The following is a 52,379-nucleotide window of genomic DNA, read 5'->3' as shown; positions in this document are numbered from 1 at the left end:
TGGCGAGCTCGGCGTCCAGATCGTCCCTGGTGAGCGGGTTCAGCATGGTGGGGCCGGAGAGCAGGAACGACTGGGCCGTCAGCAGCACGCCCCGGCCCAACACCTGCTCGCGGGTCAGGGAGAACAGGTCGGCGAAGTCGGTGATCAGCCCGGCATCCAGCATCTGCTCGATACGGCTCGTGGCCAGCCCTTCGATGTCGAGCTGGTCGTGGCCGGCAGCGTAGGTGATGGAGGCGATGGCCCGGCAGGCACGACCGCGTACGCACCGCCACCGCTCCTGGGAGGCGTCGATCGCGTCACCGCAGGACGGGCAGACCTGCGGGGTCGCGATCGGCCGCTCGTCGCCGGTGCGCAGGTACACGACCGGGGCCTCGACGCGGGGGATCACGTCGCCGGCCGCATCCCCGACGACGGCGGCTGGCGCATCGGCCGAGCCGCCTGCCCCGACCGCCGCCGCATCGCTTTAGACCGTGCTCCCCCCAAAGGCCATGCAGGTCGACCAAGACCCAGCAGCCGGTGGCGGTGACCGACAGGGGGTGCGGTCCGCTGCGGTGGGAATCGACGCTGCGGTTGATGTCCAAAACCAAGATGGCCATGCCGTGGCGGCGAGCATCGGCCAGCAGCAGCCGCCTGGGGTGAGAACATTCTCCGAACAAGGAAACAGCGGGAAGAACGCAGCGGGTAAGGATCAGCGATCACCGGGTGTCGCCTTCACCGCAGCACCGGTGATGCGCCCGGTACCCAGCGCGGCAAAGCCACAACAGATCGATGAGCGCATCACCGGTTCCGCTGAGCACCGGGTCTGCGGGGCGGCCGATTGACACTATGGGATACCCATGACGACCACGGTCCTGCACCCCCGCATGAGCACACCGCCCTCTGGGAGCCTTGAATGTCCGGCACGCCTTCTCGCCGTCGCAAAGATGTCCTCGCACTTGCCGCTGGCGACTACCTGAAGGTCATCGCCGATCAATACTCCGCCTCCCACGTCGAGCCGCAGGCCTTCCACGCTCGGGTGGAGCGCTGTGAGGTCCTTCCCCGCCAGTCAATCGTGCATTCCAGGGCATCTCAGCAGCACGGGCCGGTGGCCGTCTTCTGTTCAGGTATGCCCGGACCGCTGCTGGTGCGCCTGGGAGATCATCAGGTCTTCACCGGGGTGGATCCGGCCCGCGAACGCCACGAACTCACCCACCCCTGGTGGCCGCGGCAGGCCGCGCCGTTCTTCGCCCACGCCCTCACCAGGAGAGCGGACCTGTCGCCGCCCGCAGCCCGCGAGGTGGAGCCGTCCAGCGGTGCCCGGTCGCGTGCGCGGCGGCCGGCGACCACCTTGACGCTGCCCGGCCCCGCGCTGCAGCCAGGCGACTACCTCGAAGTCATCGCCGACCGATACCCGGCCGGCGACCGCAGCCCGGATGAGGGATTCGCCCGCCTGGAATGGCTCGCGGTCTTAGACCAGCAGCACGTGCACCACCTCATCGCCGACCCTGCCTGGCGAAACGGGCCGCTGCTGCTGGTCAGGACCCGCGGCAGCGGCGGCATCCTGCTCCTGCGCGCCGATGAGCCGGTGCGGGTGCTGGCGTACGTCAATCCCGAGCGCGACGCCTTCGAAGGCAGCCTGGACGCCGGTGGTGACGGGCCGCCGTTCGATCCGCGCGTGCCGCCTGCGCGCCCCTTCACCGCCGCTGAGGTCCAGGCCGCGCGGGCGTTGCGCCAGGCGGCGCGCGAGCACACCGTCGTTCCTGCGGACGAGCACGACCTCTACCCCCAGCACTACGCCGACCCCGTCGAACGGCGTCGGCTGCTGCAGGGGGTCAACGGTGTGCGGCTGGTGCCGCTGTCATCCCTGCCCTGGCCGCACAACTCCTTTAAATGCGCCCACGCCGAGCGGGGGGAGCGTATCGAGCGCGACTACCCCGACGAGCAGGACGCCGACGGTGCTCTGCATGCCGTGCACGCCGAGTTGTTCACCCGGCTTGGCCCGAACGATTTCGCCACTTGCCCCTACCATCGGGCCAACTGGCAGCTCATCGGCGCCCTCGCGCAGCGCGCCGTTACCCATCAAGGCGATGACTGGCGCCCGTTTCTCACCGCGGCCGAGCGTGACCAGCTCACCGCGCGCGATGCCCTCTGGCTCGACAGCCTATTTCTCGACTGTATCGCCTGGGACGACGGCGACTCTGCCATCACCAACGGCCAGCACCGCACCTGCGCTCTGCGCGCCGCGGGCGTGCCGCTCTGCCCGGTCGAAGGCCGCTACGTCCCCGGCGATCCCTATCCTGAGCCGCGTCCGGCGTGCGAGCACGCCCGCCAGACGATCACCCGCTTCTGGATCGCAGCCACCTTTACCCAGGTACCCAGCCGCCTCCTGGCCGCCGTGGTCAGCCGCGCTCTGACCCGGTGGGCTCGTCTTCGCCCCCTCATCGTCCGCCCTCGTCGACCGTGACGGCCTTTGTGCCTGGGCTGCTGAGGGATGACCGGATTCGGCCATCGTGGTGACCGCTCTGTTGCGCCCGGCGAGCAGGTGAGAGTGTGAAGAACATCCCGTCGATCTTGATGCGGGCCGGCGAGGTTTCTCATCCGTCGGTCGCGGCGAAGGGAGGACAGCACACTGAGCGAGAACGACTCACCGTGGCCCGGCTCGGGCAAACTGATCCTGGGCATGATCCATCTCCAGCCGCTGCCGGGCACCCCCTTCCACCGTGATGGCAGTTTCGAGCAGATCCTGGCCACCGCCGTGGGCTCGGCGCGAGCCCTGCACGCGGGCGGTGCCGACGGTTCTCTGATCCAGACGGTCGACCGGGTCTACCCCATGGGCGAGGAATGCGATCCGGCGCGGATCGCCGCCATCAGCCTCATCACCGCCGCCATCACCCAGGCCACCGGGCCGTCTTTCCAGGTGGGCGTGCAGTTGATGCGTAACGCGGTGCAGGCCTCGCTGGCCGTTGCCAAGGTCAGCGGCGGCAGTTTCGTGCGGGCGGGCGCGATCGTGGGGGCGACCCTGACCACGCACGGCATGGTCGAAGCCGACCCGCTGGCGGTGATGGCCTACCGCAAGAAGATCGACGCCTGGAACGTGAAGATCATCGCCGAGGTGGAGTCGATGCACTACACCTGGTTCGGCGGCGGCAAAACCGTCGCCCAAGCGGCTCGCCAGGTCGGCGCTGACGCGGTGTCGCTGTGCCACCCCGACGAGGACACCGCGCTGGAGATGATCGCGGCGGTGCGCGTCGCCGCCCCCGGCCTGCCGGTCATCTTGGCCGGCCACACCCACCACGGCAACGCCGCCCGGCTGCTGGCGGCCGCGCCGGGTGGCCGTCACGCAGCGGACAAGCGCCGGTTTCCGCTCCGAGGTTCCTCAACCCCCAAGTCGGACTGCTCCGGTCTGGCCTCTTGAGCGGCGGCCTCGACGGAGCCCTCCGACTTGAGGTTCAGCTTCGACTTGATGTCGTTGAACCTGTTCTTGACGTGCGGCGTGGCCTTCGTGGCAACGATGCCCACCACGATGCCCACCAAGACGCACACGGCTGCGCCCGCCTTGATCGCTTTGTCAGCCGGGAAGAGCACGGCTTGTGCGACGAGCGTGTTGTCATCATCCCGCACGAGAGGGTTGCTCCCCCCAGGAGTGCTCGACCGCGAGAGATGCGTTCCGGACGGACGTACAACCCACATCAATTCCCAGACCGTCCCGAGCAGGTCATCAGAAGCCATGGGGCAACTGTAGAGACCATCACCGACGCCGCGAACGGTACGGGGCCGTGGGGCTGAGTGGTGTTCGTCTAACGTTCGTTAGACGAACGCGCCGGACACGGCTACGGAAGGTCGTCTGCGTCTGGGATCCACCGCGCCCGGATCTGTCGGGCGGCGTCCAGCGCGGCCCGTCCTGCCACCTGGCCGGACTCGTCATCGGTGGTGACCAGCGCGACGTAGATCGCAGCTTCGACGGTCCTCCACTCCTCCTGGAGTTGCCGCCGGGTTATCCCGTGGTACCGCTCCAGCTCTTGGTGGATCCGGCGGGTCTGGCGCAGCAGATCCTCATAGGTCGCTGCGGACGAGTCCGGTGTCTCCTTCATGGCTCCCACGTTGCCACCCTCTGTTCCGCCACGCTGGTCAGATCTCGTCATCGTCCTCGGCGGCATTCGGGTCGCGCAGGTCGCGGATGGCGCCGGGCGCGAGGTCGGGCATGGCGAAGGTGTAGGTGCCGTGGACGCTGAGATGGGAGTGGACGACTGTCCCTTTCTCCCGTACTTGGTCTGCCCCCCGGATAGACCTGTCAGTGTCGGGCCTTGATGCTGGCAGGAGTCGTTGATCAAGTGGTCTGTACTCAAGAGCACTGGTCGTTGGGGGCGTAGCGGTTCCAGGTTCCGCCAGCGTCAGCGGCGACTCGTGTGGTGGTGACGTGGTGATAGCCGAGGGACTTGGCGATGACGGGTGCCGGGGCCTGGAGAACGAGTTGGCGGAGAGCCGCTGGTCGGGCGGTGCTGGTGAGGAATCCTGCGAGGCGTAGGTGCTCGCGGATGGTGCCGGGGCTGGCGGGTTGACCTGCGCGGCGGCTGGGGAACAGCCGGCGGGCGCCGGGGTTCGTCGTGGTGTTGAGGTGCGGCCGTTCATCAGCCAGGCGGAGCAGGAGGCTGGCGAAGGGCTCGGGGATCGGAGTCGGCGGGTTGTCGAGCCGTAGGTGTAGTTCGCTGTCCTGGTTGGTGAGGTCGTCAAGGGTTAGGCGAACGATCCGGGTGATCGGCCGTCCCCTGGAACTGAAGCGGCTCAGTGAACCTGACGCGTCGGCTCAGGCGATCTGATACGGCTCGGTCAACGTGATGCGAGAAGCGTCCATGGCGATGAAGGGAAGCCGTATGCCGATCTCTCCTTACCTGCGGTGGCTGCGGAATCACGTCGGCCGCGATCTGGTGCTGATGCCCGGGGTGACTGGAATCGTCACCGATCAGGAGGGCCGCATTCTGCTGGTCGAAGACATCAGCACGGGCTGGTGGGCCTTGCCCGGAGGGGCGATCGATCCTGATGAGCGGCCGGCCGACGCCATCGTCCGGGAAATGCGGGAGGAACTCGGTGTCGAGGTCGAACCGACAGCCGTCCTGGGCGTGTTCGGAGGGCCGGAGCTGACGGTCGAGTACGGCAACGGTGACCGCGTCCAGTACGTGACCACGGTTTTCGCCTGCCAGGTCATCAGCGGTGAGCTGACGGCCGATGGGGAGGAGTTGGCCCAATTTCGCTTCACCACTCCCGATGAGCAGGCCGAGATGCTCGTGGCACCCTGGGTCCAGCATGCCCTGACCATGATCGATACCAGCGCACCCGGGGCGTGGTTCGATCCACCCGCCTCTTCCGCAGGCGTCATCTTCCCTGAGCCGGGACTGTCGTATCCGGCTCAGGAAAGATGACGCCTCCCAGGTGGGAGCCATGATCAGATACCACTTTCACTGATTCGGGACAGTAGGCCAGCTACACAGAGTGACTTGTCACCTGGCCGCAGCGTCGGGAGCACTGGGTCTTGTTTCCCCAGATAACGGCCGAACTGAAGGTTCTTCAGGGGGAACCCAGGGGTCTCCAGCTTCGATTGGTGTCTCGACCCCCTGGGTTCGCTGGAACCCGTGGTCGGCTACGGGCGGGCGATGATGGCGTACCGCTCGTCGTGGATTGGGCGGCCCCACAGGTCGGGGTCGGTGAGCGACTCGGTGTGCAGGTCGGCGACGAGTGGCCGCAAGGCCTGGAGGAGACGCTCGGCGGTCACCCCGCCGAGCCAGGGCAGTGCTTCGGAGTCGGCGGCATAGGACTGATCGTCTGCGGGGCTGTCCCAGTTCCCTTCGATGAGCACCAGCCCCCCCGGGCGCAGCAGGCTCACCCAGCGGCGCAGGGCTCCCTGGGGTGCGGGAAGAGTCCGCAGCAGGTGCCGGACGAGGATCACGTCGAAGGAGCGCCCCGCCCGTGCCGGGGGATCACTCGCGTCGCCCATCAGCACCGCGGCGTCGAAGCCGGCCGCGGTGAACTTGCGGCGGGCTTGCTCGACCATGCGCGGCGACAGGTCCACCCCGACCGGCCGGTGTCCCCGCTGGGCGACGGGTACGCCAGGCAGCGTGCCGAACGCCCACGCCCGGCCCCCGGTCTCCTCGCCAACGACAAAGTCGGCGACATGGCAACATTGGTCACCGGCGTGGCCGGCCACGGTGTCACCGAGGCCGGCTCGTCTCATGGCAACAGCGCCGCCGTCAGGCCGCCGACTGCTGTCACACCCCGTCCCTGTCCTCAAGCTTGGTCGTCACCTTGTTCGCGGGCGACGCCTTGATGGAGACCCTGCCGCCCCAGCCGGTGAAGCGGGTCTCGACGCTGATCGTATTGCCTTCCCACCCGGTGCTGTCGTAGATGCCGGTGGCCGGGAAGGACGTGGTCAGGCGCTGCGGCAGGCGGTTTCTGTCCACGGTGAGTTTGAACGTCACCACGGTCTTGTCGCTCGAGGAGCGGCAGGGTGGCGCGGAACCAGGGCGAGACCTTGGCGAGCCTGCCGAAGGTGGTGGTACCGCTGTAGGGGGTCCCCGTAGTACTCGCCGAAAATCGGGCGGATATGGCTGGGTAGGCTTCTGAGCTGGGAATCTGTGGGTCTGGCGGGAGGTCGTTCTTGGCGACGCAGGTGTTCGCGGACGAGGAGCTGGAGCGCTTGCGGGGGTTCCCGGAGATTGGCAGGGACGAGCTAGCGAGGTTCTTCACCCTGACTCCGGCGGATGTCGCGTTCGTCGATCCCGGTCGGGGCCGTGGTCCGGCGGACCGGCTCGGCTTGGCCGTGGCGTTATGCACGTTGCCGTGGCTGGGGTTCGTGCCGGACAAGGTGCTTTCGGCCCCGCCGGTGGCGGTGGCCAGGCTGGCCGAGCAGCTCGGCGTCGACCAGGCGGGGCTGCGCTCGTACGGGCGGCGGGCGAAGACACGGACCGAGCATTTGCGGCTGGTGGCGAAGTATCTGGGGTGGCGGCTGCCGACCACGCTGGAGCTCAAGGAACTAGACGAGTTCCTGCTCGCCAGGGCGATGGAACACGACTCGCCGACCCTGCTGTTCCGGCTCGGGTGCGAGTACCTGATCTCGGCACGCGTGATCCGTCCGGGACTGGTGACCGTGGTCGAGCGGGTCGCCCACGCCCGCGCCGAGGCGCATCGGGAGACGTTCGACCGGCTGGCGCACGAGTTCACCGAGGCACGGTGCGCCGCGCTGGACGGGCTGCTGATCACCGATCCGGAGATCCGCATGACCCGTCTGCGGTGCGGTGGAGGCGTCCCCGGCCGCGGTGAAGGCCGAGGTCGCCAAGCTGGAGTTCCTGCGCTCGTTGGGCGCGGACGGTCTGGACCTGTCGGCGCTGCCTGCCGAGCGGCGCAGGTTCCTGGCCACGGTCGGTCGGCGGTTGACCGCGCAGGCGCTGGAACGCCGCGATCCGCAGCGCCGGTACCCGATCCTGCTGACGATGCTGGCGCAGTCGGCGACCGACGTGCTCGACGAGGTTGTGCAGCTGTTCGACCAGGCGATCTCCGCGCGGGAGAGCAAGGCCGAACGCAAGATGCGCGACGCGCTGGCCGAACGGGGCAAAGCCGGAGAAGACCGGCAGGCGCTGCTGGATGATCTGCTGGTCATCATCACCGACCCGCAGATCAGCGACGAGCAGATCGGCGGCCTGATCCGAGGTGAACGGATCGGCTGGCCTCGCCTGCGGTCGGCGGTGACGCAGGCCGCTCCACGGTTGCCGCGCGATCACGGGCACCTCGCCGCGCTGGACGGGTCGTATGGGTATCTGCGGCAGTTCACCCCGCAGGCACTTGCGGCGGTGCGGTTTGCCGGTGGCACCGCCTCGGCCGGGTCGCTGGAGGCGTTGGAGATCCTGCGCGAGCTCAACGCCACCGGCGCTCGCCGGGTCCCAGCCGATGCGCCGGACGGGTTCGTGCCCGCGCGGTGGCGCGGCTACCTCGAGACCGCGGCGAAGTCTGGCAACACCAGCGCCTACCGGCACTACTGGGAGCTGTGCACCCTGCTGGCGCTGCGCGATGGGCTGCGCAGCGGGGACGTGTTCGTGCCGGGCTCGCGTCGTTACTCCGACCCGGCCGCCTACCTGCTCACACCGGACAAGTGGGTCGACCAGCGCGCGGAGTTCTGCCAGCTGGTCGGCAAACCCGCCGACCCCGACCGCGCGCTGGCTGCGGCCGCCGACGAGCTGGGTGAGGCGCTCGGCGAGCTGGAGGGAGTCCTCGCTGCTGGGGATGGCCTGGTGCGTCTGGACGACGGCGGTGATCTGGTGATCTCGCCGCTGACCGCCGAGGACGTCCCGGCCGAGGCGACTGCGTTGGAGGCGGAGCTGACCGAGATGCTGCCGTTTGCGCCAATCGTGTCGCTGCTGATCGAGCTGGACAAACGCACCGGCTACCTGGATTGCTTTAACCACGCCGGCGGCAAGCAGGCCCGCAGCCCCGAGCTGAAGCGGAACTTGATCGCGGTGCTGCTGGCCCACTCCACCAATCTCGGGCTGACGCGGATGGCCGACGCGTGCGGGATCTCCTACGACGTGCTCGCGTGGACGTCGGAGTGGTACGTACGGGAGGAAACGCTGCGCGCGGCGAACCTGGCCATCATCGACTACCACCAGCGCCTGCCACTCACCCCGATCTTCGGCACCGGCACCCTGTCCTCATCGGATGGACAGCGGTTCCCCACGCGCGGAAAGTCAGTTACCGCAAGGGCTTTGAGCCGGTACTTCGCGTCCGAGGGGCTCTCGACGTACACACACGTGACCGACCAGCACACCACCTACGGCACGAAAGTCATCGTCGCGACCAAGCGCGAGGCCCACTACGTCCTCGACGAGATTCTCGGGAACGCGACCGACATTCCCGTCACCGAGCACGCGACGGACACCCACGGGGTCACGCTGGTCAACTTCGGCTTGTTCGACCTGCTCGGCTTGCAGCTCTCCCCGCGGATCCGGGATCTGGGCAAGATCACGCTCTACCGGGCCGGATCGCGTGCGCAGGTCGAGGCCGACTTCCCGCGCACCGGGCCGCTGCTGACCCGCAAGCTCAACACTGACCTGATCGCCGAGCACTCCGAGCGCGGCACCTCGAAGCTCAGACCGAGCAGGCGTGGTGCCTGACGCTGGCCACCAACGCCGTGGTCGCCTGGACCACCGAGTACTACGGCCTCGCGGTCGAGTCGATGCGCAGGGCGGGACGCCGCATCGACGATGAGGTCCTGGCCCACATCTCCCCGGCGCATAGCGAGAACATCAACTTCTTCGGCGCGATCGAGGTCGACATCGAAGGTGAACTCGCCCAGCTCGGTCCCACCGGCTATCGGCCGCTGCGCGTCCGCGACACGCTGTTCTGACGGGCTTCCCTCACGGGCGCACTCGGCGTCGGGGGCATTGCCCCCTCAGGGGCCCTTCAGTAGTAGGCGCCGAAAAAACAACGCTTAGCTGCGTCGGCGCTGGGAGAGGTAGGTACTCGCGGATCTTGCCGGGTACGTGCGGCCGCTGGTTGCCGAGCGAGATGCCCAGCGTCGGGAACTGGTTGGCGATCTCCAGCGCGGTGAGGGGGCCTGGCTGGCGCTATAGCTGTGTGATCAGGCGTTCGGGGACCCAGATCGCTCACACTCCTGCTCGCGCAGCGAGCGCGTCGAGCGCTACCGCAACGCCTCTGCGAAAGTAGACAGCCTCTGTTGCAGGTGGCCGTGGAAGGCCTTCCCGTCCGGGCAGACGGCAGCAGCGGTCGGGGAGAGCTGGCCATGGGTGCGCCGCTGCCCGTACGAGGGTGAAGTCGAGATCCGGTGGGTAGTGCTCGAGCCCAGCCGAGTACGCCGTGCCGAGTCCGGAACGCGAGGACTACCTGCGGACGCAGATCGCGCACCGATTAGGTTTCCGCGCCGCGCCCGTCTGTACCTGTGAGATCGACTCACGAGAGGCTGGCACGATGCGGAAACTGATCTTCGGCATGAACGTGACCCTGGACGGCTACATCGCCGCGCCCGGCGACGACCTCGGCTGGAGCGTACCGAGCGACGAGCGGTTCCAGTGGTGGTCCGACCGGGTGGGGGCGACCGGCCTGGCGCTGTACGGGCGCAAACTGTGGGAGACGATGAGCTCCCACTGGCCGACCGCCGACCAGCAGCCTGGCGCCACGCCGGCGGAGATCGAGTTCGCCCGCCGCTGGCGGGACATGCCGAAGGTGGTGTTCTCCTCGACGACCAGCACGGTCGACTGGAACACCCGCCTGGTCACCGGCGACGCGGTCGCCGAGATCACCCGGCTCAAGGCCGAGGACGGCGGCTTCATGGACATCTGCGGTGCCACGCTCGCCGGGGCGGCCATGCGGGCCGGGCTGATCGACGAGTACGTGCTGGTCACCCACCCGGTCCTGGTGGGCGGCGGCACGCCGTTCTTCGCGGCCCTGGACAGCTGGGTGAACCTGAACCTGGTGGAGACGCGGACGTTTCCCGGCGGCGTGGTGCTGACCCGATACGAGACGAGGCGATGAGCACGGGCCAGATGCTCGCCTCGTGAGGCCAGGTCGAAATCCTTCCTGGCGTGCTCACCGTGACCCTCGGCTATGAGGGAACCTTCCCCGGGCCCTTCCTTGCGTTCCGAGTGAGCTGTTGACCGACTTACTGGAGATGAGGGCGACGGCGTCGTTGATCGTGACGATGTTCTTCGGGTATGAAGATGCCCCGCCGGCAACGCCGGCGGGGCGGTGGTGTTCGCGTTGCCGCGTTGGTGTTCAGCTGGTCGGGGTGCTCATTCCGCGGTGACTTCGGTGACGGCGGCCCGTGCGCTGGACTCGTCGACGATGGGGACTCGTCTGATCACAGTGTCGGGGGCAGGCCCAGCCATGGTTTGTCGGTGGCGTCGAATCCGGTGAGCTCGGCGATCTTCCCGTCGACGATGTGCAGGACCGCGATGGTGAACAAACGGTATTCCGGGTCGTCGGGGGTGCGGAGGTACAGCGCGGCGGCAGGCATGCGGTTGACCGTCGTGGTGATACAGCGCCAGTCGTCGTGGCCGCGTTGGAAGAGCCCGCCGGAGACCCAGCCGTCCACCGCGTCCTTGGCCGTGATGACCGAGGTTCCCGGCTCGGGCAGCATCGCGAAGCGCAGGTCGTCGCGCAGCAGGGCCATCAGCCCGTCCAGGTCGTTGCGCTCATGGGCGTCGATATACGACTTCACCACGCCCCGCTCGTCATTCGACAGCTCGTGGGTGGCGGGGCTCCGCCAGTCGAGGCGGCGGTCGGGCAGCTGCTCGCGCATCGTCACACGGGCCCGCTGCAGTGCGCTGGTCACCGATGCGACGGTCAGCTCGAGGGCGTCGGCGGCCTTCGACGCCAAGCGGGCTGCCGTCGCCTCCGCCCTGGCCTACTTCCACGACCAAGGCTGGATCGGCGACCCGGCCGCGGTACTGCACGGCCTGGACCGAGAGCACCAGCCCAGGCCGGACGACACCCGCGTCCGCAGTCGCGAGCGGATCGACCGGCTCATCGCCGACAAACGCCGCCCGCTGGAAGACCGGACGCTGTGGGCGATGCTCTACTCCACCGCCGCCCGCGCCGAGGAAGTCCTGCGCCTGAACGTCGAAGACCTCGACCGCGCCAACCGCCGCGCACGCACCATCCGCAAAGGCGGCAAAGCCGACGAGCTGCTCTACGACATCCGCACCGCCCGAATGCTCGGCCAGCTCCTCGGCCGCCGCACCCGCGGGCCGATCTTCCTGTCCGCGCGCATCGTCCCTGACGACGGCACCGCGCCCGTACGTGACGTCGACCCGGCCAGCCGCCGCCGACGCATGACCTACCGCACCGCCGAACGCCACCTCGGCGCCGCCACCGACGGCTGGAATCTGCACGACCTGCGCCACTCCCGACTCACCCACGCCGGCGAGGACGGCGCCACCGAAGCCGACCTGATGAACCTCTCCGGCCACGAAGACCGCCGCACCCTCCAGCGCTACCTCAAGCCCAGCAAAGAAGGCACCCAGCGCCGACTCGACGGCATCGAGGCCCAGCGCGGTACCTGGACACCCAGCGCCGACGAACTCGCAGACCGCATGACCACCCGGTGATCGTGCCGCCTGCCCGGTCGGATCATCGCTGGTCAGCGCCATATCCGCCCGATTTTCGGCGAGTACTACGGGGACCCCGGTTTGGCACCCGCTCCGCATGTCTGAGCTCAAGCGCAGAGAAATTACCGGTAATCGGTAGTCGGGCCCTTGACCGGTTACCGGTAATCGGTAGATGATGCCGCCATGGATTCAAGACGGAGGTTGCGATGTCGCTGACCGAGTTCGCGGATCGGCCGGTCCGGTTGACCGATGCCGTCCACCGCAAGCTGCGCAGAGCGATATTGAGCGGGGATCCCGCCCCGGGCGAGCAGTTGTCGGTGCCGCGCCTGGCCCAGCGCCTGGGGGTCTCGCGGGGCTCGGTCCGCGAGGCCGTGCTGCAGCTGGTGGCTGATGGGCTGGCCGAGGAACGCCCACGGCGGGGAGTCGTCGTGGCGACGCTGGGAGTGGCCGAGGCCCGCTACATCCATCAGATCCGGGAGGTGCTGGAAGGCCAGGCCGCGCGGTCGTGCGCAGAGGCGCGGGTTCCGGGGCTGGTGGCTGATCTTGAAGCCGCGCTGGTGGATCAGCGGCAGGCCATCGCGTTGAATGACGGGGTCGGCTACGCCGACACTGACGGGCGGTTTCACGCGCTGCTCGCCGAACGGTGCGGCAATCCCATGCTCGCTGCCCTGATCGAGCGGCTGCACACCCAGATGCAGCTGACGCTGGCCCGGGTGGCCGAAGCTCCGGAACATCGCCGCTGTGGACACGAGGAGTTGGAACGCGTGCTCGATGCCATCCGGTCAGGCGACCCGGATGCGGCCGAGGCGGCGATGCGCGCGCATATCCGCCGTACGCGTGCCGCGCTTGATGAGCCTGGTTCCCCCCGCGATGGCAGGGGTGACGAGATGGGAGCAGAGGCATGAGCGGGGCGATCGTTCCCGTGCCGGAGATGGCGGCCGAACCGCTGATCACGATCAGCGACGTGCGTGCCGCCGCGGGCAGGATCTCCGGCGTTGCGCACCGAACCCCCGTCCTGACCTCACGTACTCTCGACCAGCTAACCAACGCCGCGGTCTTGCTGAAGGGTGAGAACCTCCAGCGAGCCGGCGCCTTCAAGTTCCGCGGTGCCTACAACAAGATCGCCACGCTGTCCGACGATGAGCTTGCCCGCGGGGTATGCACCTGGTCCTCAGGTAACCACGCACAGGCCGTCGCTCTGGCATCCGCGCTCGTCGGTACCAAGGCGACCGTACTCATGCCAGAAGACGCCCCCTCCGCCAAGCGCGCCGCGACAGAGGGCTACGGCGCCACGGTCGTGACCTACGACCGCTATCGCCAGGACCGTGAGGTGCTGGCCCGCGAGCTCGCCGAGGAGCGAGGACTCGTCCCGGTTCCAGCGTTCGACGATCCGATGGTGATGGCAGGGCAGGGGACCGCAGCGCTGGAGTTGATCGAGGACGCCGGCGCGATCGACACGCTCGTCGTGCCGGTCAGCGGCGGTGGCTTGATGGCCGGGTGCGGCACCGCTGCGCGAGCGCTGCTTCCCAATGTGGAACTGATCGGCGTGGAGCCCGCCGCGGGTGATGACACCGCACGGTCCCTGGCCGCAGGCGAACGCGTGCGTATCGATGTCCCGCACACCATCGCAGACGGGCAGCAGGTCGAGATCCCCGGCGCACTGACCTTCGAGGTCAACCGACGCCAAGTCGATGAGATTCTGCTGGTCTCCGACGAGGCACTGATCGCCACCATGGCGTTCCTGTTCGAACGATTGAAGATCGTCGTTGAGCCCTCCGGAGCCAGTGCCCTGGCAGCCGTACTGACCGATCCGGACCGGTTCGCGGGCCGGCGCGTCGGCGTGGTTCTGTCCGGCGGCAACGTCGACATGGACCGATTCACCTCGCTGATCGGCGCGACCGCATGAGACCGGCCACAAGCAACACGCCGCACTACGAGGCGGTGCTGTTCGACCTGCTCACCGCCCTGCTCGATTCGTGGTCCCTGTGGAACGAGGCTGCCGGAGACGCCGATACCGGCCAGCGTTGGCGCAGAGAGTACCTCCGCCTGACCTACGCCGCCGGCGGCTATCGCCCATACGAAGCTCTCGTCGTCGAAGCGGGTCGCGCTCACGGGATCGGCGCAGGTGCGATCGAGGCGCTGATCGCCCGGTGGGACGGGCTCGCGCCGTGGCCGGAGGCGCCGGGCGTGGTCGCCGAGGTGGCACGTGCCGTGAAGGTCGGTGTGGTCACTAACTGCTCCGACGACCTGGGCCATCGTGCTGTCATGCGGGTGGGTGTCCCGTTCGACGTCATCGTCACTGCCGAGGCTGCAGGGGCCTACAAGCCCCGCCCCGAGCCGTACCGGCTGGCTCTGGACACCCTGGGGATACCCGCCGAGCGCGTGCTCTTCGTGGCCGGCTCCCGGTACGACATCCCTGGCGCGGGCGGGGTTGGCATGCCTGTGTGGTGGCACAACCGCATCCACATGGACCGCGGTGACCTGCCCGCCCCGCTCGCCGAACACGATTCCCTGACCCCGCTGCTCGGCGACTTGATCTCGGGCCCAACCCCGTCCCGCGTGACCAGAGAGGACTCCGCCGCATCATGACCGAACTCACCTATGCCCAAGCCCCGCATCCCTATACGCCCGCCGTCGCCGCTGGTGACCTGGTCTTCGTGTCCGGTCGGCTCGGCGTCGACGACGGTGTCTTCGTCGAAGGAGGAGTCGAGGCCGAGACGACCCAGGCGCTGAGCAACGCAGCCAAAGAGCTCGCCGCGTTCGGCCTGGATCTGAGCCACGTCGTGAAGGCCACCGTCTTCCTCGCCGACATCGACGACCTGCAGGCGGCCAACCGCGCCTACATGGCTGCCTTCGCCGAACCCCGCCCCGCGCGCTCCTGCGTGGCGGTCGCCGCCCTGCCGTTCGGCGGACGCGTCGAGATTGAGGTCATCGCCTCACCCAGCCGTCAGAACTGAGCCGGTCCGGGCCTGCCTCGCTTGTTCCGGGCGGGCCCGGATCTTCCACCGTCAACACCATCACCGCAGGACCGCCGGTAGTGCCGGCGGATACTCCGCAACACCGCACGACCTTCGCTCGGGGGCCCGCACGACGCGTGACCTTTCTCCCATCTCCTGGAGCGGATCATGTTCGATAACCATTCAGTTCCTTCTTCTCCCTCCTCCGAGCCCTCCGCAGGCATCGCGCGCAGACTCCTCACCCAGTTCTGGTTCTGGATCCTGGTGGCGATCACCGCCGGGATCATCGTGGGCTTCACGGTGCCCGGCACCGCCAAAGAGCTGAAGTGGCTGGCCGACTCCTTCATCCAGCTGGTCAAGATGGTGGCCGCACCGGTCATCTTCTGCACGGTGGTCGTCGGTATCGCCTCGATGGGAAACCTCAGGAAGGTCGGCAGGCTCGCCGGCGAGCATCGCCACCTCTTCCCGGCGCAGGCCGGTGGTGCGGCGGCGGGGACCATCGGCGATGCCGACCTCGGCCGGACGGATCGCCTCGCGGCGGCGGCGCAGGAAGTCGGCGAGCTGGTCACGTGCCGCTGGTCGGCGCTCGCACCCGCGCGCGGCTGACCGAGGCGCTGCCCGCGACAAAGCCGAACCTCACCGCGGACGACCTCGCCGAGATCGAGAAAGCGGTGCCGCCGGGCTCAGCACGCGGCGACCGATACCCGTTCGTGTTCATGTCCGGCCTCGGGTGTGGGGAATTGAGTCCGGCTCTCCAGCGGGTTCCGCTCCGGCGCGGGCGCCGTCGGTAACTCTCAAAACAGTCGGAAGCCACCTTCGCCCAAATCGACGCCCACCTGCCTCGGACCGGCAGGTGCCCCATCAATGCTCAGTGACCGTTGGCGGCCAGTTACCTCCCCGCTAACTTGCCGTCAGTGGGGAATCGCACCTGGCCGCCATCAACCGACGCGAGCGGCGGGCCTATGCGTTCTCGGCGGGCTGGAGGCGGATGCCCTCGATCGCGATGTCCAGCAGCCGACCCGCCTGCGCGTCGTCATCGTGGTGCTCGGTGGCCAGGGAGATGGCGTTGATGAGCGCGAGAAGGTCCTCGGCGAGAACGCCGGGACGCGCGGCGGCCGCTTGTTGTGCTCGTTGCAGGAGTTCGCGCGCCGCATTGGTGATCATTGCCTGGCAGCCTTCGTTCTGATCCAGCAGGTCGGCATCCCGGCCGTCGTGAAGCAGCGCGGCGGCCAAGCCGCGGCTGCTGGCCGCGTAGGCGTTGAGGTCACCCAGCCATGCCAAGAGCGCGGGGCCCGGCTCGCTCTCCTTGGCGCGTTGCGCCGCCTTGGCGCACAGCTCCTCGACGCGGTCGTGGAAGACGGCTTCGAGAAGGGTCCGGCGGGAGGGGAAGAGTCGGTGCAGTGTCGCCGATCCCGTTTCGGCTCGACGGGCGATCTCCTTCAGGGAGGCGCCGGCGCCGTGACATGCGAAGACCTCCCGGGCTGCGCCGAGGATGCGGTCGTAGTTGCGCTGGGCGTCCGCGCGCAGGGGCCGTCGTTCGGTGGTGTGGACCATGGCGACCTCCGGGCTTTGACAACTGGGCTGGCGCTCCGGTTAGGGTAGCCGAACCATAACTGGGCCACCAGCCCACTTATGTTCGAAACGACTGGGAGAGATCATGCGCGCCGTCCAATACACCCGTTTCGGCCCTCCCGAGGTGCTCCGTGTCAACGACCTGCCCACGCCTCAGCCGGGGCCGGGAGAGGTGCTCGTCGAGGTCCGCGCCGCGAGCGTGGACGCCGGGGAACTGGCCTTCCGCGCGGGCAAGCTGCGCCGCATCAGCCGGACCCGCTCCCCGCGCGGCGTGGGAGGCGACTTCGCCGGCCGCGTCGCAGCCCTGGGCTCCGGAGTTCACGCCTGGAGTGTGGGAGAGAAAGTATGGGGGCTGATGCCGCACTTCGCTTTCGGCGCCATCGCCGATTACGTCGCCGTTCCCGAACAGAGGCTCGCCCGAGCGCCGAAGAACCTGAGCCTGCTGGAGTCCGCCGCCCTGCCGGTGTCGGGCACCACCGCCATGACCGCCCTGACGGACAAGGCTGGCCTCAACAGCGGTGAACGGCTCTTGGTCCGCGGCGCCACAGGGGGCGTCGGCAGCATCGCCGTGCAACTGGGCAAAGCGCTCGGGGCCCACGTCACCGCGCTCGCCAGCGCCCGCAATCTCGACTGGATCACCGAACTCGGCGCCGACGTGGCCCTGGACTACCGCACGACCCGGCCGCAGGATCTCGGCCACTTCGATGTGATCCTCGACGTCGTGGGCACCGACCTTGGGGCCTATTGGGCCCGGCTCACCCGGCGTGGCCGCATGGTCGCGCTCGCCTTCGATCAGGATCGCATCCTGACCTCCATGGCCACCACAGGACTACGGGCCGCCCTCTCACCCCGGCGGATGAAGCTCTTCAGCAACAACCCCTCTCCCACGCGGATCGCCGAGCTCACCGCCTCCGCCGAGGCGGGAAGCATCCGCCCCGCGATCGATACCGTCTACCCGATCACCGGCATCGCAGAGGCTCACCGACGACTCGAGGCCGGCGGCGTGCGCGGCAAACTCGTCATCGACATGCAGCGTTAACGAGGAGCCGCGGCCTTGGCGAGGAAGGCCAGCAGGATCGGGAACCTGCGGTCCTTGCGCCGCTCCAGCCCCTGGTCGGTGGAGCGGCGGGCCACCTGGGCCAGGAACCGGCGCCGCTCGTTGGGCAGCATGGAACAGCATGGAAAGGTCCATCTGGCGGGCGTCCACGCTGGCGAGCCGGCCGCCGGGCCGCAGCACGGCGCAAGGCCTCGGCCAGCACGGCGGGCTTGTCGGTGGAGAGGTTGATGACGCAGTTGGAGATGACGACGTCGACGGCGGCCGCGGGCAGCGGGATGTCCTTGATGTGGCCGTGCAGGAACTCCACGTTGGTCGCTGCGGCTTGCTTGGCGTTGGCGCGGGCCAGGGCGAGCATGGCGGGGCTGGCGTCCAGCCCGTAGGCGTGACAGTTGGGGTCGACGCGGCAGGCTAACAGCAGCACGTCCAGGCCGCCGCCGGAGCCGAGGTCCAGCACCGTCTCGCCGGGGCCAGGCCGGCGACGGCGAGCGGGTTGCCGCAGCCGAGGCTGGCGCGCAGGGCGGTCTCCGGCACGCCGGGCTCATCGGATTCGGTGTAGGCGGCGGCGCCGAAGCAGCCGCCGGTGAAGGCGTCGGCCTCGCAGTCCAGCAGGCCGCCGCCGGCGGCGAGCTGGGCCAGGTGCGAGTAGCGCTGGATGGTGGCCTCGCGGGCGGAGGCGGGGCTGGCGGGCTCGCTCATCGGGCATCTCCTGACGGGCGCCTGCTGGCCTCCCTGCAGTCCGGGGGAAAATTTGGTCGGATTTCGCTGACCTGCACTGATGCCGTTCCCCGAGACGGGAGGGCGTTGTTCGCTCACGGTGTGGGCCATGAGCGACGAGAGGCCGGAGTTCGGGTACGGCCAGGGCAGGAGGCCGCTGTGGAGCGAGGCGCGATCGCGACACCGAGCGGGTCCGTGACATCCTGCGTGGCGCCGGGTTGGTGGAGTTCGGCGACACCCGCCCCGAGTTCGTGATCGAGGGCGGCCGCGGGAGCACGCCCTTCCTGGTGGCCTACGCCGGTCCGGGCCGCGCCGAGAAGAGGAGCCTGGTCGGCAATGACGTCCAGTGAAGAGACCATGTCCGCAGGGGGGCGGTCGCTGCCATTGGCGTTCGTCGCAGGCACGGGTGTGGGCGTGCTGGGCGGGATGATCGGCTCAGGTGGAGCGAAGTTCCGGCTGCCGTTGCTGATCGGCTTGTTCGGTTCGCGCCGCTGGCGGCAGTCATCTTGAACAAGGCGATGAGCTTGATCGTAGTGCTCACGGCGCTGCCGGCGCGGCTGGCCGCGGTCTTGCTTGCCGATCTCGGGCAGCACTGGTAGTCGTGGTCAACTTGCTGACTGGCAGCCTGCTGGGGCGTGGGCGGGGGCCTCGTGAGCGGTGCGAATGCGCAGCGCAACGCTTTTAGGTGCTGGCTGGCCCGATGGTGGTGCTGGCTGCCGCCTTGGTGCTGACTCACACCACGGCGCTGGCCGCGTTGGTGGTGCCGAATTCCGGCGCAGGCGGTGGTCGAAGTGGCGGCCGGGTTCGGCATCGGGAAGGTGGCACCATCATGGGCGTGGCCGGTGGCGAACTGCTGATCCCACGATCGTGCGTTGTATGCCATCGACATCAAGACCGCCGGTAGCCAGTCGCTGCTGGTGGGGCCGCCGACGGCACCCGGAGAGGTCATCACCGCGCTCCTGGCGCAGATAGATGCCAAACGGGGCGCACTGAAAATCTGACACGTGTTCTGATCTGGCGTCTCGTTAGGACCAGCAGCTAGACGGCGCGGTGGTACTCGTTGATCGCTCCGCTGATCCCTCGGCGGTGCCGGCCTTGAGCACATCTTCGCTGAAGATCTTCGGGAGTGACGCCGACAGCTTGATGACGGGCGTTCCACCGTTGTGTGATGGTTTGATGACGACCGCACTGACCAGATGTTTTCCGCTGGTTGGGTGAAGTCATGAACAACAACAGCCTTCCTACGCGACGCCGTCCGATCAAGAAAGCCGTGCTGGCCCTGACCGCGGTGAGCCTGAGCGCTGCCCTCGCCGCCTGCGGCGATGGTTCCGGTGGCGGCAACGACGCCAAGACGGCGGCGGCGACCTCCGGCAAGTCCGAATCGACCGGAAAGAAGGTTCTGTGGATCGGTGACTCCATCGCCGGAGCCGAAGCCCCGGCGCTGGGCGCGGTATTGAAGGCCAGCGGCGTGGAGTTCAAGAACGCCACCTCCAGCGGCGGCGGCAACGTCGTCGCCGGTGAGCACCCGGTGACGAAGATGGGCGCCAAGGACACCTGGAAGGAACTGGGCAAGAACCTCGCCGAGTTCAAGCCCGACGTCGTCGCCTACCAGATCACCACCTACGACTGGGGCACCCGGCAGCAGCAGCTCGCCGCCTACCGGAAACTGGCGGCCACCGTCCAAAAGGCGGGCGGCGAGCTGGTGATCGTCTCGGCGCCGCCGTTCAAGCTGGATGACTTCTACAGGCAGTACGCCTCGGCGATCAAGAGCGCCCCCGAGGCCGCACGGCAGGCCGTCCAGGACGGCAAGGCGCAGTTCCTGGACGCGTCCGAGCTGTGGGGCACCGACGCGTCGGCGTCCAAGGCACAGCGCTCCAAGGACGGCATCCACTCCTGCCAGCAGGGCTCGGCCGCGTTCGCCAAATGGTTCACCGGCAAGCTGGGCGAGCAGCTCGGCTTCACCCCGGCCGCGCCCGAGGCGTGGGCCAACGCCTCGTGGGTCGGCGACGAGCGCTTCTCCAAGCTGGGCTGCGCCTGATCCCTACCCGGACGGGAGTCGTGAAAATGCTTTCTTTCGCCGGGGTCCATCGGCGGCAGAGCCCGGGGCGTGCGCACATCGGCCCGCTGGACGGGCTGCGCGGCCTGGCCGTCGCGGCAGTTCTACTGTTCCACGCCGGGCACCTGTCCGGCGGGTTCCTCGGCGTGGACCTGTTCTTCGTGCTGTCCGGCTTCCTGATCACCGGGCTGCTGCTGGCAGAGCTGGACCGGTTCGGTTCGCGCGTTGAGTGCCCTCTCCAGTTGTGCCGCGGTGCACCTGTGCGGGACCTTGCCCGTGTCGCAGATCGTTCCCCGCGCGTCGAGCACCACCGCGTCCGGGCTGAGCATGACCGGCTGCACATCGCCGTCGCCGGTCCGCACGGTGATCCAGCCCGGCTGTCCCGCACTCGTGCCGAGTGGTCCGAGCAGGTAGACGGCGGGTCCGGTGTCCCCGGCGCCGTCGCCCGGCTCGTCCACCGCGGGCTCGGCGGGGGAGTCGGTCGAGCCGGCCGGAGACGAGGGCTCCGCGGTGACGGTGACGGTGACGGCAGGAGCAGGGGTGGGGGTGCTCTCGGGGCCGGAGGGAGAGGCTGAGACGGCCGGAGCGGTGGAGGAGGCGGACGGGCCGTCCTCCGCCGAACAGGCGGAAAGGCCGGCGACGAACGCGGCCACCAGCAGGATGTGTGTCATCTTCAACGACCTACTCATAAGCCGCAACACTCCCACGGAGTCCGGCACAACAACGAACCCGCCGCGACGGTCCGTGGGAAAACCGGCGCGGTGCGCTCGAACGGGCGAAAGGGGGAGGCGGGCAGGGCGGTTCCTCCGGCGCCGGGTGCGCCAGTCGCTTCCAAGCGGGCCACAAGCATCCGGGATCACGATGAGGACGTCCTGATTCTCCGGAAAGAAGGAGTGGCAATGCGAAAGATCGCACGCCTGTACACGCTGATCCTCACGGCGGCGGTACCCGTCCTCCTGGTGCTGCAGACCGGCAGCGCCACCGCGGAGGCCATCCGCATCGCCAATCACTGTGAGCCGTCTGCCTGACGGTGTTCGAACGAGTCGTCCGCCGTCATCGGATCAAGGTGATCCGCCGGTGCCTGCTGCGCGGTGCGTACTGCCGAAGGCGCGGCTGGTACGCCGAGGGTGAGCGGTGGGCGCGGCGGGCGGGTGAGGTGGCGGGCCAGGTGGATCTCACCGGACATGCCACGCTTCTGGTGGATCTGGCGTCACTCTGGCACGGGCTCACCCGCTACCCGCAGGCACACGAGTGGGCCCGGCGGGCTGTGGAGTCGCTGGCCTCGGCGCCCGCCGGGGGCGGACGCGACGCATCACTCGCCGACGCGCTGATCCGGATGGGTGACATCGAGCGCAGGCAGGCCCGGCACACCACCGCGGAGGCGCACCTGCGCCGGGCGTTCGAGCTGGTGGACGAGGCGGACCGGCCGCGGGGCGCGGCGGTGCGGCTGGCCCTGGGGGTGCTCTGCAAGGAACTCGGCCGCTATGGCGAGGCCGAGACCCACTACCGCGGAGCGCTGGCCTGCCTGGAGCGGCACGAGGTGGACGACCCCCTGGCACGCGCCGACGTTCTGCACAATCTCGCGGGGCTCGCGCATGCCCGAGGTGACGACGATCCCGCGGGAGAGCACCACGCGCGAGCCGCGATCGAGATCCGGCGCGGGGTGCTCGGTCCCCGTCACGACCAGGTCGCGGCGGACCTGGCGGTGCTCGGCGCGGTACTCGCGAACCAGGGCAGGCTCGCGGCGGCGGAGGAGGCGCTGAGCCGGGCCCTGGACATCTTCGTTGAGCGCCTGGGCGCCGATCACTACGAGGTGGCGGTGTGCCAGGTGAATCTGGCACACCTGGACGATCTTCAGGGCCGTCCGGAGGAGGCGGGGCGACGCTACCGGGAAGCGCTGCGCGTCAAGCACCTCGCCCTCGGGCCCGATCACCCTGAGGTGGAGCGCCTGTCCGCGCTGTTGAGGGCGAGGGCCGGGCGATGAACCGGTCTCATGCCCCGTCGGGTGCGTTCACATCCGGGGGCGGTGTGCCGGAAGGTCGAACCAGACGCCGGTTCCGATCTGCCCGGTGCCGCACAGCCGGGTCCAGCGCGCCCCGCAGCGCCCGGAGGTGAACTCCTCGACGATCCGCAGGCCCCGTCCGCCGAGTGACAGCTCGTCCAGGTGGCCGGGGAGCGTGAACGGGCGACGCAGCAGACGTTCGATCAGCGGGACCCCGCCGCCGGCGTCGGCCACCTCGGCCCTGATCGGCAGGTCGCGGTCGTGCAGGACGCGCAGCTCGTAGGGGCCGGGGGCGTAACTGCCGGCGTTCGTGGCGAGCTCGGTCACCACGACCTCCAGGTCGGCGACGTCGTCGGGGGCGAAGGGCGGCCGGGAGAGCAGGTCGTGCAGCAGCTTGCGGGCCCGGCGGGCGGCGTTGCCCGGGGGGAGACACCAGGCGGTCACTCGAAAGCGTCCGCGGTGCCTGCCGCGCACGCCGACCTCCAGAGCTGGAGCGTGCTCGGTGAGCATCGTTGCTCCTATCGAGTAGGACACCAGGGCCGCGGGATCGCGCTCGCTGGTCTGAATCCCCCATCCTGAGGGACAAGGCCGATATACGGAGAGTCGCAGGACCAATACTGTCCGCAGATCGGTCGGGTGATAGGCCGAGCCGATCACCTTGGGTGATCGGTCGCACCGATACGGCTCCGGCGACGCCGCATCGCTGGTTACCTTGGCGGCAAGGGAACTCCGCCGTGGGAAGATCGGGATGAACGTCAGCAACGCGAACGCGCGGGAAGTCGATCCCGCACTCTGGGAACGCCCACAGATGCGACAGGCTCTGGCCGCCCGCGACATGGCCACCGTATACCGGTTACTGCAGCGGATCGGCGTCTCACAGCGTCACATCGCCGCCCTCACCGCGCAGTCCCAGTCGGAGATATCCGAGATCCTCAAGGGCCGCCAGGTGATGGCGTACGACGTGCTGGGCCGGATCGCCGACGGTCTGGGGATTCCCCGCGGCTACATGGGCCTGGCCTACGACGCCTCCTGCACGACACTGGCCCCGGCGGCGGCGGCCGACCAGCGCGACGACTCCAGCGAGGACGAGCAGGTGCGCCGCCTGCTCGCGCACGCCGCGCAGGTGACCATCGGCGCGGCATCCGGGGACGCGGAAGAGTGGACCGAGCCGGTCACGCCCACGGAGACCCCCGTCCCGCACCGCATCGGCATGGCCGACGTCGAGCAGATCGAGACGGTGACCCGCACGCTGCGCGCCCTGGACTACCGGCACGGGGGCGGGGTCTGCCGCGACGCGGTGGTGGCACAGCTGGCCTGGTCACAGCGGCTGCTGCGGGCCTCATGCCCGGAGTCGGTCACCCTTCGCCTGCACCAGGCGCTGGCCGACCAGCACAACCTCGCGGGCTGGACCTCCTTCGACGTCGGCCTGTACGGCTCGGCCAGAAGCCACCTGGCCCGCGCGCTCGAACAGGCCAAACACGCGAGGAACTCCTCGCTGGCGGCCAACGTCCTGTACCGGATGGGCCGCGTCCACCTGCACTGCGACCGCATCCTGGACGCGCTGCGGTTCTTCCAGCTCGGACAGATCTGCGCGCAGGACGCCAGCTGTGAGCGGACCGTGGCGATGCTCTTCGCCAACGAGGCGTGGGCCTACGCCCTGCTGGGCGACAGCGATCTCGCGCTCAAATCGATCAACCGGGCGGCCGACGAGTTGGCTCGCGCCCGTGACCGCGAGTCCCCGGCCTGGGTGAGCTTCTTCGGCGCCGCCGACCTCGACGCCACGAGCGGCATGGTGCACGCCGACCTCGCCGAGACCCACCTCGACAGCCACCTCGGCATCGCCGAGCGCTTCCTCGCCGACGCGCTCGGGCAGCGCGATCTGAGCATGGCCAGGAGCAGGGCCTTCGAGCTGACCGCTCTGGCGACGGTGCAGCTCAGAGCCGGTGACATGACCGCCGGGATCGCCAACGGCAACGAGGCGGTCACCCTGGCGACCGAGATCCGCTCGATGCGGATCACCGACCGTCTCGCGCCGCTGCAGGCGGTCGCCATGATGCGGGCGCACGCCGGTGACGCCCAGGACCTCGCCCGGCGCATCTCGGTGGTGCGTGCGGCATGACGATGACCACCGACCATGCCGCAGACCACGCCGCAGACCATGCCGCCGGTCAGGCCGGCGGCCTCACCCGCGACCGGCTCCACTCGCTGCTGGCATCGGTCTGTGACCGGGCCGGGCTCGCGCCCGGTGACGCCGAGCTGATCAAGTTCACGAACAACGCGGTCTTCCGCCTGCGCCGGGCGCCCGTCGTGGTGCGCATCGCCGGATCCTCGGCCGCCCGCTCGCGGGTGCCGACCGTGGTGCGGGTCGCCCGCTGGCTGGCCGACCACGACTTCCCCGCGGTGCGGCTCTGGCCGGGCTGCGAGCAGCCGCTCCAGGTGGAGGGCCACCTGGTCACGCTGTGGAAGTACACCCCCGAGGTGGGCCCGCGCCCCGGCGGCGGCGAGCTGGCCACCCTGCTCAGACACCTGCACAGGCTGCCGGACCCGCCGGTGGACCTGCCGGAGTGGGCCCCGATGACCGAGGTCCGTCAGCGGCTCGCCGAACCGGAGGACCTGTCCGCGGGCGACCACGCCTTCCTGCTGGACGAGTGCGACGAGGTCGAGGAGCGGCTCGCCGCGCTCGACTACGCGCTCCCCGCCGGGGTCATCCACGGTGACGTGTTCATGGGCAACGTCATCGCCGGGCCCAGGGGGCCGGTGCTGTGCGACTTCGACAGCACCGGGATAGGCCCGCGTGAGTGGGACCTCGCCCCGGTGGCGGTCGGCCGCCTGCGGATGGACTACCCCGCCGACGAGCACACGTCGCTCGCCGAGGGCTACGGCTTCGACGTCACCCGCTGGCGCGGTTTTCCGGTGCTGCGCCGCCTCCGCGAGCTGAAGCTGGTCACCAGCGTCCTGCCCGTGCTGCGCAGCAACCCGGGTATCCGGTCGCAGTGGGAACACCGGATGCGCAGTTTCAAGGCCCGCGACCAGACGGTCAGGTGGCAGCCGTACCGGTGACGGAGCCGGGCGGATCACCGGCGGTTGGTGTCGTACCGCGGCGGCACGGGTACCCAGCCTAGGGGGAAAGCCCAGGTGAGGGCGTTGGTCGGCTGGGGAAGGGGGTGGGACGATGCCGCTGAGACGGCCCGGTCACACCGGGCGGGGAAGCCGCGATCTGGAGATCAACCCGATCTTCAGCCGGGAGCCGGTCCGGGTCCCGCGCTACGCCATGCCCGCCGGGGAGATGGAGCCGGAGACGGCCTACCAGCTGGTGCACGACGAGCTGATGCTGGACGGCAACGCGCGGCTGAACCTGGCGACGTTCGTCACCACCTGGGCGGAGCCGCAGGCGCGGCGGCTGATGGCCGAGTGCGCCGAGAAGAACATGATCGACAAGGATGAGTATCCGCAGACCGCTGAGCTGGAGATCCGGTGCGTGGACATGCTCGCCCGGCTCTGGCACGCCGAGGAGCCCCATCGCGCGGTGGGCTGCTCGACGACCGGTTCGAGTGAGGCGGCGATGCTGGGCGGCCTGGCGCTCAAGCGGCGCTGGCGGCACCGGCGCCAGGCCGAGGGACGGCCGGCCGGGCGGCCCAACCTGGTGATGGGCGTCAACGTGCAGATCTGCTGGGAGAAGTTCGCCGACTACTTCGACGTGGAACCCCGGTACGTGCTGATGGAGGGCGACCGGTACCACCTGAGCCCGGAGACGGCCGTCGAGCTGTGCGACGAGAACACCATCGGGGTCGTGGCCATCCTGGGCTCCACCTACGACGGCAGCTACGAGCCCGTCGCCGACATCGCCGCGGCCCTGGACGACCTGCAGGCCCGTACCGGACTCGACGTGCCGATCCACGTGGACGGCGCCTCCGGCGCGATGATCGCGCCCTTCCTCGACCCCGACCTGCACTGGGATTTCCGGGTGCCGAGGGTGGCGTCGATCAACACCTCCGGGCACAAGTTCGGGCTGGTGATGCCGGGGGTGGGCTGGGCGCTGTGGCGCGACTCCGAGGCGCTCCCCGACGACCTGGTCTTTCACGTCAACTATCTCGGCGGGGACATGCCGACCTTCGCGCTGAACTTCTCCCGCCCCGGCGCCCAGGTGGTCGCGCAGTACTACAACTTCCTGAGGCTGGGGTTCGACGGCTACCGCAGGGTCCAGCAGACCTGCCGGGACGTGGCGACCCGGCTGTCCGGGGAGATCGCCAGGCTGGACCGGTTCGAGCTGATCACCGACGGCGGCCAGGCTCCGGTGTTCGCCTTCCGGGTACGGGAGGGGATCGACAACTTCACGGTCTTCGACGTCTCCGCCGCGCTGCGCGAGCGCGGCTGGCTGGTGCCCGCCTACACCTTTCCGAAGAACCGCACGGACCTGGCGGTGCTGCGCGTCGTCGTCCGTAACGGTTTCAGCAACGACCTGGCCGACCTGTTGCTGCAGGACCTGTGCCGGGTCCTGCCCCGCCTTTCCGACCAGGACCGGCCGCGTCACACCGCCGAGGACGCCGGTGGGTTCGCGCACGGCGCCGGGGCCGGGAGGCCCCGGCGCCACGGCTGACGGCGCCAGGCCGGGTACGGGCCGGTGCGGCCGGAGCAGAAGTGACGGAGAAGGAGACCCTGAGATGTGCCGTCTGTTCGGCCTGAGCAGCACCCCTGAACGTACGCGTGCCACCTTCTGGCTGCTGGACGCCCCGGACAGCCTGAGTCACCAGAGTCACCGCGACCCCGACGGGACCGGGCTGGGCTACTTCGACGCCGACGGCACCCCGCACATGCACAAGGCTCCCATCGCGGCCTACGAGGACCGGTGCTTCGCCGAGGAGGCCAAGGAGGTGGAGTCCGCCACCTTTCTGGCGCACGTCCGGTTCGCCTCCACCGGCGACCTGGAGGTGCGCAACACGCATCCTTTCCTGCAGGACGGGCGGCTCTTCGCGCACAACGGGGTGATCGAGGGCCTGGACGACCTCGACGCGGAACTGGGGAAGGACCGGGAACTGGTCCAGGGGGACACCGACTCGGAGCGCTTCTTCGCGCTGATCACCCGTGAGACCAGGGCGCACGGCGGCGACGTCGCCGCCGGCATCGAGAGCGCCGCACGCTGGGTCGCCAGGAACCTGCCCGTCTACGCGCTCAACCTGGTCCTCACCACGCCGCGGGACCTGTGGGCGCTGCGCTATCCCGACACCCACCGGCTTTACCTACTCCAGCGTGCCGCCGGTGGGCAGCACGGCGTCCGGCACCTCGACCACAGCGGCAGCAACGACCGGATGCGGGTCCGTTCCCGGGACCTGGCGGGCACCTCCGCGTCCGTGGTCGCCAGCGAGCGCATGGACGACCATCCCCAGTGGCATCTGATGGAGCCCGGCGAGCTGTTCCACATCGGACCGGACCTCAGCCCCACCCGCCGGGTCGTGCTGCCGGAGGAGCCGGCGCACCGGCTGAGCCTCACCGACCTGCGCCCGGAGGCCGCCGCCTCACAGCAGGCGACCTGAGAACGGGTTCACATCCTCCCGAGGATGCGGGATCCGCCCGGATCACGGGCTGTGCCGTGTCGAAGTTGGCCAGGGCCGTCCAGTGGCATGTGCAGCAGCGGGTGCTGCTCAACGGTCACCGTACGGTCGTCTTCACCTGACCGTCGCCGGGGTGCGCCGGAACCCGGTCGGCGAAACCCAGGTCGGGGTCCCAGCGTAGGGAGACGTGGCCGCCGGGAGTGCGGACGCTCAGCCGTCCGCCGGACCGGGCGACCTCGGGGTCACCGGTGCCGGGCACGATCAGGGTGAGTACCGACTCGGCGGGCGGGGACAGGACCGTCGTCGCCTCGGCCTGCCTCAGGTAGCCGAGGGCGATCGTCTCGGTCCGCACGGTCTGCCCGCCGAGCGGCCGGCCCGAGGGCATCGCGAGTTGGAGCAGCGTCACCCGCCACTCCCCGTCGGCCAGGACCACCTGGCCGTCACGGTTGGAGACCACCGTGAGCGAGGGGGCGAAGTGCCACAGGTTGCGCAGCGCCGACCCCGCCGGGACCGAGTCCAGCACGGCCATCAGGTCGGCGCCGTGGCCGACCAGGACCGACCGCGTACGGCTGACGCCGTACGCGGTGTCGGTGAACCGGTAGCACTGCCGCGCCGGGGCGACGGACGAGCTCACCAGGCGCGTCGCCGTCCCCTCGCGGAGGTCCGCGTCCACCACGACGGGCACGTTGTGCGCCTCGGGGGAGATGGTCCACCTCCGGTAGCCGGTCCGCTCGTAGGAGTGGAAACCCGCCTCCACCAGGATGTCCCGGCCGTGGGCGTGGTAGGTGACGCCCAGATGGTCCTCGTGACCGTGCAGCCGGCGGCCGGTACCGAACCTGATCGAGTAGAAGGCCGACTCCGGGTCGTCCCATGCCGTCCTGCCGAAGACGTAACCGTCGTCGAACACCTGCACGGTGTCCTTCCCGTGCCGGAAACCGCTCGGGCGCGTGTCGGCCGGGCTGTCGCCGATCGGCACCAGGCGGCCGTCGGGCTGGGTGGCATGGCTGATGTAGGTCTCCAGCGAGTCGCGCCGTGCGACGAGCCCCGCGGGGACCTCGGCCCCGGACGCCCTGATCGCCTCGATCGCGGTGCCCAGCCGCCGGTGGACGTATATCCCGTACCTCGGAGCCTGCTCGTGCAGCACGCCCTGCGCGTCGATGGCGAGTTCCGCCGAGTCGGTCATCCGCCGGACGGCCAGGTCCTTCCACCGCTCCTGGCCGAGACGGCAGCCGACCGTCAGCAGCGCGATGTCCTGGTCCAGGCCGTGGTTGTGACCCCGCCGGTAGAGCGCGGGGTCGGACAGGATCTCGGCGTGCTCGACCAGGCTCTTCGACAGCCAGTCGTCGCGCACGTGCGCGCTGAGGCAGACCAGGACCGGGGCGCGTAGCGCGACCGGGTGCTCGGCCCAGGCCCAGGGACTGATACCGGTCGCGCCACGGGGATTGGCGCGCGCCCAGTCCTCGGCGATCCGGGTGGCGCGGTCGAGGTACTCCGCCTCGCCGGAGCGCTCGTACTCGGCGATCAGCCCTCCCATCCACCGCAGCGCGTGCAGGTTCAGCGTCCAGGAGCGGTTCCGGTGCGGGTCGATCCGCCAGTCGATGCCGGTGCCCAGGTCGACGGGGGGCAGGCCGACGAGCCTGACCCGGCCCGCCATGACCTCGGCCACCTTGATCGCGGGAAACCGGTCGGCGGGGCAGATGACCGGCCCGTCGCTCGTCGCCAGGGAGGGCGCTCCGGGACGATTCCTGATCAGGTCGAGCGCCGTACGGGCATGCCAAAACAAGCGATTGCTCCAAAGGATGTCTCGGACGGCCCACGCGCGCACTCGTGAAGGCACTACGAGGGCGAACGGGGCGTCAGCGTGAAGGCGTGGTTCCCCCCGGCAACCCGGGCGGGCTAGGGAAGTTCGGGAACGGCGGGCCGCTCATCGGTCCAGCCCGCCTCCAGGACCAGCTCGACCTGCTCACCCCTGACCCCCGGCCGGCCGGCGACCGTGGAGGAGAGCACCTGGGAGCTGTCCGGATCGATGATCAGTGTCCGCTGCACGGCCGCGCCGTTCCGCGCCCCGGGAGGCTGAACGATGAAGGAGAACCCGGCTCCCGCCCGGCCCCGCTCGTCCGTGGCGCTGCCCAGATACCGGATGTTCGGCAGCTCGGCCAGCGCACGGTAGGCGGCCGCGCGCACGTCCGGCGGCGACGGCTTGCTCCACAGCAGGCCGCTCAGCGCGTCCGCGACGACACCGTCGATGGTGCCGGCCGGAACGTCGCTCACCGCCTCGGTGACCCAGTCCCGCAACGCGGCGGGGGTGACCGGGAGCCTCTGGAGCTGCTCGAAGGTCATCTCATGACCGGCCATGCTGAAGGGCACCCTGCCGGTGATGGCCCTGAGCTCGCCCTTCTCCGGCGAGGTGGAGAGCACCTCCCCCTGGCTCGACCACTCGGTGGGGGAGCCGTCGCGACGCCAGGCCTCCTCGTCGGCCGCGCTCCCCGGGCGCGCCCCCAGCGCCCGGGAGGCGGACCAGACCCGGCCGTCCCTGGCGACCCACTGCTCGGTGAGCCGTGACTCCACCACCCAGTAACGGTTCGCCCCCCTGCCCAGCTGCTCCGGGTACGTCTGCCGGTGCAGTTTCCTGACGCGCCAGTAGGCGTTCGCCGACGCGGGGTCCGACTCGGCGGTGGTCGCCGCCGCGAGCAGGACCGACCGCCCGGAGATCGTCGCGACCCGGTTCGGCGCCTCCGCCTCTCCGGTCATGCCGGGAACCACGATCGCCACCGCCACGGCGGCGGCCGCGAGGCCGGCCACGACCGCGGTCCATGACAGCCGCCACCGTCGCCTCCTGGGCTCGCCGGTCAGCAACCCGCGCACCCTGGCCTTGAGGAGCGGATCGAGCCGCGGCTCGCCGTACAGCTCGCGGACCGTCTTCAGCTCATCCACGATCGGCCTCCTCGGACTCCAGCATCGGGTTGGTCTCGCCCAGCGTGGCGCGCAGCTTCTTCCTGGCCCGGTTCAGCCGCGAGCCGACCGTCCCGTACGGGATGCCCAGGGCGGTGGCGATCTCCTCGTGGCTCAGCCCGGCCAGGGCGACGAGGAGCAGGACGTCGCGATCTCGCTGGTGGAGCCCGGCCAGGGCCGCCGCGAGACTCGGCCGCAGGCTTTCCGCGCTGACCCGCACGGCGACGTGCTCCTCGTGCCCGGGGGTGTCCGGGTCGGGGCCGTGGCGCCCGAGTGCGCGCAACGTTCGCACCTCGACGCGGCGGTGCCTGCCGATGAGGTTGGTGGCGATGCCGTACAGCCAGGCCCGCACGCCGGCCCGCGACGGGTCGTACTGCGCCCGCTTGCGGAACGCGGTGAGGAACGTCTCCGCGACGATGTCCTCCGCGGCGTCGGCGCCGAGCCGCTGGGCGACGTAGCGGTGGATCTCGCCGAAGTAGGTGTCGAAGATCGCGCTGAACCGCTCGGACTCGTCGAGGGAGCGCCGGACGACCTGGGCGTCCTCCGCCGGATGGGCGGCCCAGGACATCGCGGTCACGATGGTCTTCCCGTCATGTGCAATCCTTCGAACGCGAACGGCGGTCCCTCTCTATCGCCCGATCCGCCGATTCGCTTTCACGGTCCGGATCCGCGCATCGCGCCCGGCGCGGTGAGCCCCGCGCGTGGGGCGCCGGGCTCGTGTCGCGATCGGCGGGGTACGGGGTCCGCCGGATGGCGGAGCGACGATAGGCCATGAGGAGGACGACGCGCGCCGCGTCGCCGCCTAGCGTTCCCGGCCTCATCCCCGCCCGTCCGGGTGCGGGCCGGAACGCAAGGGAAGATCTCATGCCATCGCTCTCCAATCCACTCGGTTTCCGCAGATGGGCGGCGGGGGTGTGTCTCATCGTCGCGCCACTCCTCTACATCGCGGGCGCCATCGTCGACCCGGCCCTGCGGCAGGGCGGTGACACCACCGGCGTCTACGGCAGGTATCCGGAGCAGGTCTCGGTCAGCGCCTCGCTCCTGCACTGGAGCTGGGTGCTGATGATCCCGGGAATCATCGGGATGATCCACCTGATCCGGCACCGGGGAGTCGTCTTCGGCCACCTCGCCGGCGGTCTCGCGCTGCTCGGCGTGGTGAACTTCTCCGGACTGATGCTCGGGGACTTCTTCTACTCCCGGCTCGAACGCGCCCTGCCACCCGCCCAGGGCGAGATGCTCGCCGAGCAGGCTTTCGCCGATCCCGGAGCCACCTTCGGGTTCCAGATCCCTGGCTTCCTCGGGCTGCTCGGCCTGTTCCTGCTCGGACTGGCCCTGGCCTACGCCGGCCACGGGCCGTGGTGGGCACCCTTCGCGATCATCGCGGGCGTCTTCGGAACCCTGATCTTCCCGATCGGTACGGTCGTGGGCGGCCTGCTCTACCTGGCCGGTTCCGGGGTGATCGGGCTGCGGATGCTGCGGATGAGCGACGCGGAGTGGGCCGGGCGGGAGGCGGCTCAGCCGGTCGCCGCCGAGGCGTCCAGCGGGAACCGGGCGACCACCCGGTAACCGCCGCCGGGGACGGGACCGGTGGACAGTTCGCCACCGTGCATCGCGGTCCGCTCGCGCATCCCGACCAGACCGTGCCCACCCGGGCGCTGCCCGTCCGAGCCGCGCCCGTCCCCGGTGCCGTCGTTGGTGATCTCCACATCCAGCCCGGTCAGGCTGTGGGCGATGACGACGTCGGCACCGGCGGCGGGGGAGTGCTTCAGCACGTTCGTCAGAGCCTCCTGGATCACCCGGTAGGCGGAGAGCGCGAGTCCCGGCGGCAGGGGGCGCGGCTCGCCGGTGATCCGGAGGCGGACGTCCAACCCGGCCTCCCTGACCTGCGTGACCAGCTCGTCCAGCCGCTCCAGGCCCGGCTGGGAGGCGCCGGGGTCCGGGTCGCCGGTGCCGCGGAGCACGCCCAGCATGAGCTGGAGCTCCTCGACCGCCTCGCGGCCGGCCCGCTCGACCCCGAGCAGCATGTCGCGCTCCAGCTTGTGGTCCTCGCCGAGCCGCATCCGCACCCCGCCGGTGTGCAGGGTCATCACGCTCACGTTGTGCGAGACGATGTCGTGGAGCTCCCTGGCGATCCGGGTCCTTTCCTCCGCCACCGCCAGCCGGGCCCGCTCCTCGCGCTCCATCTCCAGGCGGATGGCGCGTTCCGCCAGCCGCAACGTCCGGTCGATCTGGCGGCGCAGCAGGATGCCGCTCCCGTACGCCACGCCCATGAAGACGGCGGTGATCATGACTTCGGCGATGTCGTTGCTCTGGAACACCTGCATCTGCAGGCCGGCGTACGCCGCCAGCACGCACGCCAGCCCCGCGAGCCCGCGGCGGCTCCGCAGCTCCGCGGCGCTGGCCACGGTGTGGACCAGGATGAGTGTCGAGTAGAAGTGCCAAGCGGCGTAGTAGTCCTCGCCCGCCACCACCCGCACGGCCAGGCCGATCGAGATCAGCGCGAGGAGCAGGGTCGTGGGGAACCTGCGCCGGAGCAGCAGCAGCGTCCCGGTGACGACCACCCCCACCGCCATCGGCACCGGATCGCTGATCTGGCCGGGCTGGGAGCCCTGGCGGCCGAAGGACTCGACGAGGCCGGTGATCCCCACGGCGAGGGAGAGAAGGAGATCCAGCCGGGTCGGCCGCCAGTCGCCGAGCAGTCTCCTCAGCACGGCAGGCCCTGCTGCCCGGGGCGCACGACCCCGGCCTCGTAGGCGAACACGACGGCCTGGATCCGGTTGCGCAGGCCGAGCTTGTGCAGCATCCGGGCGACGTGGGTCCTGATGGTCGCGTCGCCTATCTGGAACTCCCGCGCGATTTCGAGGTTGGACAGCCCTCGGGCGAGCAGGCGCAGTACCTCCAGCTCACGTGGGGTGAGGGTGGCCAGCTCGGGCGGCGCGACCGGCTCGTGGCGTGCGGCGAACGATGCGATCACCCGCGTGGTGGCCGCCGGGTCGATGAGCGCGTCGCCGGCCGCCACCACCCGTACCGCCTCGATGAGCTGCTCGGGGGGCGAGGTCTTGAGCAGGAAACCGTTCACTCCGGTACGGAGCGAGGCGTGCAGGTTCTCGTCGGTGCCGAAGGTGGTCAGCATGACGATCCTGGGCGGATGCGGGTCCGCGAGCAGTCGCCTGGCGGCGCCCAGACCGTCCAGCCGGGGCATCGCGATGTCCATCAGCAGCACGTCCGGTCGCAGGTGCCGGGTCACGGAGAGGGCCTGGAGCCCGTCGGCGGCCTCCCCGACGACCTCGATGTCCGCGGCGGTCTCCGCGACGAACCGCAGTCCGGTGCGGATCATGGCCTGGTCGTCCGCGATGACCAGCCTGATCCGCGCGAGATCGTTTGTCCTACCAGGCATGCACAGCAGGCTATCGAGGTCGGCCGCGCGTCGGCCACCTTCCCCGTACGAGGCGCGGGTGACCGGTCGTCCGCCGTGTGGCGGACCCGGGCTCCGCCGCGTAGCGGACGGCGCGTGCGCGGGATGGGCATTCGAGCCGGCCTGGCGGACGGGATTCACCGGACGTGTCACGCCGGCTCGAACACGACGGAGCCGTGCGGAAGCGTTGTGCGGGTGTCAGCGGCAGGCCGCGTCCCGGGTGGAGTCCGCTTGGAAGTATCCCCGAGCGAGCACTGCCGGTTGCCGGCACCGCCCAGGGGGTCCGCCGCTCGGTGAGTCGCCGAGCCCGGCCGAGGCCGAGGAGCCGGTGCCGCTGTTCGCGGTGATCGCCGATCCGGTGAGGTGACGGCGGTGGTACCGGCCGAAATGAGGTTCATCTCAGGTTTGATCACTGTTCATTTAGGTGTTATCCCACGGTCCTTCTTATGATCAACCGCTATGAAGACTGACGCTGGGAACAATCTCCGCAACCGGCTGCTGGGCTCGACCCTGTCGCTGGGCGTGGGTGCCGGAGCCGTTGCCTGGCTTTCGCCGGAGGGCACGGGCGGGGCCGGTCCGGCGAAGGTCGTGGAAGGCGCCTCGGCCTCCGGGTACCGATCGGTGACCGAGGCGGTGGCGAACGCGCCCTCGTGGGCGAGCACGGCGATGGAGATAGCCACCGAAGGCACCCTCGTGCTCCTCGGGCTGATCCTCGTCCTGGTGTGGTGGATCGCCCTGCGCCGAGGGGACGTACGCGGTGTCGCCGGAACCGTCATGATCGGCGTGGGCACCGTCGCCGCCTATGCGATCAGCGAGACGGTGAAGCTGATGGTGATCGAGGAACGCCCCTGCCGGGTGGTACCGGGAGCCGCGGCGGCGATCGCGGAGTGCCCGGAGGTGGGGGACTGGTCGTTTCCCAGCAACCACGCCACCCTGGCCGCCGGACTCGCGGTCGGCCTGGCCCTGCTCCGTCCCCGCCTCGCCGCGGTGACGCTGCCGCTGGCCGCGGTGGCGGCGCTGCTCCGGGTGATGGTGGGGGTCCACTACCCGCACGACGTGCTCGCCGGTGTGATCCTCGCCGCAGGCGTGGTGGTGGCGGTGCTGCTCGCACTCACGCCGCCGGCGCTGCGGCTGGTGTCGCCGCTGATCGAGCGCCTGGGCCGGAACGATTCCGACCCCGAGGGCCGGTACGGTCACCGTCCGGCCGCCCCCGCGGGCAGGCACCGAGCCGGCCCGTCCCTCCAGCACGGGCGGCCGGCGGGGGATCTGCCCGCTGAGCCACATTACTTCCGTCCTTTCCGGGCCGATCTCCCGCAGACATCGGACAACGGCCAGCACAGCGGACGCTTTTGATCCCGTTTTGATCCCGGACGTTTTGATCCGAGGCCGAAGGAGCCGTTGCGCGACGTTGAACATCCGTTTCCGGGAGGCGCGAAAGGCCGGAACTACGATGGGAACGGTGGTCGCGCGGGGATTCGCCGACCTCTCCCGCGTGGTGGGCGGACTCGAAGAGCCCGTACGGAGTTCGCCCTGAGTCCCGCGGGCGATCACACGGACCGATGGGGAAGGCTCCGATGGACGAGGCCGGGCTGCAGAGGCTCGTGGACCAGGTCGTGCTCGACCTGGGGGGTGCCTTCGGAGCGGCGACGGTCGTGCTCGGAGACCGGCTGGGCCTGTGGAAGGCGATGGTGGGGGCGGGCCCGCTCAGCCCCGGTGACCTGGCCTGGCGCACCGGCACCAACGAGCGGCTCGTCGCCGAATGGCTCGCGGCCCAGGCATGTGCCGGATACGTCCGCTACCAGGACGGCGCCTACACGCTGACCGACGAGCAGGCGACGGTGTTCGCCGACGAGACCAGCCCGGTGTTCATGACCGGGCTCGCCGAACTGATCTCCTCCGTCTACCGCGACGAGGCCGGGATCGCGGAGGCCTACCGAGGTGCCAGGAACCTGGCCTGGCCCGACCACGACCGGGCGCTGTTCAACGGCACCGAGCGGTTCTTCCGCCCCGGATACGCCGCCCATCTGCGAGACAGCTGGATTCCCGCACTCTCGGGCGTCGAGGGGAAACTGACCGCCGGGGCCCTGGTGGCCGACGTCGGCTGCGGGCACGGCGCCTCGACCATCGTGCTGGCGGAGGCGTACCCGAACTCGCGCTTCACCGGCTTCGACGCGCACGTGCCCTCGATCGTGCGGGCCCGCGAGCTGGCACTGCAGGCCGGGGTCACGGACCGGGTGAGTTTCGAGACGGCCTACGCCGACGACTACCCGGGGGCCGGCTACGACCTGGTCTGCCTGTTCGACTGCCTGCACGATATGGGCGACCCCGTTGCCGCGCTACGGCACGTGCACTCCACCCTGGCACCCGACGGCACCGTGTTGCTGGTCGAGCCGTTCGCGCACGGGCGGCTGCCGGACGACCTCAACCCGGTGGGCCGGCTCTTCTTCAACGCCTCGGCCACCATCTGCGTACCCAACGCGCTCGCCCAGGGCGGCACCGAGGCCCTGGGCGCGCAGGCCGGGCGGGAACGACTCTTCGAGGTGGCCCGGCAGGCGGGTTTCACCCGGCCCCGCCAGGCGACCGCCACCCCGTTCAACCTGGTCCTGGAACTGAAACCGTAGCGGCCGTCGGTCTGCGCCGACCCCCGCGGGTCAGGACACCCGGGATGGGGCGGCGGTCCAGGTGTCGCAGGCGGCGGGGGAGACCGCACGGTAGCCGCGTTCGAACCAGCGGACCCGGTTGGCGCCGCTGCCGTGGGTGTGGCGCTCACCCTCGTCACCGCTGGCGCGGAGCGTCTCGGACAGCACCTTCCAGTCCTGCTCGGTACGTGGCAGGGAGTCCCGTACGCTGCCCAGGAACACCCCCGACAGGCAGTCGGCCTGGAGTTCGTAGCGGCGGCGGAGTTCGGCCTGGCGGGGGAGGTCGGCGTGGGCGCGCCTCTCGTAGCGGTCCCAGACGCCGGTGAGGCTCTGCAGGTGGTGGCCGTACTCGTGGGCCGCCACCTTGAAGGGGTACAGATCGGTGCGGTCCTCGATCCAGGCGCCGGTGAGCAGGAACACCAGCGTGGCTCGTTTCGTGCAGTAGAAGGCGTCCGCGTCCTGGGGCCAGGGTATTCCGCAGACGCGCCGCGCGGGCTCGGAGTAGAGGCGGACCGTGGGCGTGCGGAACCGCAGCCCGGCCCGAGCGAAGTGGGCGGACCACGAGGTGTTCAGACATTTCATGACCGCGGTGAGGTACTCGCCCGGCTGCGGAACGCCTCTGTCGACGAGCGGCGGCTCCGGGCACGAGGTGGCCGCCAGCCTGCCGGACTTCAGCAACGAGGGCTTGGGGGCGGAGGCCTGCGCGACTCCGGCGGGCAGGACGGCAAGACACACGGCGACCAGCGGGACCCAACGTCGGAGAGGTCGCCGGAAACCGGCGCGGGGCGGGAGGAAGCGCATGATCGGACAGCTTAGAACTCCCGGCGCCTTTGCCGCGCACGCGCACGCGACTCGCGCCGGCCCGTCGTCCGGGTGGCGATCGGCGGATCAGCGTGTTGAGGCGCCGTCCCATCCTCGCGCCGCAGGGCTCACGTCCTCCGCCGCCTGGCGGGCGTTCCCCGGCGTTACGCCGAAGGCCCGTTTGAACGCGCGGCAGAACGCCGCCTCGGACCGGTAGCCGAAGCGGCGGGCGACCACCGAGAGCGGCTCCGATGTCTGCCGAAGGTGCATGCGGGCCAACTGCATGCGCCAGTGGGCGAGATAGCGCATGGCGGGCTCGCCGGCCAGGTCGGTGAAGCGCGCCGAGAAGGCCGAGCGCGACATGCCGACCTCCTGCGCGAGCGAGGCGACGCTCCACTGCCGTTCGGGCGCGCGGTGGATCAACGCGAGCGCCCGCCCCACCTGCTCGTCGCGCAGGGCGGCCAGCCAGCCCTGATTCGCCTCGGGCGCCGAGTCGAGCCAGGAACGGATCGCCTGGATGACGAGGATGTCGGCGAGCCGGGTGATGACGGTCTCCCCGCCCGGTCGCAGGGCGAGAGCCTCGCGGGAGATGAACTGGAGCGTGCTGTTGAGCCAGTTGGCGTCGTCGTCCCAGGCGTCGATGTGCAGCACCTCGGGAAGCTGCGAGACGAGGCGCTGGGCCGCCACATGGTCGAAGCGCACGACACCGTAGGTGGCGTGCGTGCAATCCCCGCCGCCACCGTGGCGCATGATCTCGTAACACTCGCTGACCTGCTCGACCGGTATGTCGAAGAGCGGTTCGGTGTCGGCGTCGGGACCGCTCCGCAGCCGGTGCGGGGTGCCGTGCGGGATCAGGGTGAGGCTGCCCTGCCGGAGCAGGCGCGGCTCGGTTCCGTCGACCTCCAGCAGGCAGCGGCCCGCGGTGACGACCAGCAACGTCATCGACCCGTCGAGCGCCGGTACGTCGACCCCCCACGGCGCGGTGAGTTCGGCACGACAGTAGAGGGTGCCGGTCAGCCGGAGCAGGTGCAGGGTCTCACCCAGCAGGTCGGCGGGAGCCGGAAACGGGCGAGGGGCACTCGGCATAGCCGTCATGGTGTCACCGCTCTCGACCAACCGTCCACAAGGCTGGACGAACAGCAAAGAAGGGCGGATTTTTTTCTATTGTTAGTCCAGAAGTGCCGCACAAGACTGGACTCACCAGCAACCAAAGGAGCATCCAGAGCATGCGGCGACCCCATACCCTCGTCATCGGCTCGACAGGCAAGACCGGCCGGCGAATCGTGCAACGGCTCGCCGAGCGCGGCCACCCGGTCAGGGGCGGCTCGCGCCACCTCGACCCGCCCTTCGACTGGGAACGGCCCGACACCTGGCCCCAGGCGCTGCGCGGCGCCGAATCCGTCTACATCTCCTACTTCCCCGACCTCGCGGCGCCCGGCGCCCCGGCCGCGATCGAGGAGCTGACCGCGTGCGCGGCCGACGCGGGCGTCCAGCGGCTGGTGCTGCTCTCCGGCCGGGGCGAGCCCAACGCGCAGCGCTGCGAGCGGATCGTCAGCGAGTCCGGCCTGAGCCACACGCTCATCCGGACGAGCTGGTTCTCGCAGAACTTCAGCGAGGGCCACCTACGGGATTCGGTGCTCGGCGGTGTGATCGCGCTGCCGGCCGGCGAGGTCGCGGAACCGTTCGTCGACGTCGACGACATCGCCGACGTCGCGGTCGCCGCCCTCACCGACGACCGTCACTCCGGCCGGCTCTACGAGCTCACCGGGCCACGCCTGCTGACCTTCCACGAGGCCGCGGCCGAGATCGCGAAGGCCGCGGACCGGCAGGTCGAGTACGTCGCCGTCTCCCCGGAGGTGTTTCACGCCGCCCTGGAGCAGAGCGTCGGGCTCGGCTATGCCGACCTGCTCACGGACCTGTGCAAAGAGGTGTTCGACGGACGCAACGCCTCGCCGGCCCACGGCGTGCGCGAGGCGCTCGGCCGCGAGCCCCGCGACTTCACCGACTTCTGCCGTACGGCCGCCGCCTCCGGGGTGTGGAGATGACGAGCCCGCCGTACCTGCCGGAGGGAGCGGTGAAGATGCGGAACGCGAGACCGCTGAGACTCGTCCTGTTCGTGTCCGGTGTGGTGGCGATCGGGATCGGCGCGGCGACACTGTTCGCGCCCGCGGCCTTCCACGGCACCAACGGCATCGAACTCGGGAGCGACGCCGGCCTGCTCAGCGAGACCCGGGCCGCGGGCGGCGCACTGCTGGCGGCCGGTGTGCTGGTCGTGCTCGGCGCGTTCGTCGCACGGCTGGCCTTCACCGCCACGGTCGTCGGTGCCGCGACCTACCTCGCTTACGGTCTGTCCCGCCTGCTGAGCATCGCGCTGGACGGGATACCGGCGAGCGGGCTGGTGCTCGCGGCCGCGCTGGAGATAATCATCGGGCTGGCCTGTGTCTTCGTCCTCGTGCGGTATCGCCACCATGGCGGACGAGAGACCTCGGCCTGAGCGGTCAGTGGCGGGACAGGGTGCGGGTGATGCCGGTGGCGATGGTGGTGACCAGCACCCAGCCCGCGATCACCAGCCCGTAGGCGACCCACTGGCCGGCGCCGACGGGCTGGTACGCCTTCTCCTGCCCGAAGTCGATCACCGGGAGCAGCAGATCCAGCGTGTAGAACAGCGCGTTGAAAACGGGACCCTTGCCGGGTTCGGCGCGGGGCGGGTTGTGCACGGCGAACACGACGGCACCGGTGACGAGCAGGGTCAGAAACCACAGGGCGGCACGGACCGGACGGTAGCCGTACCCGACCGTGACGTCCTGCAGCCACCCCCAGGCCCGCGCGTACCGCGGCAGCGCGGCGCGCTGCCGTCGCTGCTTGACCAGCAGCACGGTACGGGCGTCGACGTCCTGACCCAGCCGCCGGTAGGTGGCGGCGAGCTGCTCGTACGGCTGCGGCACGTATCCGTCGGGGTCGTCCCGCAGCCAGGCCAGGCGCCGGGCGGCGGGCAGCCTCGGTTCCAGGGCCTCGTAGCCGAGACCGTCCTGGCGACGCGGCGACCAGGTCGCGGGGTCGTCGCGGATGACCCCGATCTGGGCGTGCCGCAGGTCGACCTCGCCCTCGGGCGGCTATGCAGGGCGCAGGTCCAGCTCGCGGGTCTGTAGTTGCCGGGCGTTCAGGGCGTTGCCGCCCGGTGCGGACAGGGTCGCGTCGTGCAGGTTCAGATACCGGTCGATCCGGGCCCCGATCAGGGTGAGCTCGCCTTCCGCGAGGAAGCCGCGCCCGCACTCCAGGCCGGCGCCGACGCTCGCCCCGGCGAGATCGAGCGCCTGGCCACCCGGGTTGCTCAGCCGGGCACCGCTGAAGTCGGCGAACGTCCCGATGCGCGCGTCGGCGAGACGGACCGCGCCGTCGGCCCGGAACCCCTTGGTGCACGACAGCCCGCCGCCGACGCTCACCCCGTCGGCATCGAGCACGACCCCGCCGGGCGCGGCCAGGCTCGCGCCGACCAGGTCCAGCGACCCCGAGACGCGCGCCTGGGAGAGATCCACCCGCCCCTCGGCGCTGAGCTCGTCCGCGTCGAAGCTCCCCTCGACCTGCAGCTCCGCGGCCTGGAGCGCGTCACCGCCGGGACAGGTCAGGCGGGCGCCGCTCAGGCTGAGCTCCCGGTCGATCCGCGAGTTGGCCAGCCGTACGGTGCCCGTCGCGGTGAACCCGGCGCCCAGGTACAGCCCGCCCTCGGCGGTGATCCTGGAACCCCGGAAGACCATCTGACCGGGATGGTCGATCGTGGTCCCGGTGAAGCCGAACGGCCCGGTCACCCGGGCGTTGCGCAGGCTGACCATCCCGGTGACCGTCATCCACCGGCAGAAGACGCTCCCGTCGGCGATCAGCCCGTCCATGTTCAGCGCGCTCCGGCCGGAGGCCGCCAGACGGGCATGATCCAGAATCACGGTGCCGCTCACCTTGACGTTGGAGAAGCTGACCTGGTCCGTGGCGCCGAGCCCGATCGCGGCGATGCCCCGCCCCGCCTGGAGCCGGTCGCAGTCGATCTCCAGGCTCCGCGCGTGGCTCAGCGTGAGGCTTCCGGCGAGCTGGGCTCCGCGCAGTTCCACCGGGCCGGTGAACACGCATCCCTCCAGCAGCAGATGCCCGTCGACCTGCGCGTTGGAGGCGTACAGGCCCGGCAGGTGGGAGCCGTTGAAGCTCAGCTGCGGGCAGCGCGCCCAGTGCAGGCTGGGTTTCTCCGCGAAGAAGCAGGACAGGAACCGGGCGGAGTGGCGGAGGGTGGAGTAGGCCAGGTTCACCCACTCGGTGATCCGGGCCCCCTTGATCCGGAGCGCCGGGATCCGGTGCGACCGGGGCGGCTCCTCGCTCATCAGCAGGACGGCGATCACCCTGGCCCGGACCGTCCGCCCCTCGTCCCAGGCCGCCCCTGCCGCCGGGTCGTCCTCCTCCGGCTTCCCGGTGGTGAAGTCGACCTCCTCCCCAAGTGGAAACGCCTCCCACACCCGGCGCTCCGCCTCGGACAAGTCCTCAACCCGCACATCGCCCCCCTTTGCCCAAACACTGCCACCTTTTGATCGTTTGCGTCCAGAGAAGGGTTGTCTGGTGGCGGCTTCGGCGGTTGCCAGGCGGCCGGGCGGTAGTTCAGGGCGATGGCGCCGGAGCCGAAGGCCGCGCTGCCGGCCGGTTTCCGATCCCGGAGGCTCGCCCCACCGCCGGGCACGGGCGACGGGGCGAGCGACCCGGTGTCAGTCCTGTGGCACGCGGAGAGCCCTGGCGGCGGTGACCATGTTGCGCAGGGAGGCACTGGTCTCGGGGTAGCCGCGGGTCTTCAGGCCGCAGTCGGGGTTGACCCACAGGCGGGTCGGGTCGACGGCCTGAAGGGCGCGCCGCAGGTTCTGCTCGATCTCCTCGGAGGACGGGACGCGGGGCGAGTGGATGTCGTAGACGCCGGGGCCGATGCCGCTCTGGTAGCCGGCGTCGCGCAGGTCGGCGACGAGTTCCATGTCGGAGCGGGCGGCCTCGACGCTGGTGACGTCGGCGTCGAGGTCGCCGATCGCACCGATGATCTCCCCGAACTCGGAGTAGCACATGTGGGTGTGGATCTGGGTGGAGTCGGCGACTCCGCAGGTGGCCAGCCGGAACGCGCCGACGGCCCAGGCCAGATAGGCGGCGTGCTCGTCCCCGCGGAGCGGCAGGAGCTCGCGCAGGGCGGGTTCGTCGACCTGGATGATGCGGATTCCTGCGGCCTCCAGATCGTGGATCTCGTCGCGGAGGGCGAGGGCGACCTGGCGGGCGGTGTCGGCCAGGGGCTGGTCGTCGCGGACGAACGACCAGGCGAGCATGGTGACCGGGCCGGTGAGCATGCCCTTGACGGGCCTGTCGGTGAGGGACTGCGCGTAGGTGGCCCAGCCGATCGTCATCGGCTCCGGCCGGAAGACATCGCTGTGCAGGATCGGCGGACGGACGCAGCGCGACCCGTAGGACTGGACCCAGCCGTGATCGGTGGCGGCGTACCCGTCGAGCCGTTCGGCGAAGTACTGCACCATGTCGTTGCGTTCGGGCTCGCCATGGACGAGGACGTCCAGGCCGAGTTCCTCCTGCAGGGCGATCACCCGCTCGACCTCCTCCCTCATGGCCTGCTGGTAGGCCGCGTGGGTGAGCTGCCCGGCCTTGTGGGCGGCGCGGGCCTTGCGGATCTCGGGGGTCTGCGGGAACGAGCCGATCGTGGTGGTCGCCAGGTCCGGCAGGCGCAGCGCGGCCCGTTGGGCGGCGAACCTCGCGGCCCGGTCGCCACGGCGGACGCCGTCGCCGAGCATGTCGAGACGGGCCCGGACCCGGTGGTCGACCGTGGCGGTCTCGACCTCGGTGGCGGGGAGCGGGCCGGGGGCACCGGAACGCGAGGCCCGGCCGAGGGCGACGACTTCGGCGACCTTCTGCCGGGCGAAGGCCAGACGACCCCGGACGGCCGGGTCCAGCGCGGTCTCGGCGTCCAGGTCGAGCGGGACGTGCAGCAGCGAGCAGGAGGTGCTCACCTCGACCTGGTCGGCCAGGCCGAGCAGGACCGCGCAGGTCGCCTTCGCCCGCTGAACGTCGGTACGCCACACGTTGCGGCCGTCCACCACCCCGGCGACGACGGTCTTGCGGGGTAGTCCGCCGACGGAGGCGAGCACGCCGAGATTGCCCGGCCCGGCGACGAAGTCCAGACCAACCGCCTCGACACGGGTTGCGGCCAGCATGCGCAGCGCGTCCGCGTCGACCGTACCGAAGTAGGTCGCCACCAGGATCCGGGGCCTGTTGGGCAGCTCGCCGAGACGTTCGTAGACGCGGGCGAGCGCGGCGATCTCCTCGGCGTTCCGGTCGGCGACCAGGGCGGGCTCGTCGAGCTGTACCCACCGCGCGCCCGCCCCGGCGAGCCGTTCCAGCAGGTCGGCGTAGACCTCGACGAGCTCGTCGAGCAGGCCGAGAGGCCGGAATCCGGCGGGCGCGCCGGGCGAGGCCTTGGCGAGCAGCAGATAGGTGAGGGGACCGACCAGCACCGGGCGGGTCTCCACCCCCAGGGCCCTGGCCTCCGCGTATTCGACCAGCGGCTTGGACCGTGCCCCGTCGGCCAGCCGGAACCGGGTGTCCGGCCCCACCTCGGGCACAATGTAGTGATAGTTGGTGTCGAACCACTTGGTCATCTCCAGCGCCGGGACGTCCTGGACGCCGCGGGCCATGGCGAAGTACCGGTCCAGGCCGGTCAGGTGCCGGTAACGGCCGGGCACCGCGTCGACCATGACGCTGGTGTCGAGTACCTGGTCGTAGAGGGAGAACGTGTTCGACGGGATCGTGTCGAGGCCCGCGTCGCGCAGGCCCGTCCAGACCTCCTGGCGCAGGACCTCGGCCGTCTTCGCCAGGGCGGTGGCGTCGGAGCGCCCGGCCCAGTAGTCCTCGGTGGCGAACTTCAGTTCCCGGTGTGTCCCGATACGGGGGTATCCGAGGATCGTCGTTTGCATGGCAGCTTCCCTCGCTGAGCCACGGGCGGCCGGGCAGGAGGGAAGGAGCGCGCGGCGCGCGTCCCTGGCCCTCCCACGAGGCCGCGGACCACCGCGCGCCGAACGGCGCACGGGCGGAGGCAGGTCTTCGGACTCGCGGGCGCCACACCTGGGACAGGCATGTCCTACTGGCCGTCGCTTCCCAGGCCCAAAGGCCCAGTGCGTGGTGACGGCGGTCGTTCCCACTCACCGCTGCGGGGCAGTCCCGGATTCCCACCGGGTTCCCTCTTACGACATCCAGATCCCAGGGACCTGGATGAACCATCCGCGCCCAGGAGTCTAACCGGGCGGGCGGCATTTATCCCGTTGAGTTCTCGGAGACGATCTGTAGGTTGTCAGCATGTCTTCGTCGCTTCGCCTGGAGAAGGTCACCGCGGACAACGTCGAGGCCGCGTGCCGGCTGAAGGTGCGACCCGACCAGGAGGAGTTCGTGGACCCGGTCGCGTGGTCACTCGCCGAGGCGTACGCGCAGCCTGAGATCGCCTGGCCTCGACTGATCTTCGACGGCGAGCAGCTGGTGGGCTTCGTCATGGGCTTCTTCATGGTCCGTTTCAACCCGGACGATCCGGATGACACGCCCCGCTGTGGAATCTGGCGGCTGAACATCGCCGCCGATCAGCAGGGGCGGGGATATGGCCGCTTCGCGGTGGAGTCCGTGTGCGCGGAGGTCCGCAGACGTGGGCAGACCCGCGCGACGGTTACCTGGGCTCAGGGAGAGCAAGGGCCCGAGCGCTTCTACCTCCGGCTCGGCTTTCGCCCGACCGGCGAGAAGAGCGGCGATCAGGTCGTCGGCGAGCTGGCCCTGACCGGGCACCGAGATGGATTCCAGATGGGTCCGGCCGAGGTCCGCCGCCTGACGGCCGAGGACTGGAGGACGTTCCGTGATGTCCGGCTCGCGGCACTGGCGGACGCACCGGAGGCCTTCTCCTCCTCACTCGGGCGGGAACAGGCGTACGACGAGGCACGGTGGCGTGCCGGGATGCTGCCGGAGCGCGGGGTGAAGGCGGTCGCGGTCGTTGAGGGCCGGGTGGCCGGGGTCGCCGGCGGCTGGGTGCCCGAAGACCGGGGTGGGGCGGTCGAGGTGTACGGCATGTGGGTCGATCCGGCCGTGCGAGGCGCCGGGGTCGGTGCCCTGCTCGTCGAGGAAGTCGTCGCGTGGGCCGCCGAGCACGGGCATCGGAGGGTCGAGCTGTGGGTCGTGGACGGCAACGACGGGGCGGCCCGGCTGTACCGGCGCCTGGGCTTCGAGGCCACCGGCGAGTCCGAGCCGCACACCAACGACCCCGGCGTCCACGAACGGCTCATGGTCCGCGTGCTCGACGCCGGGCCCCGGGGCCCTCACGGCACCTGAGGATTCGTTAGGGCTGGGAGGCTTCGCCGGCGAGCTCAGGCGGCCGGTGTGTTGGAGAGGCAGACGCGGCAGCCTTTGTGTCAGTGGTTCGCCACCCCTCACCCGGTGCCGAGTGTCCTTTCGAAGATGCCGTAGGCGTCCGGGGTGAACAGTACGAACCGCAGGTCCGTGACCTGTGTCGGTGCGCTGCGTACGGTGCCGAGCGCGATGCGGGCGGCGTCGTCGATGGGCCAGCGGTAGATCCCGGTGGATATCGCGGGGAAGGCGACGCTGGTCGCGCCCAGCTCGTCGGCGACCCGGAGGGATTCGCGGTAGCAGGAGGCCAGCAGGTGCGAGCGGTCCTCGGTGGGAGAGAAGACGGGGCCGACGGTGTGGATGACCCAGCGGGCCGGCAGGTCGCCCGCGACGGTGGCCACGGCCTGGCCGGTCGGCAGCCCCTTGCCGTAGTGCGAGGCGCGCAGCTCGCGGCAGGCGGCCAGGATCGCGGGGCCGCCACGCCGGTGGATGGCCCCGTCGACCCCGCCGCCTCCCAGCAGCGAGGAGTTGGCGGCGTTGACGACGGCGTCGACCCGCTGCGCGGTGATGTCCCCTTGGACCAGCGTGATCTGCACGAAGCCGAGTCTGCCAGTGGAACCTCGATTTCCGGCACCGATTCCACCGGCTTGACGCGGGTCCTCGCGCACCCGCTGAACCTCAGCCAGGAAGAGCGCGAGGTTCCGCCGGAGCGCCGGAGCGCTCGGCCACGTCGATCGCGGCGGCGGCCAGGGCCAGCACGGGGAAGATCGCGTGTGACGGTACCCGGTAGACTCCCCGCTCGGGCTGCTCGACCAGCCCGGCCGAGGCCAGCGTCTTGAGGTGGTGGTACAGCTGGCCGGGGGAGGCGAGGGCCAGCTCGGCCTGCAGGTCGGCGACCGGCTTGGGCCCGACGACCAGCAACTGCAGGATCTCGAAGCGCGCCGGATGCCCGGCGGCGGCCAGCACCGCGGCCAACGGCCCGGTCGGCTGCTGAAGCAACCAGCCGGGGCTGCGGGTCACCTCCCACAGCCACTGGTAACCGCCGAGTCTGGCCTGGCCGCCGTAGGTGATCAGGCCGGTGTCGTCGCCGACCGCCGGTGGCTTGGGGACGGTGAGCGCGGCCTCGAGGGCGGCGACCCGTGCCTCGAGGTCCTGGAGCCGGTCGTCGACACTGGTCAGGGTTGCCTCACTTCAATGCTGTGCGGACTTTCGCGAAGAAGACGGGATCGGTCGCCATCCGCACAATGAACTGCTGATGAGCATAGCTGCGCATCCCGGAGAACCAGGTCGCCTCAGGCAGTCGCCGCAGGGCGAGGACGATCTCGCGGGGCTTCTCACCTGGCCGGACGATGTACATGGCCTCGCTGATGACGCCGGGCAGCGCGCCACCCTTGGTGCCGATGAGGAGCGTGCTGGGGTCGGCGCCGGGCTGGCGCATCGGCCACTCCAGGTGCTTGCTCGCCGTCTTGTCCTTCCTGAGTCCGGCGAGCACCTCGCGCAGAACGCCAGGTTCGACGCGGGTCACGGTTTCGGCCCAGGTGGCCTGCTGGGCAAAGCCGGGGAGCGTGGGCCGCACCTGCGTACCGGCCTTGACGTAGTTCTTCAGACAGACGTCGGCGGGCAGCGTGCAGCCGCCGAAGGCGCGTAGTATCTCGCCGTTGATGGTACCGACGCCGGTCTGCGCGATCTTGCGCAGCGCGCCGGGGCCGAGGCGGTCACGCAGCAGGTCGGCGGCGGCGTTGTCACTCTCCTCGATCATGGCGGAGACGACCTGGTCGAGCGTGACGCTCGCACCGGGCTTGAGCCGTTCGAGTGCCGCTTCGTGGGCACCACCATCGGTGCCGGGCAGGTGGTAGGCGTTCCACAGGGCCACGGAGACGCGTTCGCCCGGCTTGACCCTTCCCTTGCGGACGGCGTCGGCGTAGGCGGCGAGATGGATGATCTTGGTGGTCGACGCCACAGGGGTGAGGCGATCGGCGTTGTGGCTGATGCCCTGGGTCACCAGCGCGACGTCGTCGGGGTGGGCCTGGATGTAGGCGAGTACGGCCTCAACGTCCTTGAGTTCGGCGGGGTCGGCGCCGGCACCGGTCATCGGGGCCACCAGCGCTGTGGTCAGGAGCATGCTGAGGATGGGTTGCATTCCTCGATTTAACCATAAATTCGAAATTTCGGAATATCGAGTTTTGAGGCTGACGGGTAGTGGCCGCGGTCACTGCCCGATGATGAGCGTCGATCGCCGACCGGTGAGGCGATGACCTGCCGGGTGCCTCACTGAGAAGTGGTCGACTACGGAAGGGGTGGGGACCTTCTTTGCCGGAGAGGTGGCCGGGGGCGGCGGCGACCGGTTATCGCCCTCCTGCTCGGTGCCCTGGAGGCAGGCTGACGAGACACGACCAGGCCGGGACGTGTCGCGGGTACGCCGTTGTCCACCGATGAAAGAGGATCTCGGATGGGCGAGGCCGACATCGCGCGATTCCGCGCCACGGTTCAACTCGGCCGTAGTAGTTCGACGAGCTCCGGGGCGATGCCGGGGAATTTCCGGTCCGCGGTGAGCAGTGCGTCGGCCCCCACCGTACGGGCGGTCGCGATGATGAGGGCGTCCGGTACCCGGATTGTCAGGTCCGCGGCTCTGAGCAGGGCCGCGCTCTCGGCCGTCGCCTCGTCCACCTCGACGATCCGGTCGATGACGGCGGCACGGAACGCCTCAAGCATCTTCTCGGCCGCGGCCCCCTTGCGGACCGCACCGACCCGCAGTTCGCTCCAGGTGATCACGGAGACGGCGAACGAGGCCGCCTTGCCCTCCCAGCGGCGGACCGCGTCACCGGCGTGGCCGTGCAGCGCGTCGTCAGGATTGAGCAGGCCGGCGATGACGTTGGTGTCGAGCATCACTGTTGGCACCGGTCAGCTCCAGCTCTCGCGACTCGTCTCGACGTCCACGGCCTCGGTGAAGCCGGGGATGGTGCCGATCACTCCGTCGAGACGGCTGCGGTGTCGCCGGATGATGATCTGGCCACCCTCTTCTGCGATGTCAACCGGATCCCCCGCGTGCAGGCCGAGCTTGCGCAGCACCGCCGCGGGCAGGGTCACCTGGTTCTTGCTGGAGATGCGCGCCGGCCCCGTACGCCTGGCGCGTGTTCTCTTGCCGTGCTCCATAACCTTTACTGTAGCCATCACAAGTAAAGGCTGAACGGCGTTACCTTGGGTGTGTGGGTGATTTCGAAAAGTTACCACCCCTCGCCGGTCAGGTGAACCTGAGCGTGATGGCGTCGCTGTGTCCGGACCAGTTCAACGTCAGACGCCAGCACCCAGCCTTGGGCAGGTTGACCGACGAAGGCCCGGGGCCTCCGTCGATCTCGCGGACCACCGACGTCGTCGTCCCGTCCAGCGTCGCCTTGATGGTCAGCGGCCGCATCGGCTGCTGCGGCAGCCGCGAGACCCAGAGAATCTTGTTCGTGACCTCAGGATCGGGGGAGGCCACCAGCGGATGGCTGAACAGCACGGCGATGATGTCGCCGTGCTCGCCGAACACGTGGGCCACGCCTGAGCCGTCATCGCTGAACCCGCTCCTCGCCCAGGTGGGCAGCGCGTCCCGGGTGACGGTGGAAACGCACGCGCCCGCCGGCGGCCGGGCGCCTTCGGCTCTGGGCGCCGGACCGCTCGCCGAGCATCCTGCAGCCAGCATGACGAGTGCGCCGATGGCCGGCAGGCCATATTTGATCGCGGTCATGCTCCATCCTCCACGATGTAGAAAGATCCTCTCGTGTGGATTGTCCGCTGCGGACCGAAAGAAGGCCAGGGCGCTGTGAGCCCCCCAGGGACACTGTCGACCAGCTCGCCGAGCACCGCACTGAAGCCACCCGGCATCTCCTGGAGGAATAGTGCCGGCCGACTACGAAGGCGAACCGGCCCGGGACCGGACCTCGGAGCCGGGATGCTCGTGGCCACGTGGCCACGGCGCCGACCGCTCGGGGGGTGGGACGGAGCCCTCCCCCCTGGGGCGGCCCGGCTGAAGCCGGGGTCGGGTCAGGACACGCGCAGCGCGGCGATGAACCATTCGAAGGCAGGGACACCGGGCGGAAACGGCGGCCTGTCGTTGAGCACGCCCACGAGCTGCCAGTACCGCTCCACCCGGCGGTCGGTGAACGTCTCCACCTGGTCGGCCACCCGGGTACGGTCTCCGGCGGGCAGCTCCGGATCCACGATCCGATCCAGGATCGCCCTGCCCTCGGCCGACTCGGGGCTGATGCCGTCAGCCACCGCTCTCCCGGCGTGCTCGAGGACCAGAGTGGGGTCGTACGGCTGCGGCCCGGACTCGTCGCCGGGTGTGGCGCCGGCCACCGCCATCTGGCGTACGCGTTCCTGGAAGCCGGTGTCACCCACGAGTTCGGCGAGTTCCAGCCAGGCCTCCACCTGTTCCGGGGTGGGATCGTCCGGCAGCTCTGCCGGGATCTGGCGCATCGAGGCCGCGATGTGGGCCCCGGGCGCCTGCGGGTCGATGCCGTCGAACGTACGGTCGACGAAGTCGTCGATCATTCGCTGCCGTTCCTGAGCGGACAGGCGGATCAACTTGTGCATGAGCATCATCTCCTCGGTCGTGCTTTCCTGTTGGGCGATCGACCGCAGCACTGCCCGGCGCAGCTGGAGGGAACGGATCTGGGTGTCCAGCGCCCGCACATGTGCCCGCGCGACATCGGCCACCGTGCACTGCCTGGTAAGGACCTTCTGGACGGTGTCGAGGTCCAGCCCCAGTTCGCGTAGCGTTCGCACCAGGTCAAGCCGGGCCACCGCCTCCATGTCGTACAGGCGGAAGCCGCCCACCGACCGGCGCGTCGGCGGGATGACATCGATGTCGGACCAGAAGCGGATCGTACGCACCGACAGGCCCGTACGATCGGCGAGCTGTCCGATGGTGAGCAGCTGGTCGCGGTCGTTCACCACAGCAGCATCAACCCTCCAGCCACTGGAGAGTCAAACCGATTACGCGGTTCCTCGGGTCGATGGCCATCGGTCACCGAGCCAGGTCGCGGTTCCGAGGAGGTTCGTCACGACACCGCGTTGACCTGACCGGGCGGGAATCAGTGCACGATCCGGTTCGGCCCCGGCTCCTGACCGGCATCCGGCGAGAGGGCCCTACTCGGCAGGATCAGTGATCCGGTGGCCGAGGACAAGGCTTGATCTTGTGCGGTGGTGATTCTGTCGGTGGCGAGTCGTACGGTGGCGGCGTGATCATTATTTCGGGTTGGATCAGGGTTGATCCCGGTGCTCGTGACGCCTATCTGCGGGGCTGCGTCAGCATGGTCGAGCAGGCGCGTGCCTCGGCCGGCTGCCTCGACTTCGCGCTCGGCGCCGACCTCGTCGAAGCCGATCGGATCAACGTCTACGAGCGCTGGGAGTCCGAGGAGAGTCTCGACGCCTTCCGAGGCTCCGGGCCGAGCGACGACCAGACGGTGATGATTCGCGACGCCGAGGTGGCCCGCCACCAGATCTCCGGAGTCGGCCCCGCCTGAGCGGGTCAGCCAGGCCAGCCGGCCGGATTCGAACACGTCTCGCGTGAGATTTTCGATCCGGTGTCCGGGAAAGTTCCATAGCGCTCGTGGTGCAGGTGGGCGAAGAAGTAACACATCTCCTCGCACTCGGCATCCAGCACCGCCTTCTTCGGATCCTCGGCCACCGCGGCGTAGAAGTCGCGGCCCAGCGCGACGATGAAGCCGCGCGCATAGAGGAAACCGTCATCGGAACCGTCGGTGACCGCGTGGATGTCCGCGCGGTCGATGTCATGGAGCTTGGCCTCGACCACCCGGTCGAGGTCCGTCAGCTCGTCCGCCGACAATCCCTCGCTGATGGAGCCGAGGTTGCCCAGGAACTCCTTCAGAGCGGCTTCGACCACGGCAAACGGCGGCTTGCCGTAAAGGTCCTCGTCGGGGGCAGGCGTCCGCTGTGCCAGCTCCCGCCGCGCCTGATTGACGTCCACGCCCAGCGGTGCCCAGGCCGCCTCCACCAGGCCCCAGAAACCTTCCTCGTCCTTCATGCTCGTCGCCCCTCTCCGTGACCAACCCTGCGATCTGTTCCGCCCACACAACCAGGAGGCACTGACAATCAGCCCCGTCCGGGCGATGACCAGCCAATATCGGTTGGTGCTGAAGGTTCCACGCCTTCTCCTACCCCCTCTCTGCCAACTGCTATGA

General features: G+C 69.9%; 58 protein-coding genes, 5 pseudogenes and 1 riboswitch. Of the genes and pseudogenes, 32 read left to right on the top strand and 31 right to left on the bottom strand.

The window, feature by feature from the left end:
• Positions 1–388: pseudogene (locus ABZ260_RS04080) on the bottom strand (hypothetical protein); the annotation flags it as partial.
• Between the two features lie 163 nt (positions 389–551).
• Here ABZ260_RS04080 and ABZ260_RS04075 point away from each other — a divergent pair.
• From ABZ260_RS04075 to ABZ260_RS04065, 3 genes are all read left to right on the top strand, one after another.
• A complete protein-coding gene (locus ABZ260_RS04075; protein WP_355612689.1) occupies positions 552–821 on the top strand; it encodes a hypothetical protein in 270 nt (89 codons plus the stop codon).
• Positions 822–1,105: 284 nt separating this feature from the next.
• Complete coding sequence (locus ABZ260_RS04070) at positions 1,106–2,443, top strand: hypothetical protein (RefSeq protein WP_355612686.1); 1,338 nt, start codon at positions 1,106–1,108, stop codon at positions 2,441–2,443.
• A gap of 132 nt (positions 2,444–2,575) precedes the next feature.
• Positions 2,576–3,394, top strand: a complete 819-nt coding sequence (locus ABZ260_RS04065; protein WP_355612703.1) for a BtpA/SgcQ family protein — start codon at positions 2,576–2,578, stop codon at positions 3,392–3,394.
• Here ABZ260_RS04065 and ABZ260_RS04060 read toward each other — a convergent pair.
• Together ABZ260_RS04060 and ABZ260_RS04055 are read right to left on the bottom strand one after the other, a co-directional pair.
• Entirely contained in the window at positions 3,316–3,708 is a 393-nt protein-coding gene (locus ABZ260_RS04060; protein ID WP_355612683.1) for a hypothetical protein, read from the bottom strand. The two genes, ABZ260_RS04065 and ABZ260_RS04060, sit on opposite strands and share 79 nt — an antisense overlap.
• A gap of 101 nt (positions 3,709–3,809) precedes the next feature.
• On the bottom strand, positions 3,810–4,070 hold the full coding sequence (locus ABZ260_RS04055) for a hypothetical protein (RefSeq protein WP_355612680.1): 261 nt from the start codon (positions 4,068–4,070) through the stop codon (positions 3,810–3,812).
• 759 nt (positions 4,071–4,829) lie between these two features.
• Between ABZ260_RS04055 and ABZ260_RS04050 the strand changes: the two genes are divergently transcribed.
• Positions 4,830–5,396, top strand: coding sequence for an NUDIX domain-containing protein (locus ABZ260_RS04050; protein WP_355612677.1), 567 nt, complete (start codon positions 4,830–4,832; stop codon positions 5,394–5,396).
• A gap of 218 nt (positions 5,397–5,614) precedes the next feature.
• Here the strand turns inward: ABZ260_RS04050 and ABZ260_RS04045 are convergent, their stop codons facing one another.
• A complete protein-coding gene (locus ABZ260_RS04045) occupies positions 5,615–6,205 on the bottom strand; it encodes a class I SAM-dependent methyltransferase (RefSeq protein WP_355612674.1) in 591 nt (196 codons plus the stop codon).
• Between the two features lie 34 nt (positions 6,206–6,239).
• Positions 6,240–6,449, bottom strand: coding sequence for a hypothetical protein (locus ABZ260_RS04040; RefSeq protein ID WP_355612671.1), 210 nt, complete (start codon positions 6,447–6,449; stop codon positions 6,240–6,242).
• Positions 6,450–6,640: 191 nt separating this feature from the next.
• Between ABZ260_RS04040 and ABZ260_RS04035 the strand changes: the two are divergent.
• The 4 genes and pseudogenes from ABZ260_RS04035 to ABZ260_RS04020 all read left to right on the top strand — a co-directional run.
• Positions 6,641–7,129: pseudogene (locus ABZ260_RS04035) on the top strand (DUF4158 domain-containing protein); the annotation flags it as partial.
• Positions 7,130–7,265: 136 nt separating this feature from the next.
• Complete coding sequence (locus ABZ260_RS04030) at positions 7,266–9,134, top strand: Tn3 family transposase (RefSeq protein ID WP_355612668.1); 1,869 nt, start codon at positions 7,266–7,268, stop codon at positions 9,132–9,134.
• The gene (locus ABZ260_RS04025) at positions 9,131–9,367 is read left to right on the top strand and encodes a Tn3 family transposase (RefSeq protein ID WP_355612695.1); all 237 of its coding nucleotides are present in this window, start codon (positions 9,131–9,133) and stop codon (positions 9,365–9,367) included. Before ABZ260_RS04030 ends, ABZ260_RS04025 begins: the two co-directional genes overlap by 4 nt.
• A gap of 581 nt (positions 9,368–9,948) precedes the next feature.
• Positions 9,949–10,512, top strand: coding sequence for a dihydrofolate reductase family protein (locus tag ABZ260_RS04020; protein WP_355612665.1), 564 nt, complete (start codon positions 9,949–9,951; stop codon positions 10,510–10,512).
• A 325-nt stretch (positions 10,513–10,837) separates the two neighbouring features.
• Here the strand turns inward: ABZ260_RS04020 and ABZ260_RS04015 are convergent, their stop codons facing one another.
• On the bottom strand, positions 10,838–11,278 hold the full coding sequence (locus tag ABZ260_RS04015; RefSeq protein WP_355612662.1) for a hypothetical protein: 441 nt from the start codon (positions 11,276–11,278) through the stop codon (positions 10,838–10,840).
• Between ABZ260_RS04015 and ABZ260_RS04010 the strand changes: the two genes are divergently transcribed.
• The 6 genes and pseudogenes from ABZ260_RS04010 to ABZ260_RS03985 all read left to right on the top strand — a co-directional run.
• Positions 11,229–12,086 carry a site-specific integrase gene (locus tag ABZ260_RS04010; RefSeq protein WP_355612659.1) on the top strand — a complete coding sequence of 286 codons (858 nt, stop codon included), beginning with the start codon at positions 11,229–11,231 and terminating at the stop codon, positions 12,084–12,086. The genes ABZ260_RS04015 and ABZ260_RS04010 overlap by 50 nt on opposite strands.
• Before the next feature lie 206 nt (positions 12,087–12,292).
• On the top strand, positions 12,293–12,991 hold the full coding sequence (locus tag ABZ260_RS04005; RefSeq protein WP_355612656.1) for a GntR family transcriptional regulator: 699 nt from the start codon (positions 12,293–12,295) through the stop codon (positions 12,989–12,991).
• 26 nt (positions 12,992–13,017) lie between these two features.
• Positions 13,018–13,992, top strand: coding sequence for a pyridoxal-phosphate dependent enzyme (locus ABZ260_RS04000; RefSeq protein WP_355612653.1), 975 nt, complete (start codon positions 13,018–13,020; stop codon positions 13,990–13,992).
• A 35-nt stretch (positions 13,993–14,027) separates the two neighbouring features.
• Positions 14,028–14,675 carry an HAD-IA family hydrolase gene (locus ABZ260_RS03995; protein ID WP_355612651.1) on the top strand — a complete coding sequence of 216 codons (648 nt, stop codon included), beginning with the start codon at positions 14,028–14,030 and terminating at the stop codon, positions 14,673–14,675.
• Entirely contained in the window at positions 14,672–15,043 is a 372-nt protein-coding gene (locus ABZ260_RS03990) for a Rid family hydrolase (RefSeq protein WP_355612648.1), read from the top strand. Before ABZ260_RS03995 ends, ABZ260_RS03990 begins: the two co-directional genes overlap by 4 nt.
• A 168-nt stretch (positions 15,044–15,211) precedes the next feature.
• Positions 15,212–15,448, top strand: a pseudogene (locus tag ABZ260_RS03985) (cation:dicarboxylase symporter family transporter); the annotation flags it as partial.
• Positions 15,449–15,484: 36 nt separating this feature from the next.
• On the opposite strand, the pseudogene ABZ260_RS03980 reads toward ABZ260_RS03985, so the two are convergent.
• Positions 15,485–15,592 (bottom strand): annotated as a pseudogene (locus tag ABZ260_RS03980) (transcriptional regulator); the annotation flags it as partial.
• Between the two features lie 411 nt (positions 15,593–16,003).
• Positions 16,004–16,597, bottom strand: coding sequence for a helix-turn-helix domain-containing protein (locus ABZ260_RS03975; RefSeq protein WP_355612645.1), 594 nt, complete (start codon positions 16,595–16,597; stop codon positions 16,004–16,006).
• Positions 16,598–16,700: 103 nt separating this feature from the next.
• Here ABZ260_RS03975 and ABZ260_RS03970 point away from each other — a divergent pair, with 103 nt between their 5' ends.
• Complete coding sequence (locus ABZ260_RS03970; RefSeq protein WP_355612642.1) at positions 16,701–17,654, top strand: NAD(P)-dependent alcohol dehydrogenase; 954 nt, start codon at positions 16,701–16,703, stop codon at positions 17,652–17,654.
• Here the strand turns inward: ABZ260_RS03970 and ABZ260_RS03965 are convergent.
• The 3 genes and pseudogenes from ABZ260_RS03965 to ABZ260_RS03955 all read right to left on the bottom strand — a co-directional run bounded on the left by ABZ260_RS03965 (position 17,651) and on the right by ABZ260_RS03955 (position 18,368).
• The gene (locus ABZ260_RS03965) at positions 17,651–17,785 is read right to left on the bottom strand and encodes a hypothetical protein (protein ID WP_355612710.1); all 135 of its coding nucleotides are present in this window, start codon (positions 17,783–17,785) and stop codon (positions 17,651–17,653) included. The genes ABZ260_RS03970 and ABZ260_RS03965 overlap by 4 nt on opposite strands.
• Before the next feature lie 116 nt (positions 17,786–17,901).
• Positions 17,902–18,093 (bottom strand): annotated as a pseudogene (locus ABZ260_RS03960) (methyltransferase domain-containing protein); the annotation flags it as partial.
• Positions 18,081–18,368: a hypothetical protein gene (locus ABZ260_RS03955; protein WP_355612639.1), complete on the bottom strand. Its 288-nt coding sequence runs from the start codon at positions 18,366–18,368 to the stop codon at positions 18,081–18,083. The pseudogene ABZ260_RS03960 and the gene ABZ260_RS03955, both read right to left, overlap by 13 nt.
• Positions 18,369–18,607: 239 nt before the next feature.
• Here ABZ260_RS03955 and ABZ260_RS03950 point away from each other — a divergent pair, with 239 nt between their 5' ends.
• The 4 genes from ABZ260_RS03950 (at position 18,608) to ABZ260_RS03935 (ending at position 20,424) form a co-directional block, all read left to right on the top strand.
• Positions 18,608–18,736, top strand: coding sequence for a hypothetical protein (locus ABZ260_RS03950; protein WP_355612636.1), 129 nt, complete (start codon positions 18,608–18,610; stop codon positions 18,734–18,736).
• Positions 18,723–18,896: a hypothetical protein gene (locus tag ABZ260_RS03945; RefSeq protein ID WP_355612633.1), complete on the top strand. Its 174-nt coding sequence runs from the start codon at positions 18,723–18,725 to the stop codon at positions 18,894–18,896. Before ABZ260_RS03950 ends, ABZ260_RS03945 begins: the two co-directional genes overlap by 14 nt.
• Before the next feature lie 362 nt (positions 18,897–19,258).
• Positions 19,259–19,387 carry a hypothetical protein gene (locus tag ABZ260_RS03940; RefSeq protein WP_355612630.1) on the top strand — a complete coding sequence of 43 codons (129 nt, stop codon included), beginning with the start codon at positions 19,259–19,261 and terminating at the stop codon, positions 19,385–19,387.
• 221 nt (positions 19,388–19,608) lie between these two features.
• Positions 19,609–20,424, top strand: a complete 816-nt coding sequence (locus tag ABZ260_RS03935; protein WP_355612627.1) for an SGNH hydrolase domain-containing protein — start codon at positions 19,609–19,611, stop codon at positions 20,422–20,424.
• Between the two features lie 122 nt (positions 20,425–20,546).
• Here ABZ260_RS03935 and ABZ260_RS03930 read toward each other — a convergent pair whose 3' ends face one another.
• Positions 20,547–21,119, bottom strand: coding sequence for a hypothetical protein (locus ABZ260_RS03930; RefSeq protein WP_355612624.1), 573 nt, complete (start codon positions 21,117–21,119; stop codon positions 20,547–20,549).
• A gap of 222 nt (positions 21,120–21,341) precedes the next feature.
• On the opposite strand from ABZ260_RS03930, the gene ABZ260_RS03925 reads away from it, so the two are divergent.
• Positions 21,342–21,470 (top strand): hypothetical protein, encoded by a 129-nt coding sequence (locus tag ABZ260_RS03925; protein ID WP_355612621.1) that lies wholly within the window; start codon positions 21,342–21,344, stop codon positions 21,468–21,470.
• A gap of 2 nt (positions 21,471–21,472) precedes the next feature.
• On the top strand, positions 21,473–22,426 hold the full coding sequence (locus ABZ260_RS03920) for a tetratricopeptide repeat protein (protein ID WP_355612618.1): 954 nt from the start codon (positions 21,473–21,475) through the stop codon (positions 22,424–22,426).
• A gap of 27 nt (positions 22,427–22,453) precedes the next feature.
• Here the strand turns inward: ABZ260_RS03920 and ABZ260_RS03915 are convergent, their stop codons facing one another.
• Positions 22,454–22,954 carry an ATP-binding protein gene (locus tag ABZ260_RS03915; RefSeq protein WP_355559007.1) on the bottom strand — a complete coding sequence of 167 codons (501 nt, stop codon included), beginning with the start codon at positions 22,952–22,954 and terminating at the stop codon, positions 22,454–22,456.
• A 238-nt stretch (positions 22,955–23,192) separates the two neighbouring features.
• On the opposite strand from ABZ260_RS03915, the gene ABZ260_RS03910 reads away from it, so the two are divergent.
• The 4 genes from ABZ260_RS03910 (at position 23,193) to ABZ260_RS03895 (ending at position 27,975) form a co-directional block, all read left to right on the top strand.
• Complete coding sequence (locus ABZ260_RS03910) at positions 23,193–24,563, top strand: helix-turn-helix transcriptional regulator (protein ID WP_355559005.1); 1,371 nt, start codon at positions 23,193–23,195, stop codon at positions 24,561–24,563.
• The gene (locus ABZ260_RS03905; protein WP_355612615.1) at positions 24,560–25,504 is read left to right on the top strand and encodes an aminoglycoside phosphotransferase family protein; all 945 of its coding nucleotides are present in this window, start codon (positions 24,560–24,562) and stop codon (positions 25,502–25,504) included. The genes ABZ260_RS03910 and ABZ260_RS03905 overlap by 4 nt, the downstream gene beginning before the upstream one ends.
• A gap of 112 nt (positions 25,505–25,616) precedes the next feature.
• The gene (locus tag ABZ260_RS03900) at positions 25,617–27,041 is read left to right on the top strand and encodes a glutamate decarboxylase (RefSeq protein ID WP_355612612.1); all 1,425 of its coding nucleotides are present in this window, start codon (positions 25,617–25,619) and stop codon (positions 27,039–27,041) included.
• A 64-nt stretch (positions 27,042–27,105) separates the two neighbouring features.
• Positions 27,106–27,975 carry a class II glutamine amidotransferase gene (locus ABZ260_RS03895; protein ID WP_355612609.1) on the top strand — a complete coding sequence of 290 codons (870 nt, stop codon included), beginning with the start codon at positions 27,106–27,108 and terminating at the stop codon, positions 27,973–27,975.
• 115 nt (positions 27,976–28,090) lie between these two features.
• Here ABZ260_RS03895 and ABZ260_RS03890 read toward each other — a convergent pair whose 3' ends face one another.
• From ABZ260_RS03890 to ABZ260_RS03880, 3 genes are all read right to left on the bottom strand, one after another.
• Positions 28,091–29,776, bottom strand: coding sequence for a heparinase II/III family protein (locus tag ABZ260_RS03890; protein WP_355612606.1), 1,686 nt, complete (start codon positions 29,774–29,776; stop codon positions 28,091–28,093).
• Positions 29,777–29,889: 113 nt separating this feature from the next.
• On the bottom strand, positions 29,890–30,927 hold the full coding sequence (locus ABZ260_RS03885; protein WP_355612603.1) for a CU044_5270 family protein: 1,038 nt from the start codon (positions 30,925–30,927) through the stop codon (positions 29,890–29,892).
• Positions 30,920–31,513, bottom strand: coding sequence for an RNA polymerase sigma factor (locus ABZ260_RS03880; protein ID WP_355612692.1), 594 nt, complete (start codon positions 31,511–31,513; stop codon positions 30,920–30,922). Before ABZ260_RS03880 ends, ABZ260_RS03885 begins: the two co-directional genes overlap by 8 nt.
• A gap of 296 nt (positions 31,514–31,809) precedes the next feature.
• Between ABZ260_RS03880 and ABZ260_RS03875 the strand changes: the two genes are divergently transcribed.
• Positions 31,810–32,511, top strand: a complete 702-nt coding sequence (locus ABZ260_RS03875; protein WP_355612600.1) for a hypothetical protein — start codon at positions 31,810–31,812, stop codon at positions 32,509–32,511.
• Here ABZ260_RS03875 and ABZ260_RS03870 read toward each other — a convergent pair.
• Positions 32,460–33,656 carry a histidine kinase gene (locus ABZ260_RS03870; RefSeq protein WP_355612597.1) on the bottom strand — a complete coding sequence of 399 codons (1,197 nt, stop codon included), beginning with the start codon at positions 33,654–33,656 and terminating at the stop codon, positions 32,460–32,462. The genes ABZ260_RS03875 and ABZ260_RS03870 overlap by 52 nt on opposite strands.
• On the bottom strand, positions 33,650–34,342 hold the full coding sequence (locus ABZ260_RS03865; protein WP_355612594.1) for a response regulator transcription factor: 693 nt from the start codon (positions 34,340–34,342) through the stop codon (positions 33,650–33,652). The genes ABZ260_RS03870 and ABZ260_RS03865 overlap by 7 nt, the downstream gene beginning before the upstream one ends.
• Before the next feature lie 477 nt (positions 34,343–34,819).
• On the opposite strand from ABZ260_RS03865, the gene ABZ260_RS03860 reads away from it, so the two are divergent.
• Positions 34,820–35,713 (top strand): phosphatase PAP2 family protein, encoded by an 894-nt coding sequence (locus ABZ260_RS03860; protein ID WP_355612591.1) that lies wholly within the window; start codon positions 34,820–34,822, stop codon positions 35,711–35,713.
• 206 nt (positions 35,714–35,919) lie between these two features.
• Positions 35,920–36,981 (top strand): class I SAM-dependent methyltransferase, encoded by a 1,062-nt coding sequence (locus ABZ260_RS03855; RefSeq protein ID WP_355612588.1) that lies wholly within the window; start codon positions 35,920–35,922, stop codon positions 36,979–36,981.
• A 30-nt stretch (positions 36,982–37,011) separates the two neighbouring features.
• Here ABZ260_RS03855 and ABZ260_RS03850 read toward each other — a convergent pair whose 3' ends face one another.
• Together ABZ260_RS03850 and ABZ260_RS03845 are read right to left on the bottom strand one after the other, a co-directional pair.
• Positions 37,012–37,734 carry a neutral zinc metallopeptidase gene (locus ABZ260_RS03850; RefSeq protein ID WP_355612585.1) on the bottom strand — a complete coding sequence of 241 codons (723 nt, stop codon included), beginning with the start codon at positions 37,732–37,734 and terminating at the stop codon, positions 37,012–37,014.
• A gap of 153 nt (positions 37,735–37,887) precedes the next feature.
• Positions 37,888–38,886, bottom strand: a complete 999-nt coding sequence (locus ABZ260_RS03845; protein WP_355612582.1) for an AraC family transcriptional regulator — start codon at positions 38,884–38,886, stop codon at positions 37,888–37,890.
• A 140-nt stretch (positions 38,887–39,026) separates the two neighbouring features.
• On the opposite strand from ABZ260_RS03845, the gene ABZ260_RS03840 reads away from it, so the two are divergent.
• Positions 39,027–39,845: an NAD(P)H-binding protein gene (locus tag ABZ260_RS03840; RefSeq protein WP_355612579.1), complete on the top strand. Its 819-nt coding sequence runs from the start codon at positions 39,027–39,029 to the stop codon at positions 39,843–39,845.
• Complete coding sequence (locus ABZ260_RS03835) at positions 39,842–40,294, top strand: DUF4345 domain-containing protein (RefSeq protein WP_355612576.1); 453 nt, start codon at positions 39,842–39,844, stop codon at positions 40,292–40,294. The genes ABZ260_RS03840 and ABZ260_RS03835 overlap by 4 nt, the downstream gene beginning before the upstream one ends.
• A gap of 4 nt (positions 40,295–40,298) precedes the next feature.
• On the opposite strand, the gene ABZ260_RS03830 is transcribed toward ABZ260_RS03835, so the two are convergent.
• The 3 genes from ABZ260_RS03830 to metE all read right to left on the bottom strand — a co-directional run bounded on the left by ABZ260_RS03830 (position 40,299) and on the right by metE (position 44,789).
• A complete protein-coding gene (locus tag ABZ260_RS03830; RefSeq protein WP_355612574.1) occupies positions 40,299–40,745 on the bottom strand; it encodes a hypothetical protein in 447 nt (148 codons plus the stop codon).
• A 168-nt stretch (positions 40,746–40,913) separates the two neighbouring features.
• Positions 40,914–42,332, bottom strand: a complete 1,419-nt coding sequence (locus ABZ260_RS03825; RefSeq protein ID WP_355612571.1) for a hypothetical protein — start codon at positions 42,330–42,332, stop codon at positions 40,914–40,916.
• Between the two features lie 207 nt (positions 42,333–42,539).
• Positions 42,540–44,789: a 5-methyltetrahydropteroyltriglutamate--homocysteine S-methyltransferase gene (gene metE / locus ABZ260_RS03820; protein WP_355612569.1), complete on the bottom strand. Its 2,250-nt coding sequence runs from the start codon at positions 44,787–44,789 to the stop codon at positions 42,540–42,542.
• 100 nt (positions 44,790–44,889) lie between these two features.
• Positions 44,890–45,109, bottom strand: a riboswitch (cobalamin riboswitch).
• Between the two features lie 59 nt (positions 45,110–45,168).
• Here metE and ABZ260_RS03815 point away from each other — a divergent pair.
• Positions 45,169–46,179 carry a GNAT family N-acetyltransferase gene (locus ABZ260_RS03815; RefSeq protein WP_355612566.1) on the top strand — a complete coding sequence of 337 codons (1,011 nt, stop codon included), beginning with the start codon at positions 45,169–45,171 and terminating at the stop codon, positions 46,177–46,179.
• A 98-nt stretch (positions 46,180–46,277) separates the two neighbouring features.
• Here the strand turns inward: ABZ260_RS03815 and ABZ260_RS03810 are convergent, their stop codons facing one another.
• The 7 genes from ABZ260_RS03810 to ABZ260_RS03780 form a co-directional block, all read right to left on the bottom strand.
• Entirely contained in the window at positions 46,278–46,790 is a 513-nt protein-coding gene (locus ABZ260_RS03810; protein ID WP_355612563.1) for an O-acetyl-ADP-ribose deacetylase, read from the bottom strand.
• 82 nt (positions 46,791–46,872) lie between these two features.
• Positions 46,873–47,214 carry a helix-turn-helix domain-containing protein gene (locus tag ABZ260_RS03805; RefSeq protein ID WP_355612560.1) on the bottom strand — a complete coding sequence of 114 codons (342 nt, stop codon included), beginning with the start codon at positions 47,212–47,214 and terminating at the stop codon, positions 46,873–46,875.
• A gap of 166 nt (positions 47,215–47,380) precedes the next feature.
• Complete coding sequence (locus ABZ260_RS03800) at positions 47,381–48,316, bottom strand: serine hydrolase (protein ID WP_355612557.1); 936 nt, start codon at positions 48,314–48,316, stop codon at positions 47,381–47,383.
• Between the two features lie 365 nt (positions 48,317–48,681).
• Positions 48,682–49,092 (bottom strand): type II toxin-antitoxin system VapC family toxin, encoded by a 411-nt coding sequence (locus ABZ260_RS03795; protein ID WP_355612555.1) that lies wholly within the window; start codon positions 49,090–49,092, stop codon positions 48,682–48,684.
• Positions 49,093–49,095: 3 nt separating this feature from the next.
• Positions 49,096–49,347, bottom strand: a complete 252-nt coding sequence (locus ABZ260_RS03790) for an AbrB/MazE/SpoVT family DNA-binding domain-containing protein (protein ID WP_355612552.1) — start codon at positions 49,345–49,347, stop codon at positions 49,096–49,098.
• Between the two features lie 88 nt (positions 49,348–49,435).
• Positions 49,436–49,921 carry a hypothetical protein gene (locus ABZ260_RS03785; RefSeq protein ID WP_355612549.1) on the bottom strand — a complete coding sequence of 162 codons (486 nt, stop codon included), beginning with the start codon at positions 49,919–49,921 and terminating at the stop codon, positions 49,436–49,438.
• A gap of 296 nt (positions 49,922–50,217) precedes the next feature.
• Positions 50,218–51,129, bottom strand: coding sequence for a MerR family transcriptional regulator (locus ABZ260_RS03780; protein WP_355612546.1), 912 nt, complete (start codon positions 51,127–51,129; stop codon positions 50,218–50,220).
• A gap of 287 nt (positions 51,130–51,416) precedes the next feature.
• Here ABZ260_RS03780 and ABZ260_RS03775 point away from each other — a divergent pair, with 287 nt between their 5' ends.
• Positions 51,417–51,701 carry an antibiotic biosynthesis monooxygenase family protein gene (locus tag ABZ260_RS03775; protein WP_355612543.1) on the top strand — a complete coding sequence of 95 codons (285 nt, stop codon included), beginning with the start codon at positions 51,417–51,419 and terminating at the stop codon, positions 51,699–51,701.
• A 5-nt stretch (positions 51,702–51,706) separates the two neighbouring features.
• Here the strand turns inward: ABZ260_RS03775 and ABZ260_RS03770 are convergent.
• Positions 51,707–52,379: DUF4240 domain-containing protein (locus ABZ260_RS03770; protein WP_355612540.1), on the bottom strand; the 673-nt coding region annotated here is incomplete at its 5' end.

This window comes from Streptosporangium sp. NPDC006013 (assembly GCF_040614275.1).
Classification (GTDB): domain Bacteria; phylum Actinomycetota; class Actinomycetes; order Streptosporangiales; family Streptosporangiaceae; genus Streptosporangium.
Note: the sequence above shows the minus strand (reverse complement) of the source record. Positions and strands in the feature narration are given on the sequence as shown.

Excerpts from the sequence above, each read along its gene's own strand:
- ABZ260_RS04070 (WP_355612686.1), top strand. The coding sequence starts at position 1,106 with ATGCCCGGACCGCTGCTGGTGCGCCTGGGAGATCATCAGGTCTTCACC.
- ABZ260_RS04060 (WP_355612683.1), bottom strand. The coding sequence starts at position 3,708 with ATGGCTTCTGATGACCTGCTCGGGACGGTCTGGGAATTGATGTGGGTT.
- ABZ260_RS04055 (WP_355612680.1), bottom strand. The coding sequence starts at position 4,070 with ATGAAGGAGACACCGGACTCGTCCGCAGCGACCTATGAGGATCTGCTG.
- ABZ260_RS04050 (WP_355612677.1), top strand. The coding sequence starts at position 4,830 with ATGGCGATGAAGGGAAGCCGTATGCCGATCTCTCCTTACCTGCGGTGG.
- ABZ260_RS04045 (WP_355612674.1), bottom strand. The coding sequence starts at position 6,205 with ATGAGACGAGCCGGCCTCGGTGACACCGTGGCCGGCCACGCCGGTGAC.
- ABZ260_RS04020 (WP_355612665.1), top strand. The coding sequence starts at position 9,949 with ATGCGGAAACTGATCTTCGGCATGAACGTGACCCTGGACGGCTACATC.
- ABZ260_RS04015 (WP_355612662.1), bottom strand. The coding sequence starts at position 11,278 with ATGCGCGAGCAGCTGCCCGACCGCCGCCTCGACTGGCGGAGCCCCGCC.
- ABZ260_RS04005 (WP_355612656.1), top strand. The coding sequence starts at position 12,293 with ATGTCGCTGACCGAGTTCGCGGATCGGCCGGTCCGGTTGACCGATGCC.
- ABZ260_RS04000 (WP_355612653.1), top strand. The coding sequence starts at position 13,018 with ATGGCGGCCGAACCGCTGATCACGATCAGCGACGTGCGTGCCGCCGCG.
- ABZ260_RS03990 (WP_355612648.1), top strand. The coding sequence starts at position 14,672 with ATGACCGAACTCACCTATGCCCAAGCCCCGCATCCCTATACGCCCGCC.
- ABZ260_RS03975 (WP_355612645.1), bottom strand. The coding sequence starts at position 16,597 with ATGGTCCACACCACCGAACGACGGCCCCTGCGCGCGGACGCCCAGCGC.
- ABZ260_RS03970 (WP_355612642.1), top strand. The coding sequence starts at position 16,701 with ATGCGCGCCGTCCAATACACCCGTTTCGGCCCTCCCGAGGTGCTCCGT.
- ABZ260_RS03965 (WP_355612710.1), bottom strand. The coding sequence starts at position 17,785 with ATGCTGCCCAACGAGCGGCGCCGGTTCCTGGCCCAGGTGGCCCGCCGC.
- ABZ260_RS03955 (WP_355612639.1), bottom strand. The coding sequence starts at position 18,368 with ATGAGCGAGCCCGCCAGCCCCGCCTCCGCCCGCGAGGCCACCATCCAG.
- ABZ260_RS03945 (WP_355612633.1), top strand. The coding sequence starts at position 18,723 with ATGACGTCCAGTGAAGAGACCATGTCCGCAGGGGGGCGGTCGCTGCCA.
- ABZ260_RS03935 (WP_355612627.1), top strand. The coding sequence starts at position 19,609 with ATGAACAACAACAGCCTTCCTACGCGACGCCGTCCGATCAAGAAAGCC.
- ABZ260_RS03925 (WP_355612621.1), top strand. The coding sequence starts at position 21,342 with ATGCGAAAGATCGCACGCCTGTACACGCTGATCCTCACGGCGGCGGTA.
- ABZ260_RS03915 (WP_355559007.1), bottom strand. The coding sequence starts at position 22,954 with ATGCTCACCGAGCACGCTCCAGCTCTGGAGGTCGGCGTGCGCGGCAGG.
- ABZ260_RS03910 (WP_355559005.1), top strand. The coding sequence starts at position 23,193 with ATGAACGTCAGCAACGCGAACGCGCGGGAAGTCGATCCCGCACTCTGG.
- ABZ260_RS03905 (WP_355612615.1), top strand. The coding sequence starts at position 24,560 with ATGACGATGACCACCGACCATGCCGCAGACCACGCCGCAGACCATGCC.
- ABZ260_RS03900 (WP_355612612.1), top strand. The coding sequence starts at position 25,617 with ATGCCGCTGAGACGGCCCGGTCACACCGGGCGGGGAAGCCGCGATCTG.
- ABZ260_RS03895 (WP_355612609.1), top strand. The coding sequence starts at position 27,106 with ATGTGCCGTCTGTTCGGCCTGAGCAGCACCCCTGAACGTACGCGTGCC.
- ABZ260_RS03880 (WP_355612692.1), bottom strand. The coding sequence starts at position 31,513 with ATGTCCTGGGCCGCCCATCCGGCGGAGGACGCCCAGGTCGTCCGGCGC.
- ABZ260_RS03875 (WP_355612600.1), top strand. The coding sequence starts at position 31,810 with ATGCCATCGCTCTCCAATCCACTCGGTTTCCGCAGATGGGCGGCGGGG.
- ABZ260_RS03865 (WP_355612594.1), bottom strand. The coding sequence starts at position 34,342 with ATGCCTGGTAGGACAAACGATCTCGCGCGGATCAGGCTGGTCATCGCG.
- ABZ260_RS03860 (WP_355612591.1), top strand. The coding sequence starts at position 34,820 with ATGAAGACTGACGCTGGGAACAATCTCCGCAACCGGCTGCTGGGCTCG.
- ABZ260_RS03855 (WP_355612588.1), top strand. The coding sequence starts at position 35,920 with ATGGGGAAGGCTCCGATGGACGAGGCCGGGCTGCAGAGGCTCGTGGAC.
- ABZ260_RS03845 (WP_355612582.1), bottom strand. The coding sequence starts at position 38,886 with ATGCCGAGTGCCCCTCGCCCGTTTCCGGCTCCCGCCGACCTGCTGGGT.
- ABZ260_RS03840 (WP_355612579.1), top strand. The coding sequence starts at position 39,027 with ATGCGGCGACCCCATACCCTCGTCATCGGCTCGACAGGCAAGACCGGC.
- ABZ260_RS03835 (WP_355612576.1), top strand. The coding sequence starts at position 39,842 with ATGACGAGCCCGCCGTACCTGCCGGAGGGAGCGGTGAAGATGCGGAAC.
- metE (WP_355612569.1), bottom strand. The coding sequence starts at position 44,789 with ATGCAAACGACGATCCTCGGATACCCCCGTATCGGGACACACCGGGAA.
- ABZ260_RS03815 (WP_355612566.1), top strand. The coding sequence starts at position 45,169 with ATGTCTTCGTCGCTTCGCCTGGAGAAGGTCACCGCGGACAACGTCGAG.
- ABZ260_RS03800 (WP_355612557.1), bottom strand. The coding sequence starts at position 48,316 with ATGCTCCTGACCACAGCGCTGGTGGCCCCGATGACCGGTGCCGGCGCC.
- ABZ260_RS03790 (WP_355612552.1), bottom strand. The coding sequence starts at position 49,347 with ATGGAGCACGGCAAGAGAACACGCGCCAGGCGTACGGGGCCGGCGCGC.
- ABZ260_RS03785 (WP_355612549.1), bottom strand. The coding sequence starts at position 49,921 with ATGACCGCGATCAAATATGGCCTGCCGGCCATCGGCGCACTCGTCATG.